The sequence below is a fragment of the Micromonospora sp. NPDC023814 genome, from assembly GCF_040639595.1.
Taxonomy (GTDB): Bacteria; Actinomycetota; Actinomycetes; order Mycobacteriales; family Micromonosporaceae; genus Micromonospora.
In genome coordinates, this window is the sequence record NZ_JBFAAF010000062.1 from 1 (window position 1) to 45,702 (window position 45,702).

Here is a 45,702-nt window from a genome sequence, read left to right on the forward strand (position 1 = left end):
GCCCGGTTACATTCCGAACCCGGAAGCTAAGCCCTCCAGCGCCGATGGTACTGCACTCGGGAGGGTGTGGGAGAGTAGGACACCGCCGGACAATCTTTCGTTCAGGGCCACCCCAACAGGGGTGGCCCTGAACGCATTTGGTCGAGGCCTGGCCGCCACCCGCAGCCCGCCGACGGCACCGCGCCGGTCAGCGGCGGGGACGCCGGGCGCCGGCGAGCCGCAGGGCGTTGCAGACGTCGACGACACCGCGCACGTCCCAGGCGATCTCGGCGGCCACCTGCCGGGCGTCCGGGCCCGCCACGACGCCCGTGAGGATGACGACCCGGTTCTGCGCGTTCACCACGATCTGCTGGCCGCGGGTGGTCCAGTCGCTGCTCAACCGCTGGGCGACCAGCGCGGCCAACCGGGCGTCCTCGTCGTCGGGCGCCGGCCGGGGCGGCTCGGGACGGAACGCGCCCTCGTCCGGGTACGGCCAGGGCATGAACATGTAGGCGTCCTCTCGCCAGAGTGCGGGTGACGGTGTCGGCTCAGCGGGACGGCGTGTCGGCCCGCGTCGGGTGGCCGGCCCGGTCGGGTCCGGCCACGGTGGCCGTCAGCCCGGCGGGCTCGCCCGCCCCGGCCGGGGAGAGCCGCCGGACGGCCTCCTCGGGGCTGACGAAGATCGGGAACAGGCCGTCCAGCCGCATGGTGTGCAGGACGGTGAGGATGAAGCGGGACGGGGCGGCGAGGCAGAGCACGGCGCCGCGTTCGCGGGCGTCGCGGTGGGCCCGGACGAGCAGGCCGAGCCCGTTCGCGTCGATCAGGTGGACCCGGGTCAGGTCGACCACGACGTGCCCGCAGACGTCGACCGCCTGCCGCAGCGCGGTCCGCAGGTCGTCGGCGATGTCGACGTCGATGTCACCGGAGGCGGTCGCCGCGGCGACGTCGTCGAGATGGTCCACCCCCAGCACCCCGCCGGCCACCTGGGTGCCGCGACCGGCCTCGCCGCCGCGCCCGGCGTCCGGGCCGAGGAGGCTGCAGCGGGGGCAGCGGTGCGGGCCCGTCGCGAAGGGCGAGCCGCTCCAGCCGTGCTCGGCGACCAGGGTCCAGACGACCTCGGCGTCCGGCAGGACGCATGCGGTTCCCGTCGTCACGTCTCCGCAGCTGTCGCAGATCAGCGTCATCGAGTTGTCGTCCGGTACGACGGTCATGGTGTCTTCCTCCACGGGAGGTCGGGCGGGGCGACGCGCCGGTCCGCGAACGGTGGCGTCGGCTTGGAGTCGAGGTCCGGCCGCGTCCGGCGGGCCGGCACGGGCGGGCGCCGGGGGCCCGCCGTGGCGGCCACGAGAGCGACGCCGAGGACGGCGGAGCCGGCCGGGACGGCCAGACGCCACAGGCCGGACCGACCGGTGTCGAGGCCGACGATGCGGGCCAGGATGACGCCGAGGACGGCGGTGACGATGCCGGCCACCAGGGCCAGCCAGGCCGGCACCTCCCGCCGGCGGGGGAGCGCCAGCCAGCCCGTCGCGGCGACGAGGAGACCCACGGCGAGTGCGGTGAGGAGACCGGCGACGGTCATCTGCTCCCTCCTCCGCAGGACCGGTCGGCCGACGGCTGCCGCTCCAGCGGGCCCGACCGCGGTGACCGGCGGGCCGGCCCGGTGTCGTCCACCACCCTGGGTGGCGCCCGTGGCGCGCGCCACGCGGTTGTATGACAGTTGCGTGACAAAACCGTCGAACGCCGGACACGGTTGGGCGCTCGCGCCCGCCTTGGGGATGATGCGGGTATGACGGGCGTGCTGGTGATCGAGGACGACGACCGGATCCGTCTGGCGCTGCTGCTCGCGCTCGAGGACGAGGGCTACACCGTCCGGGGGGCGGCCACCGCCGAGGAGGGGCTGCGGATGCAGCGCCAGGATCCGGCCGACAACGTGCTGGTCGACCTGATGCTGCCGGGCCTCGACGGCTTCGAGTGCATCCGACAACTGCGTCGCGACGACGACGTACCCATCGTGGTGGTCAGCGCCCGCGACGACACCCACGACATCGTGGCGGCGTTGGAGGCCGGCGCCGACGACTACGTGGTCAAGCCGGTGGCGGTCAAGGAGCTGTCGGCGCGACTGCGGGCGCTGCGCCGCCGGGCCCGGGCGGTGTCCGCGCCGGTGCCGGTCCTCACGTTCGGTCCCTTGGAGATCAGCCCGGACGCGGGGGAGGTGCGTCGGGCCGGCCGACCGGTGCCGGTGACCCGCACCGAGTTCCGGTTGCTGTGCGAGCTGGCCGAGCACGCCGGCCGGGTGCTGTCGCGCCAGCAGCTGCTCCAGCGGGTCTGGGGCTACGACACCGGTGACGAGCGGCTCGTCGACGTGCACGTGGGCCGGCTGCGGCAGAAGATCGAGGACGACCCGGGCAGCCCCCGGCACCTGGTCACCCTGCGCGGCCTCGGCTACAAGCTGACCCGGTGAGGCGGCTCGGGCTGCGGGCCCGGGTGTCCGCCGGATTCGCCGTCGGCGCGCTGCTGCTGTCGGCGTCCATGGCGCTGGTCTCGTACGAGTTGACCAGGCGGTCCCTGCTCGACGAGCGGGAGCGCACCGCGGTGCGGGCGGCGTACTTCGACGCGGCGGTGGTGCGTGCCGGGCTGGACACGGAGGACCCCGACGTCGTGGAGGTGCTGCGGTCCCTCGACACCGGCGGCAACCGCCGACCGCTGTTGCACCGCGGCGACGACTGGTACGCCCGCAACGCCGACGCCGGCCTGACCGCCGCGATCCCGGGCGACCTGCAACAGCTCGTCCGGGCGGGGGAGCCGGCCGTGCAGCGGGTGCGGGTCAACGGCCAGCCCACCCTGCTCGTCGGCCTGCCGCTGGCCCCGTCCACCAGCTACTACGAGCTGACCTCGCTGCGCGAGCTGGACGAGACCCTCCAGGTCCTGGCGCTCGCGCTGACCGCCGTCGCCATCGTGGTCGCCGGCTCCGGCGCCGCCCTGGGCTGGTACGCCACCCGGCACAGCCTGCGCCCGTTGACCGCGGTGGCCGACGCCGCCCAGGAGATCGCCGACGGCAACTTCTCCGCCCGGCTCGCGCCGACCACCGACCCGGACCTCACCCGCCTCTCCACGTCGTTCAACCACATGGTCGACCAGCTCTCCCAGCGCATCGAGCGGGACCGCCGCTTCGCCGCCGATGTCAGCCACGAGCTGCGCTCGCCGCTGCAGACCCTGGCGGCGGCGGCCAGCGTCCTGGCCCGCCGCCGGGAGCACCTCGACGACCGGACCGCCACCGCCGCCGGCCTGGTGGCCGACGAGATCACCCGGTTCCAGCAGCTGGTCAACGACCTGATCCAGCTCGCCCGCAGCGACCAGCCGGCGGACCGGGGGCCGGTCGACGTGGCGGCGCTGGCCCGCCGGGTGTGCCAGGCGCGCGGGCTGCCGGGCACGCTCGTGCACGCGGCCGGCGGGGCCGCCACGACCTGGCTGGTCGATCAGCGCCGCGTCGAGCAGATCCTGGCCAACCTGGTCGACAACGCGGTCCGCCACGGCGGTGGCCCGGTGGCGGTGCGGCTGTCGCAGCGGGGCGGGACGGGCATCGTCGAGGTCGACGACGAGGGGCCGGGCGTGCCCCCGGCCGACCGGGACGTCGTCTTCGACCGTTTCGTCCGTGGCCGTGCCGCGCACGCCCGCGCGGCCGGCGACGGCACCGGCCTCGGGCTCGCCATCGTCGCCCAGCACGCCGCCGCGCACCGGGGACGCGCTGGTGTGGGCGACCGCCCCGGCGGAGGCGCCCGCTTCCGCGTCGAGCTGCCCGGAGTGTCATCGTGAGCCGCCGCGCGCGCCGGCCGGTACGGTGCCGGGGCACCGGTGCTGCGCTCGTCGCCCTCGGGCTGCTCGTCGGCTGCGGCGTCCCGACGGAGGACGCCCCCCGCACCGTGGCGCCCCCGCCCGGACCGTTCCCCACCTCGGGCACGGTCGTGGCGACCCCGACCCCGACCCTGACAGCGGGGCGGGCGACGGCGGTGCTCTGCTTCGTCCGCGACGACCATCTGGTGCCCGTCGAGCGCCGGGTGGACGCCACGCCCACCGTCGACGCCCAGCTCCAGCAACTGCTCGCCGGCCCGACCGCCGCCGAGCGCGACAGCGGCCTCAGCACCGCCCTGCCGGGGGCCGTCGCGGCCGCCGTCGCCCGGCCTCGGGGCACCGAGGTCGAGGTCGACGTCGGTGAGGCCGGTGACGAGACGGGGCGCAGCGACGAGGTCCTCGCCTTCGGCCAGATCGTCTGCACCCTGACCGCCCGCTCCGACGTCGACACCGTGGCGTTCCTGCGGGGTGGGGCGCCGCTCGGGGTGCCGCGCGCCGACGGGTCGCTGTCCCGGCGCCCCCTCACCGTCGCCGACTACGCCGACCTCGTCGCGCCCCGGTGACGGCCGGCCTCCCCGCCAGGCGGAGCTCCCTGGGGTGCCGGGGGTCATCCGCTGAAGGCGGTCAGGAACCGGTCGCGGAAGGCGTCCATGGGCCAGACCGGGGCGCCCGGGTCGGGCCGCAGGCCGTCGGTCCAGCCCCAGCCCGCGATCCGGTCCAGCACGGCCGGATCGCGGGCGACGACGGTGACCGGCACGTCCCTGCCGGCGCCGTCGCCGGTGACGACCGGGGCGGGCTGGTGGTCGCCGAGGAAGACCAGCACGAGGTCGTCGTCGCCGTGTCGCTCCACATAGGACACCAGGGCGGCCAGCGAGTATCCGACGGCCCGGCGGTAGCCGGCACGCGCCTGCGACGACGGGCTCTCCTCGGTCGCCCCGTGGAAAACGCTGCCGTCGCCGACCGCCGCCCAGTCGACCAGCCGGGGGATCTTCGTCCAGGGGGAGTGGCTCGACACGAGCGCGATCTCGGCCATCACCGGCGCCCGGTCCACCCGAGCCCGCTCCAGGCGCTCGAAGGCGGCCAGCGTGTACTGGTCGGGCATCGGGGCGTAGCCGAACCTCGGCCCCCGGTAGCCGAGGCCGCGACCGTCGTAGAAGCGCTGGTAGCCGAAGAAGGCGCCCTCCGGCCAGGGCCGGGTGGCGGCCGGCATCACGCCCACCGTGCGCCAGCCGGCCCGCCGGAAGGCGCCGCCCAGCGTCAACCGGTCGCTGGCCAGTAGGCTGCGGTGCCGCTGCTCGTTGTCGATCCACAGCCCGGACAGCAGCGTGGCGTGGGCCAGCCAGCTGCCGCCGCCGACCGTCGACGAGGTGAGGAAGCCGCTGCGGGAGGCGTAGCCGGCCGCGCGCAGGCGGCGGTCCCCGTCGGCGAGCACCGCGCCGACGGCCGGGGCGAACTCCGGGTCCTCCACCGCGTCGCGGCCGTAGCTCTCCACGAAGGCGACCATCACGTCCTTGCCCCGCAGCGCGGTCAGCAGCCGGTCGCCGGGGACGTCCCGGAACGGATCGGCCCCGACCTGGGCCGCGAAGACCTCCCGGTCCCGCAGCCGGGCGCGTACCTGGCGCGCGTGGCCGCCGACCAGGTCGGTGGCGGCGGTGTCGGCGACCGGTACGCCGGGGACGATCCGCACGCCGAACGCGGCGCAGGCCAGCCACACGACCACCAGCGCCGCAACTCCCCGCCGCGTGGCCGTGCGGCGCCGGACCAGCAGGCGGGTCAGCCGCAGCACGGACCGCGCCGTCCCGACGACCGGGGCGGCGAGCAGCAGCACGGCCGCGACGACCGCGCCGGTCGCGCCCGCCCGGCCCATCGAGTCGGTGAGGAACCCGACGGCGTCGTCGAGCAGCGCCCAGTCGAGCACCATGTCGAACGGGCGGCCGAGCGCCGCGAGGAAGCCCAGGTCGGCGACCTTCAGCACGGTCAGCAGGCCGAGCAGCGCGCCGGCGAGCGCCGCCACCGGCCGCCGTGCCCGCGCCGGCAGGGCGAGCAGCAGGGCGACGGCGAGCAGCCCCTCCAGAGGGATCCGCACGAACCCGCCGGGCGTGAGCCGACCGGGCTGGTGCGGCACGGTCAGGGCGGCCAGCACCAGCAGGGCGGCCGACGCGGTGGTCGCCCGCGCCGCGACCCGGCGAGCCCCGGCCGCCCTGGGGGTACGCGCCGTCGAGTCGCGGTCGGTCGGCGCGGGCGAGCGGCGGTCGGTCGCGGGCGGCGGCGGGCCCGGGTGCCGCGCGGGCGAGCGGCGGTCAGTCACGGGCGGCGACCAGTTCCCGGCGTACCGGCGACGGCCGCGCGCCGACCGGGCTCGCCGCCCCGGGCCGCCGGGGCGGGGCAGGTCGGGCGGGCCGGTGCCGCCACAACCAGCCGACGTCGCGGCCGAACGACTCGACGAGCAGGGCCAGCGCCACCACCAGCACGAGTGCGGTCCCCGAACCCGGCAGTACCCCGGCCGCCGCCACCAGCAGCAGGACGCCCTGCGCCGCCGCGACGACCTTGCGCCAGTACCGCGCGGGCAGCGGCCGGCGCATCCAGGGCAGCGCCCAGCCCGCGGCGACGAAGGCGTACCGCATGGCGCCGAGGAGGAGCACCCAGCCGCCCGCGGCCGGTGCGACGTGCAGGCCGAGGACGAGGATGAGGAACGCGTCGACCTCCATGTCGAAGCGCGCCCCGAGCGCACTGGCGGTGCCCGTACGCCGGGCCACGTACCCGTCGACCGCGTCGAGCGCCAGGGCCACGGCGGTGAGGGCGACCAGCACCCCCACCGGCGCGGCCCGGTCGACGGCGGCCGGGAGCGCGTCCACGGTCAGCGCCGTCACGCCGCCGACGAGGAGGGCCCGGGCCAGCGTCACCCGGTCGGCGGGCCCGAGGATGCGCCCCGCCGCGCGGCTTAGCCCCCGGCTGAGCGCCAGGCACAGCACCGCCCCGTACGTGGTTCCGGCGAGCCAGCCCGCCGGCCCGAGGCCGACCGTGCCGGCCAGCCCCACCAGCAGGACGATCTGGACGACGAACCCGATTGCCGGGCCTTTTCGAACCGTGGGCACCGTGCCTCCGTGTCTATGATCGATGACTCTCGACAGGAACTACGGGAAATGCAGTCGTCCGGTTCGCTCCGGACGCGGGTGAGGGGGAGCCGGTGACCCGCGAGGCGCGCGCCTTCTGGCTCCGTACGCCCGGCGAGGGCGAGATCCGAACGGCGCCGCTGCCCGTCCCCGGCCCCGGCGAGGTGCTCGTGCGCAGCCGCTACTCCGGTGTCAGCCGGGGCACCGAGACCCTGGTCTTCGCCGGCCGCGTTCCCGCCGACCAGTACTCGGCGATGCGCGCGCCGTTCCAGGAGGGCGACTTCCCGGCGCCGGTGAAGTACGGCTACCTCAGCGTGGGCGTGGTCGAGCAGGGGCCGGCCGAGCTGCGCGGCCGGACGGTGTTCTGCCTGCACCCGCACCAGACGGCGTACGTGGTCCCGGCCGAGGCGGTGGTGCCCGTACCGGATGCGGTGCCGCCGGCCCGCGCGGTGCTCGCCGGGACCGTGGAGACCGCGGTGAACGCGCTCTGGGACGCCGCGCCCCTGGTCGGCGACCGGGTGAGCGTGGTCGGCGGCGGCATGGTCGGCTGCTGCGTCGCGGCCCTGCTCGCCCGCTTCCCCGGCGTGCGGGTCGAGCTGGTCGACGCCGACCCGGCCCGGGCGGAGGTCGCCGCCGCGCTCGGCGTCGGGTTCGCCCCACCCGCGCGGGCCGCCGGCGGGCGGGACCTCGTGGTACACGCGAGCGCCACCGCCGCCGGCCTGCGGCGGTCGCTGGAGCTGCTCCGCCCCGAGGGCACGGTCGTGGAGCTGAGCTGGTACGGCGACCGGACCGTCGACCTGGCGCTGGGCGGGGCGTTCCACTCCGGACGGTTGACCATCCGCGGCAGCCAGGTGGGCGCGGTCGCGCCGGCCCGGCGGGACAGCCGCACCTTCGCCGACCGGCTGGCGCTGGCCCTGGACCTGCTGGCCGATCCCGCCTTCGACGCGCTGCTGACCGGGGAGTCCCCGTTCGCGGAGCTGCCCGACGTGCTCGCCCGCCTGGCCGCGGGCAGCCTGCCCGCGCTGTGCCACCTCATCACCTACGACGGGGAGTGATCCGTGTTCAGCGTTACCGTCCGTGACCACATGATGATCGCGCACAGCTTCCGCGGCGAGGTGTTCGGCCCGGCGCAGCGCCTGCACGGGGCGACCTTCGTCGTCGACGCCACCTTTCGCCGCGCCGACCTCGACGCCGACGGCGTCGTCGTCGACATCGGACTGGCCACCGAGCAGCTCAGGGCCGTGCTCGGGGAGCTGACCTACCGCAATCTGGACGACGAGCCGGCCTTCGCCGGGGTGAACACGACCACGGAGGTGCTCGCCCGGACGGTCGCCGACCGCCTCGCCGCGCGGGTGCGGGCCGGCGACCTCGGCGCGGGCGCCCACGCGCTCGCCGGCATCACCGTCACGCTGCACGAGTCGCACGTCGCCTGGGCCAGCTACGAGCGGCCCCTCTGAGGCCCGCGTGGGCGACCACGGGGCCGCAGCGGGCGGAAGCGGGGCCGCGCCGGGCGGAGGCGGGGGCGTGGCGGGTCCGACCGTCGCCCGGCGCCGCCGGGCGACCGTGCACGTCGTGCTGCCGAACGACATCGACGACCCGGCCACGCCGAGCGGCGGCAACACGTACGACCGCCGGCTCTGCCGGGGCCTGTCGGCGGCCGGCTGGGCGGTCCGGGAGCACGCCGTGACCGGCGACTGGCCCCATCCCGACGCGACCGCGCGCGCCGGGCTCGCCCGGCTGCTCGCGGCGCTGCCCGACGGGGCGGTGGTCCTGCTCGACGGACTGGTCGCCTCGTCCGCGCCGCAGGCGCTGACCCCGCAGGGCCGGCGGTTGCGCCTCGTCGTCGTCGTGCACCTGCCGCTGGAGCACGACGCCGAGGGCGCGGCCCTGAGAGCCGCCGTCGCGGTGGTCACCACCAGCGAGTGGACCCGGCGGCGGCTGCTCGACCGGTACGCGCTGCCCGCCGACCGGGTGCACGTCGTCCCGCCGGGTGTCGACCCGGCACCGCCCGCGCCCGGGACGCCGGTCGGCGGGAACCTGCTCTGCGTCGCGGCGGTGGCTCCGCACAAGGGGCACGACGTGCTGGTGGAGGCCCTGGTGGCGGTCGCCGACCTGCCGTGGGACTGCGTCTGCGTGGGCGCGCTGACCCGGGACCCGGGGTTCGTGGCGCGGCTGCGCCGGCAGGTGGTCGGGCACGGCCTCGCCGACCGGGTGCGCCTGGTCGGCCCGCGCACCGGGGCGGCCCTCGACGCCGCGTACGCCGCCGCCGACCTGCTGGTGCTGGCCTCGCGCCGGGAGACGTACGGGATGGTGGTCACCGAGGCGCTCGCGCGCGGGATCCCGGTGCTGGGCACCGCCGCCGGCGGGCTGCCCGAGGCCCTGGGCCGCGCGCCGGACGGCGTGCCGCCGGGCCTGCTGGTGCCGCCCGACGACCCGGCGGCCCTGGCCGGCGCCCTGCGGCGCTGGCTCGGCGAGCCGAGGCTGCGCCAGCGGCTGCGGCGGGCGGCGCGCGACCGGCGGGACACGCTCGACGGCTGGCCGGTCGCCGCGACGGTGGCGGGCGCCGTGCTGGAAGGGGTGACGACCGCATGACCGTGGAGTTGCCGCCGCACTTCGCGGACTGGCTGACGCTGCGCGAGCCCGCCGACGCGGCGGCCCGCGCCGGGGACCTGGTGGACCTCGCCCGCCGCCGGTTGACCCCTGGGCCGCTGGTCGTGCACGACCTCGGCACGGGCACCGGGTCGATGGGTCGCTGGCTGGCCCCGCGACTGCCCGGGCCGCAGCACTGGGTCCTGCACGACCAGGACGCCGACCTGCTGGCCCGCGCGGCCGCCGGGCTGCCCCGGGCCGCCGACGGTGGCCCGGTCACCGCCGAGGTCCGGCGCGGCGACCTCACCCGGCTGACCGCCGCCGACCTGGCCGGCGCGTCGCTGGTGACCGCGTCCGCGCTGCTGGACATGTTCACCGCCGAGGAGGTCGAGCGCCTCGTCGCGGCCTGCGCCGGGGCCGGCCGCCCGACACTGCTGGCCCTCTCGGTGACCGGCCGGGTGCGGCTCACCCCGGCCGACCCGTGGGACGCGGAGATCGCCGCCGCGTTCAACGACCACCAGCGCCGCACGGTCGGCTGGCGCGCCCTGCTCGGGCCCGACGCCGTCGACGCCTGCGCGGCGGCGTTCGCCCGGCACGGCGTCGACGTGGCGCTGCGGCCCAGCCCGTGGCGGCTCGGCCCGGAGCAGGCCGCGCTGGCCGTCGAGTGGTTCACCGGCTGGCTCGACGCCGCCCGCGAGCAGCGGCCCGAGCTGGTCGGCCCGACCCGGGCGTACGCCCGCCGGCGCCGCGCCGAGATCGCCGCCGGCCGGCTCGGCGTGCTGGTCGACCACCTGGACCTGCTGGCGGGGTGTGGCTGAACCCGGGAGGTGTCCGGTGCGTGCCTACCGACAGGAAGACCGCCGAGGGAGGGCCGAGGTGGAGGCGACGTGACCGCGCCGGCGCGGCGGTTCGGGGCGTGGGCGCCGGCCCTCGGCGGCCTGGCCGTGCTCCTCGTGCTGCTGGGCTGGCTGGGCGCCGGCCCGTTCCTCGACGGGCTCCGGCTGATCGACGCCCCGGCGCTGGCCGCCGCACTCGCCATCGGGGCGGTGACCACCGTCTGCTGCGCCTGGCGGTGGAGCCTGGTGGCCGGGGGACTGGGGGTGCGGCTGCCGCTGCCGACCGCGGTCGCGCACTGCTACCGCGCGGTGTTCCTCAACGCGACGCTCCCCGGCGGCGTGCTGGGTGACGTGCACCGGGCGGTGCGGCACGGCCGCGACGTCGGCGACGTCGGCCGGGGCGTCCGCGCGGTGGTCTGGGAGCGCACGGCCGGGCAGGTGGTGCTGGCCGCCGTCGCGGTGGTCGTGCTCGCCGCGTTCCCCTCCCCGGTCCGGCCGTACCTGCCGGCCGTCGGCGCGCTGCTGGTGGCGGCCGGGCTCGGCGCCGCCGTGCTGGCCCGCGCGCTGCCCACCACCGGGCCGTCGCGGTGGGCGCGGGCGGTCCGCGCGGCGACGGCCGACGTCCGGGCCGGGCTGCTCGGCCGCCGGACCTGGCTGGGGGTGCTCGTGGCGTCCACCGTGGCCGTCGCCGGCCACCTGGCCACGTTCGTGCTGGCCGCACGCACCGCGGGCTCCACCGCGCCGCTGACCCTGCTGGTGCCGCTGACGCTGCTGGCCCTGCTGGCCATGGGGGTGCCGGCGAACGTCGCCGGCTTCGGCCCCCGGGAGGGCGTGGCCGCGTGGGCCTTCGGCGCCGCCGGCCTGACCGCCGCCGAGGGCGTGGCCACCGCGGTGGTGTACGGGGCCCTGGTGCTCGTCGCGAGTCTTCCCGGCGCCGCCGTCCTGGTGGCCCGTCGTGTCCGCGTGCCCGCCGCACCGTCTGACGAGGAGTCCGATGTCCGAAACCCCGCCCGCCGCCACGGTCCGTCGGCAGGTCACGGTCCCGTTGAGGTTCCCCGACGGATACGCCACCACCGCACGGGTGTTCTCCTTCGACGGCCTGGCCGACGGCCGGGAACACCTCGCGTTCGGCCTCGGTGACCGGGCCGGCCCGCGCGACCGTGGGGCGGCGCCCCCGTCGTCGCCGCCGCTGGTGCGCCCGCACAGCGAGTGTCTGACCGGGGACGTGTTCGGCAGCCAGCGCTGCGACTGCGGCCCACAGTTGCGCGAGGCGGTCGAACGCATCGCCGGCGCCGGCGGCTACCTGCTCTACCTGCGCCAGGAGGGACGCGGCATCGGCCTGTACGCCAAGCTCGACGCGTACGCGCTGCAGGACGCCGGGCTGGACACGTACGAGGCGAACCTGGCGCTGGGGCACCGGCCCGACGAGCGGGACTACACCGTGGCCGCGCAGATGCTCGCCGCCCTGGACGTGGACCGGGTCGCGCTGCTGAGCAACAACCCGGACAAGGCGGCGCAGCTCGGCCGCCTCGGGGTGGTGGTCGCCTCGCGGGTCGCCACCGGGGTCTACCTGTCCCCGGCCAACGCCGGCTACCTGGCGGCGAAGGCCAGCCACGGCGACCACACCCTCGACCTCCCGCTCGTCCGTGACTGAGCGCCCGTACGTCCTGCTCAGCTGCGCGACGTCGATGGACGGCTACCTGGACGACGCGAGCGGGCAGCGGCTGGTGCTGTCCAACGAGGCCGACCTGGACCGGGTCGACGAGGTCCGGGCCGGCTGCGACGCGATCCTGGTCGGCGCGGGCACGGTCCGGCGGGACAACCCGCGCCTGCTGGTCCGCTCCGCACGGCGCCGCGCCGCCCGCCTCGCCCGCGGCCTGCCGGCCTCACCGCTCAGGGTGACGTGGACGGGCTGCGGCGACCTGGACCCGGCCGCCCGGCTCTTCACCACCGGCGACACCGAGCGGATCGTCCACTGCGCCACCTCGACGGTGGAGAAGACCGCGGACCGGCTGGCCGGCCTGGCCACGGTGGTGGACGCGGGCGAGCCCGTGGACCCGGCGCGGGCGCTGGCCGACCTCGCCGCGCGGGGCGTGCGCCGGCTGATGGTGGAGGGCGGGGCGAGCGTGCTCGCGCAGTTCCTCACCGCCGGCCTCGCCGACGAGTTGCACCTGGTGGTGGCCCCGTTCTTCGTCGGCGACCGCCGGGCGCCCCGGTTCGTCGGCGACGGCCGCTTCCCGTGGCACCCCGGCCGCCGCGCCCGGGTGGCGGAGGCCCGCCAGATCGGCGACGTGGTGCTGATCCGCTACGCCCTCTCGGCGCGGTGCGACGGGGGCTGAGCCCACCCGGCGTCGCCCGGGCGCCCGCCGGCCGGACTGCGCACGGCCGCGCCTGGTGGCACGCGGGGCGCGGCCCCGTCGCCCGGACCCGGGGGCGCCTCCGGCGGTCAGCGGCGTGCCTCGAACGACTCCCGGTCGAGGAACATCAGCCGGGCCCGCTTGTCGGGCAGGTCGATCAGCGGGCCGGCGACGAAGCCGGTGCGCAGCAGCCGGTCCACCGCCTTGTCGTTGCGCGCGTCCGGTTCCATCACGATCCGCCGGCGCAGCGGGTCGGCGAAGACGAAGCCGAGGAACACGTCCAGCAGCGCGCCCGTGAAGCCCCGCTCGGTCGTGGTCGGCGGGCCGATCAGCAGGTGCGCCCCGTGGTCGCCGGGCCGGACGTCGTAGCACCGGCCGACCGGGTCGGCCGCCGGCTCGTACGTCTGGAACAGCGCGACCGGCACGCCGTCGCGGTGCACCAGCCACGCGTGGTGGGTGGTCAGCGAGTCCAGGTAGCGGTAGATCTCGGCGACCCGCTCGCGACCGGCGTCGCGCATGCCCCAGAACCGGGCCCGTTCCTCGCTGACCCAACCGTGGATCAGGTCGACGTCGCTGTCCGGGTCGACGGGGCGGATCGTGACCCGGCCGAACCCGTCGACGTCCTGTCCGTAGGTGTTGGTCGCCTCACGCATCGCGCCCACCGTACGACGATTCCGGTCGATGCGCACGGACGCGGCCCGCCGCGTGGCGCCCGGCCGGCGCGAGGCGGGGGCTCACGCGGGGTCCCCGCCGGCGACCGCGACCGCCGGGGCGCCCGCGCCGGCCCGGCGGCGGGCGGCGGGGACGACCAGGGGGGTGCCGGTCTCCGGGTCGTCGATGACCCGGCAGGGCAGCCGGAAGACCTCCTCGACCAGCTCCGCGGTGACCACCTCCCGGGGCGGGCCGGCGGCGACCACCCGCCCGTCGCGCATCGCGATCAGGTGCGTCGCGTAGCGGGCGGCGTGGTTGAGGTCGTGCAGCACCGCCACCAGGGTGCGGCCCTGCTCCTCGTGCAGCCGGGCGCAGAGGTCGAGGATCTCGATCTGGTGGGCGATGTCCAGGTAGGTGGTCGGCTCGTCCAGCAGCAGCAGGGGCGTCTGCTGGGCCAGCGCCATCGCGATCCACACCCGCTGCCGCTGCCCGCCGGACAGCTCGTCGACCGGCCGGTCGGCCAGGTCGGCCACCCCGGTCGCGGCCATCGACTCGGCGACCACCCGCTCGTCCTCGCGCGACCACTGCCGCAGCAGCCCCTGGTGCGGGTACCGGCCGCGCGCGACGAGTTCGGCGACGCCGATGCCGTCCGGGGCGACGGACGTCTGCGGCAGCAGGCCGAGGGTGCGCGCGACGCCCCGGGCCGGCAGCCGGTGGATGTCCTCCCCGTCCAGCAGCACCGCCCCGGCCGTCGGCTTCAGCAGCCGGGACAGGGCGCGCAGCAGGGTCGACTTGCCGCAGGCGTTGGGGCCGATGATGACGGTGAAGGAGCGGTCGGGCACGGCGACGCTCAGGTCCTCGGCGATGGTCCGCCGTTCGTAGGCGAGGGTCATCGCGCTGCCGCTCAGCCGGGACTGCATGCTCCGTGCTCCGTTCTCGTCGTGGGTGGCCCGCCGGCCGTCCGCGCTCACAGCCGGCCGGCCCGGCGTTCGGTGGCGAGCAGCCAGATCAGATAGGCGCCGCCCAGCACCCCGGTCACCACGCCCACCGGCAGTTGGTGCCCGGGGAACGCGCGTACCGCGAGTTGGTCGGCGGCGACCAGCAGCACCGCCCCGACGGCCGCCGACGGCAGCAGGTTCGGCCCCGGCGCCCGGGTCAGCCGCCGGGCCAGGTGCGGCGCGGTGAGCGCCACGAAGTTCACCGGCCCGGCGGCGGCCGCGGCGAGGGAGACCAGCAGCACCGCCGCCGCCAGCACGACCAGGCGCACCCGCTCCACGCGTACGCCGAGGGCGGCGGCGGTGTCGTCGCCCATCTCGACCAGGCGCAGGGCCGGCCCGAAGCCGACCAGCACCACCGGCACCAGCACCGCCAGCGCGATCAGCAGGGGGACCACGTTCACCCAGCCCCGCCCGTCCAGGCTGCCGGTGAGCCAGAGCACGGCGCGGGCGGCGTCCATCAGCTGGGCCCGGGTCAGCAGCCAGCCGTTGACGCCGGTGAGGATCGCCATGGTGCCGATGCCGACCAGGATCAGCCGGAACCCGTGCACGCCGCGCCGCCAGGCCAGCGCGTACACCAGCACGCCGGTGGCGAGGCCGCCGATCACCGCCGCCGAGGCCAGCAGCATGCTGCTGCCGCCGAGCACGACCACGACCAGCGCGCCGGTCGACGCGCCCTGGGTGAAGCCGAGCATGTCGGGGCTGCCCAGCGGGTTGCGGACCAGCGACTGGAAGACCGCGCCGGCCAGGGCGAGCGCGGCGCCGACGCAGAGCGCGGTCACCAGCCGGGGCAGCCGCAGCTCGGTGACGATGAACTCCTCGGCCGGGCTGCCCCGGCCGGCGAGGGCGCGCAGCACGTCGGCGGGGCTCATCGGGTAGTCGCCGTTGCCGATGGCGAGCACGCTCAGCGCCAGGGCGAGCACCACGCAGGTGAGGCCGACGGCGATGGCGCGGGGGCGCAGCCGCAGGGACACTCCGGGGGTGCGGATGGTGATCACGGGTGGGCCACCCGCCCGCGCAGCACCAGCCAGAGGAAGAGCGGCCCGCCCGCCACGGCGGTCACCATGCCGACCTGGAGCTCGCCGGGCCGGCTCAGCACCCGGCCCAGCACGTCGGCGCCGAGCAGCAGCACCGGGGCGAGCACCGCGCAGTACGGCAGCAGCCAGCGCAGGTCCGGCCCGGTGAGCGCGCGGACCAGGTGCGGCACGAGCAGACCGACGAAGACGATCGGCCCGCAGGCCGCCGTGGCGGCGCCGCAGAGCAGCGTGATCGCCACGATGACGGTGCCCCGGACGAGGGCCGGCCGGGCGCCGAGCGCGCGCGCCGCGTCGTCGCCGAGCGCCAGCGCGTTGAGCGCGCGGGTGGCGGCCAGGGCGACCAGCAGGCCCGCCGCGACGAACGGTGCGACCGTGCGCACGGTCGATGCCTCGGCGCTGGCCAGCGAACCGACCGTCCAGAACCGCAGCCGTTCCAGCGACGCCGTGTCGAGCAGCATCACCGCGCTGACGTACGAGTAGAGGGTGGCGTTCAGCGCCGCGCCGGCCAGCGCCAGCCGGGCGGGGGTGGCCCCGCGCCCGCCGCCGACGAGGTAGACGGCGGCGGTGACGACGGCCGCGCCGAGCAGCGCGAACCAGACCTGGCCGCCGACGCCGCCGATGCCGAGCAGCGCCGCCGCGCTGGCCACCGCCGCCGAGGCGCCGGCGTTGATGCCGAGCAGCCCGGGGTCGGCCAGCGGGTTGCGGGTCAGCGCCTGCATCACCGCGCCGGCCACGCCGAGCGCCGCGCCGGCGAGCAGGCCGAGCAGCGTACGCGGCAGCCGCATCCGGTGCACGACGGCGTACTCGGCGGCGTCGCGGTGCAGTAGGCCCTGCCACACGTCGGTGAGCGGGAGCTGCTTGGCGCCCACGGCGATGCTGAGTACCGCGACGGCGACGAGCAGCAGCGCCGACGCGGCGAGGCCGGCGGCCCGCAGCGCGGCGCGGCCACGTCGGGGCGTGACGGGTGGTGCCGGTGGCGCGCCGATGCGTGAGGTGAGGGTGGCGGACAGTGTGGGCTCCGATGTGGTGCGTGATTCCGGGCGGGGCTTGACAGCGATTTAGGTTAGGTTAACCTAACCCCGCTGTCCACGGTCCTTCGCCCGACCCTGATCGAAAGACACCGCCATGCCGCATCCCGTGTCCGCCCGCCGACTCTCCCGCCGGGGCCTGCTCGCCGCCGGTGGCGCCGCCACCCTGGCCGCCCTGCTCGCCGGCTGCGGCCGGGACGACGACTCTGCCGCCCCCGCCGCCGCCGGCTCCGGCGGACCCTGGTCGTTCACCGACGACCGCAACGAGAAGGTGAGCGCCGCCAACCGCCCGACCCGGGTGGTCGCCTTCACCGGGGTCGCCGCGGCGCTGGTCGACTTCGGACTCGACAAGCAGGTCGTCGGCGTGTTTGGCGAGACGAAGCGCGCCGACGGCACCGCCGAGCCGCAGGCCGGCGACCTGAACGTGGACGCCGTGGAGGTCCTCGGCAACGTCTGGGGCGAGTTCAGCCTGGAGAAGTACGCGGCCCTGCGACCGGAACTGCTCGTCACCCACATGTACGACCCGGGCGCCCTGTGGTACGTGCCGGACGAGAGCAAGGACAAGATCCTCCCGCTCGCCCCCAGCGTCGCGATCACCACCGCCCGGGTGCCGATGACCAAGCCGATCGAGCGGTACGCGCAGCTCGCCGAGTCCCTCGGCGCCGACCTGTCCGCCAAGAAGGTCACCGACGCCAAGGCCCGCTTCGAGGCCGCCGCCGAGGCGGTCCGCCAGGCGGTCAGGGCGAACCCGGGCATCAAGGTGCTCGCCTGCTCCGGCAGCCCCGACCTGTTCTACGCCTCCAACCCCAAGGTCAGCACCGACCTGATGTACTTCGCCGAGCTGGGCGTCGACATCGTCGTCCCCACCAAGCTGGAGGCCGGCGACTACTTCGAGGCGCTCAGCTGGGAGAACGCGGGCAAGTTCCCGGCCGACCTGCTCCTGCTGGACAACCGCAACACCGCCCTGCAGCCCAAGGACATGGCCAGCAAGCCGACCTGGCAGCAACTCCCCGCGGTCAAGGCCAACCAGATCACCCCGTGGGACGCGGTGCCCCGCTTCTCGTACGCCGGCGCCGCGCCGCTGCTGGAGAACCTGGCCACCGCCATCCGGAACGCGAAGAAGGTGACCGCGTGACCACGGCGGTCGCCCTCCAGTACCGCTTCTACGCCGCGCAGGTCGTCGGCGCGCGGCGGATCGGCGCCTCCCTGATCCGGGTCACCCTCGGCGGGCCGGAACTCGCCGACTTCGCCGGCGGCGGCCGGGACCAGAGCGTCTCCCTGTTCCTGCCGCACCCCGGCCAGCCCGCGCCGGTGCTCCCGGTCGAGGCGGGGGAGGACTGGTTCGGCGCGTACCGGGCGATGGACCCCGACGTGCGCGCGGTGATGCGCTCCTACACCATCCGGGAGCAGCGGCCCGAGCTCGCCGAGGTGGACATCGACTTCGTCAGCCACGGCGACACCGGCCCCGCCTCCCGCTGGGCGGGGCAGGCCCTGCCGGGCGACCGGGTGGTGCTGCTCGGCCCGGCCGTGCGCGACAACCGCAGCGTCTGCTTCCGCCCGCCGGCCGGCGCCGACTCGGTCCTGCTGGTCGCCGACGAGACCGCGCTGCCCGCCGCCGCCGGGATCCTGGCCTGGCTGCCGGCCGACACCCCGGTCCGGGCCTGGATCGAGGTGCCCGACGCGGCGGACATCCAGGACCTGCCCACCGCCGCGCAGGCCGAGGTGACGTGGGTCGTCCGGGGCGGCACCGCCCCCGGCAGCACCCTGCTGGCGGATGCGGTCCGCGCCGCCCGGCTGCCGGCCGGCACCCCGTACGCCTGGGTCGCCGGCGAGTCGTCGATGGTGCGCGCGGTGCGGCGGCACCTCGTCGGCGAGCGCGGCCTCGACCGGCGTCACGTCACGTTCGCCGGCTACTGGCGTCGCGGCGCCTCGGAGGAAGACCTGCGCGCCGAGGCGACCGCCGCGGCGGTCGCCTGACGGTCGGCGGCCCGGCGGCGGCCCGGCAGCGGCGGCGGCAGCGGTGGTTCCGGCGCCGCCCCGGTGGACCGGGCGGCGCCGGGTCAGAACTCCCGGTACATCACGTGCAGGCCGACCCGGCCGAGGGTGGGGTGCGCGAACGCGCCGGGCACGGTGCCGATCACGGCGAAACCCTCGCGCCGGTACAGCTCGACGGCCGAGGTGTTCGTCTCGACCACCGCGTTGAACTGCATGCCCGCGTACCCGCGGTCGCGGGCCCAGTCGAGCGCGTGCCGGCACAGCGCCGTGCCCACGCCCCGGCCGCGCGCCGCGCGGTCGACCATGAAGCTCGCGGTGGAGACGTGCGACCCCGGCCCGGGGCGGTTGGTGCCCATCTTGGCGGTGCCGAGCACCCGGTCGCCGTCGACCGCCACCACGGTGCGGCCCGGCGCGGCCTCCACCCACATGTCGTACGCCTGCTCGGCGGTCATCTCCGGGTCGTAGGGGAAGGTCTCCCGCGACCGGACCACCTCCCGGACGATCGGCCACACCTGGGCCCAGTCGGCCTCGTCGAACTCGCGGATCAGCACGCCGGCACCCTAGGGGGCCGCCACCGGGCCGGCAAGGCGTTTCCGGCGGGACCGGACCGCGCACGACAGCGTGTCGCCGACGCCTCGCCGGCGGGCGGCTCAGCCGAGGCGTACCTGCGCCGGCCGTTCGGGCTGGGAGGCGCCGTCGAGCGTGGTGCCGGCCGGGGCGACGGGCCGGGCCGGCATGATGGGGGCGTCCCGGCCGGTGCCCCCGCGGCCGTTCCCGTCGCGCGTCGACTCCTCGTGGTAGTCCTGCTCCACGTTGACCGACCAGACGTCGTGGCGGGTCCCGCAGGCGATGTTCTCGGCGGTCAGCATCGCCGTGAGCATCGAGTGGTCCTGGTTGTTGTAGCGGTGCATGCCGTTGCGGCCGACCGGGTGCACGTTCGGCACCTCCCGCGCCAGCCAGTCCCGGATCACGTCCACGTTGCGCTGGTAGCGCTCGTCGTAGACCGGGTAGGCCTTCGGCATCCGCACCACGTACCCGGCCTCGACGACGCCCGGCCGGACCAGGCCGAGCCGCTCCAGCTCGGCCGTCGCGGCGGCGACCAGCTCGGCGTCCGGCGTACGCCAGGTCTCGTCGTCCTCGAAGACGAAGTACTCCAGCCCCAGGCAGGTGCGGCCGTCCTTGACCAGGTGCGGCGACCACGAGCCGAAGTTCTGGATCCGGCCGACCTTGACCGCCGGGTCGTGCACGTAGATCCAGTTGTCCGGGAACGAGAACTCCTCGGGCACCACGAGCGCGACGGTCAGGAAGTCCCGGTACCGCAGGTCGGCCGCGGCGGCCAGCACCTCCGGCGGGGCGGCCGGGCGCAGCGCGGCCACCAGTTCCGAGATCGGCATCGAGGAGACGACGTGCTCGGCGGGCTCGGTCCGCTGCCCGCCCACCCCGTTGACGGTGACCGCCACCGCCCGGCGGCGCGTCGGGTCGCGGTGCACGGCGGTCACCCAGCTGCCGGTCTCCACCCGGCCGCCGCGCCGGCGGACCTCCTCGGCGCAGCGTTCCCACATCATCCCCGGGCCGAGCTTCGGATACTGGAACTCCTCGATCAGGCTGGTCACGTCCTTGCGGTTGCGCCGGGGCAGCACGGCGTTGCGCACCGCCTTGGCCAGCGACAGGTTCTTGATCCGCTGCGCGGCCCAGTCGGCCTGCAACCGGTCGGCCGGCATCCCCCAGACCTTCTCGGTGTACGTCTTGAAGAACATCGAGTACAGCCGCCAACCGAACCGGGCCGAGACCCAGCCCTCGAAGTGCGACTGGTCCTTCGGCGGGCGCAGCCGGGCCCAGGCGTACGAGCCCATGCACAGCGCCGCCTCCCGGACGCCCAGGTTGCGCAGGGCGTTCGCGGCACTCAGGGGGTAGTCGAACAGCGCGCCCCGGTAGTAGATCCGGCTCATCCGGGGCCGCAGCAGGAAGTCCTCGTCGGGCAGGATCTCGTGCCAGAACTCCTCGACCCGGGCGACCTTGGTGAAGAACCGGTGCCCGCCGATGTCGAAGCGCCACCCGTCCCGTTCGACGGTGCGGCTGATCCCGCCCACCACGTCGTCGGACTCGAACACCCGGACCGGGGCGCCCCGCCGGAGCAGCTCGTACGCCGCGGTCAGGCCCGCCGGTCCCGCGCCGATGACCACCGTGCCGTGCTGTTCGTCCATGCCGTGCCGCTCCCTGCTTCCGCCTGCCGGAGGCGGCCCGCTTACCCGGCATCGGCCCGAACTCACCCCGGATCCGGATGCCGGTTCCGCCGCCCGGCGACCTGGCCGGGCGGCCACCCCGGCCCCGAGCGCGCCGCCGGGTGGCCGGGCCGGCGCGCCGCGTACACGTGTCAAGCGCCCCGAAACGGGGATGTGGCACCGTTCTGGCGGCCGGATCGGGAGACGCGGTGATGGACAGGTGGCGGGCCGTCGCGGACGCGCGGCGGCGAGCCGGGCGCCTGCCCGCCCGGCTCGCCCGGCGTGGCCACGACCTGCGGCGCGCCGCCGTGCGGGCCGCCGACCGGGTGCCGGCGCCGTGGCTGTTCGTCGTCGGCGTCTTCCTCGGCACCAAGATCGTGCTCAGCCTCGTCGGGGTGCTCGCGTTGAGCGCCTTCGACGACGTGCCGTGGGCGCCGCCGCCGGACGAGACGACGATGCGCGAGCAGCAGCGGGCGGTCTCCGGGCACCGCGGGGTCTCGCTCTGGTTCGCCTGGGACTCGTTCCTCTACGACCACCTGGCCCGGCTCCCGCTCGACGAGCCGTGGCGGGATTTCGGCTTCCCGCTGCTCTATCCGTTCCTGGCCCGGCCGCTGGCCCCGCTGCTGGGCGGCAACACCGCGCTGGCGCTGCTGCTCGTCGCCAACGTCGCGTTCCTGCTGATGCTCTACTACGCCCACCGGCTGGGCGAGCGGCTGCTCGGCGACGACGCCGCGGCCCGCCGGTTCGTCCGCTACCTGGTGCTGCTGCCGGCCGCGTTCCTGTTCCAGGCGGCGCTGACCGAGTCGCTCTTCCTCTGCCTCGCGCTCGCCGCCTTCCACTACGCCGAGCGGCGGCGCTGGCTGCTCGTGGGCGTCGTGGGGTTCTTCCTGTCGCTGAGCCGCTCGGTCGGGTTCTTCGTGGTGCTCCCGCTGGCCCTGGTGCTGCTGCGGCAGCACGGCTACCGGCTGGGCCCGCGCGCGCTGGGGACGTATTTCCGCGCCGGTTGGCCGCTGGTGCTGGTGCCCGCCGGCTGGCTGACGTTCATGGCGTTCTGCCGGTGGCAGAGCGGCGACTGGTTCGCCTACAAGCACGCCCAGGAGAGGGGCTGGGGCATCTCCGTGCAGAACCCGCTGGCGGTGCTGTGGCACGGCCTGACCGGCACGCCGCCGCGGGACGCCCTGCGGGTGTGGTGCGCCGTCGTGGTGCTGGTGGTCCTGGTCGCGGGCGTCCGCCACCTCGGGCTGCCCTACCTCACGTACGGGTTGATCATGGTCCTGGTGCCGCTGTCGATGGGGCCGCCGGTCTACAAGAGCCTGCTGCGCTACCTGCTCGCCGCGTTCCCGGTGGGCCTGGTGCTGGCCCGCTGGGCCCGGCACGCCACCGCCGACGCCTGGCTGACCGCCGCCCTCGCCCTCCTCCAGGGCGCTCTCTTCGTCACCTGGCTCGCCTACTGGACCCACTTCATCATCTGACGGGCCCGGTGCCGTCTTCACCTGACGGGCCCGGCTCTCTATGATCGGTTGAAAATTTCGCCGACTGTCAGGTCGGAATTGGCAAAAAGCTACGGGCGCGGAACCGCGCCGGGAAGGGCTGGCATGGCGCTGTCCGCGACCGTCCTCGCCGAGCTGCGCGGCATCGTCGGCCCGGCCCACGTGCACGACGCGGCCGGCGACCTCGTGGCGTACGCCCGGGACGCGACCCCGCTCTTCTCGCACCGGCCCGACGCGGTGGTGTTCCCCGCCGACACCGCCGAGGTCGCCGCCGTGCTGGCCCTGGCCACCCGGCACGGGGTGCCGGTGGTGCCGCGCGGCGCGGGCTCCAACCTGTGCGCCGCGACCGTGCCGCTGCACGGCGGGATCGTGCTGGTGCTGACCCGGCTGAACACGATCCTGGAGGTCAGCGCCGACGAGCTGCTGGCCCGGGTGCAGCCCGGCGTGACCAGCGCCGCGCTGGCCGACGCCGCCGCGGCCCGCGGCCTGCTCTGGGCGCCCGACCCGGGCAGCCGCACCGTCGCCACCGTCGGCGGCACCATCGCCACCTGCGCCGGCGGGCTGCGCGGGCTGAAGTACGGGGTGACCCGCAACTACGTGCTGGGCCTGGAGGCCGTGCTGCCCACCGGCGAGGTGATCCGCACCGGCGGTCGGCTGTGGAAGGACGTCGCCGGCTACGACCTGACCCGGCTGCTCACCGGCTCCGAGGGCACCCTCGCGGTGATCACCGAGGCGACGGTGGCGCTGCTGCCCGCGCCCGCGTCGAGCAACACCGGGGTCGCCTACTTCCCGACGCTCGCCGAGGCGGGGGAGGCCGTCGCCCGGGTGATCCGGGCCGGCGTGGTGCCGGCGACGCTGGAGTTCCTCGACCGGGCCTGCATCACGGCGGTGGAGGACTTCGCCCACCTGGGGCTGCGCGCCGACGCGGGAGCGCTGCTGCTCTTCGGCGACGACGGCCCGCCGGACCTGGTCGCCACCCACCTCGACCGGATCGGCGCGGCCTGCGTCGACGCCGGCGCGGTGGAGGTCACCACCGCCCGCGAGGTCGCCCAGGCCGAGGCGCTGCTGGCCGCCCGCCGCTGCGCGCTGCCGGCGCTGTCCCGTCGGGGCGGGGTGACGATCCTGGAGGACGCCACCGTGCCCCGGCCGCGCATCGCCGAGATGGTCGACCGGATCGACGCGATCGCTGTCCGGCACGACGTCGCCATCGCCACCTTCGGCCACGCCGGAGACGGCAACCTGCACCCCACCTGCGTCCTCGACTCCGCCGAGGACCACGATGCGGTACGCCGGGCCGAGGCGGCCTTCGCGGACGTCTTCGCCGCCGCCCTCGACCTCGGCGGCACCATCACCGGCGAGCACGGGGTGGGGGCGGCGAAGCTGCCGTTCCTCGCCGCCCGGCTCGGCGACGACCAGCTCGCCCTGCTGCGCCGGATCAAGAGCGCCTTCGACCCGGCGGGCGTCCTCAACCCCGGAAAGCTGGGCTCGTGACCGGCGACGTGTTCAACCCGGAGCAGCTGTCCCGCTGCATCTCCTGCGGGTTCTGCCTGCCGGCCTGCCCCACGTACGCGATGACCGGCGACGAGGCGTCGTCGCCGCGCGGGCGGATCACGCTGATGCGGGCGCTGCAGGACGGCACCCTGCCCCCGGACGACGACACGCTCGCCGAGCAGTCCTCGTTCTGCCTGGGCTGCCGCGCCTGCGAACCGGTCTGCCCCGCCGGAGTGGAGTACGGCAGCCTGCTGGAGCAGTGGCGGGTGCACCAGTGGCGCGGCCCGCGCCGGCCGCTGGTGGCCCGCGCGCTGATGCTGCTGGTCGAGCAGCGGTGGGTGCTGCGGCTGCTCGGCCTGGTCCGCCGCGCCGCCCACGGCCCGGCCGCCGCCCCGCCGCCCGAGACCGGCCCGGCCGTCGCCCCGTCGTCCGAGCCCGGTGCTGCCGGCGGGCCCGACGCGCAGCTCATGCTGGGCTGCGTCGAGCGGGGCCTGTTCCCGGCGGTCAGCCGGGCCGCCCGGGCGCTCGACCCGGGGCTGGCGGTCCCCACCGCGCAGGGCTGCTGCGGCGCGCTGCACGCGCACAACGGCGACCTGGCCGGCGGCGAGCGGCTGGCCGAGCGCCTCGGCGAGGACCTGCCGGGCACGATCGTCACCACCTCCGGCGGCTGCGCGGCGCACCTCGCCTCCGTGCTCGGCCGCGACCGGGTGCGCGAGCTGTCCACCTGGCTCGCCGACCGGCCCGCCGGCGCGGAGCTGCGGGTGGCCGGCCGGCGCGCCCGGGTCGCCCTGCAGGACTCCTGCCACCTGCGCAACGGCCTCGGCGTCTTCGCCGAGCCGCGGGCGCTGCTGCGCCAGGTCGCCGACTACGTGGAGCTGCCCTCGGCGGCCACCTGCTGTGGCGCCGCCGGCACCTACTCGCTGTTGCGGCCGAAGGAGTCGCGGCGGATCCTGGACGCGAAGCTCGACGAGATCGAGGCCGCCGGGGTGGACCTGGTGGTGGCGGTCAACCCGGGCTGCCTGCGGCAGTTGCGCACCGGGCTGCGCCGGCGCCGGTCCCCCGTCCGGGCCGTGCACCTGGCCGAGCTGCTCACCCGCGTCGAGCCGGCGTCCCGACCGGCCTGAGCGGGTCGGGACGCCGGCTCGCGGCCTCACTCGGTGCGGATGCCGTCCGGCCGGGTCAGCCGCCACAGCGCCGGCAGGCTGAGCCCGGTGACCAGCAGCACCACCGCCGCGCCCAGCCCGGTGGAGATGCCCAGCGCCGGCCAGGCGACCGTGACCGGCTCCCGCACCATGCGCAGCAGCACCGCGCCGAGACCCAGCCCGAAGACCACCGCCAGGACGAGCCCGATCACCACCGGCACGGCGGTCTGCCACAGCACCGACCAGCTCAGCGTGCCGCGCCGGGTGCCGACCGCGACCAGCATCGCCAGCAGCCGGCGGCGCTCCCGTAGCTGCTCCAGCACGCCGACCAGCATGCTGGCCCCGATCAGCAGCAGGGTGACCGCCGCGCCGACGTAGAGGCCGCGCCGGATGTTGACGAACTGGGTGGCCTGCGTGGTCCCGGTCAGGGTGAGCACCGAGGCGAACGGGTCGACGCCGGCGGCGACGTTGCGGACGTGCTCCAGCGCGTCCGGCCGGTCGGGCGCGAGCCGCAGGTACGCGTCCGCGCGCAACGGGCCCAGCCGGGCGGCGTCGACCGCACCGGGGGTGGCCAGCACGCTGGTCTGCGCGTGGCCGGCGGGGCCGGGACGGATCGGCGCCGCCCGGGTGTCCCGGGGGATCTGCCAGGCCGACCCGTCGACGTCCGGCACCGTGACGGTGGCGCCCGGCCGGATCTCCGCCTGCGTCGCCGTGGCGTCGCGGACCAGGAAGACGTCGCCGTCGGCGCACCCGTCGAGCCGGGCGAACTCGGCCAGCGCGGCGCAGTCGCCGATCCGCAGGTCGACCAACGTGCCGCCCCCGGCGGCCCCGACGACGGTCCGCAGGGTGGCGTTGCTGCCGGTCACGCCGGGCGCGGCGGCCAGCCGGCCCAGCGCCGCGGCGGCGTCGGGGCGGGCGGGGAACTCCACCTGCACCTGGGCCCGGGAGGTGTCCTGCCCGGTGGCGACGGTGAACCGGTCGGAGACGCCGGCGAAGAGCATCTGCAGCCCGATGGTGCCCGCCACCGCGACCGCGATGCCGTTGACCAGGCGCGCCGAGGTGGCGCTGTCGAGCTGGATGCGCCGCACCGCGAGCTGCCACGGCACGGGGCCGCCGCGCAGCCGGCGTACCAGCAGGTCCGTCAGCCAGGGCAGCAGGGTGACCACGCCGATCAGCAGCAGCACCGCACCGGCCGCCGTCTGCTGCTCGGCGCCCAGCGGAGCGACTCCGGCGGTGCCGGCCAGCAGCAGCCCGAGCCCGGCGGCCGGCAGCAGCAGCCGCCACGTCAGCCGGCGGCGCACCGGCGTCGCGCGCCGGGTCACCCCGAGCGGCTCGACGAGCACGGTGCGCATGGACACCAGGGTCACCACGACGGCGAGCGCCGGCACCGCCACCACCACGGCGGCGACCAGCGGCAGCGACGGGCGCACGTCCGCGGCGTACACGCTGAGGTCCATCAGGGTGACCAGCGGCACCACCTGGCGGCCGAGCGCGAAGAGCGCGCCGCCGACCGCGACGCCGAGCAGCGCGGCGGTCGCGGCCTCCCCGGCGGCGATCCGCCGGACCATCGCGGCGTCCGCGCCCACCAGCCGCAGCGCGGCCAGCCGCCGGTCGCGGCGTTCGCCGCCGAACCGCACCGCCGCGCCGAGGAAGACGGCGATGGGCAGCAGCAGGACGACGAAGATGACGACCACCAGCACCATCAGCACCGGGCCGAAGCCCTCGCCGGGCATCCCGCCGCCGAACGCGTCCAGCCGGATCGCGTCGTCGTCCGCGCCCAGCCGGTCGCTGCCCAGGTAGAAGGCCAGCTCCCGGGGGCCGGCCAGGCCCTCGTCGCCGATGATCCCGGTGACCCGGGCCCCGCCCAGCCGGGGTGCGAACAGCGCGCCGTCGGCGGAGTCGAGCAGGTCGCGCAGCGCGGGGGAGACCACGACCTCGCCCGCGCGGGGCAGCGTCGCCACGCCCGGCGGCGCCGGTGCGGCCGGCCCCTCGGCCTGCAGCATCCGGCCCCGCACGGGCTGCCCCCGGAACGCGGTGTCGACCTGCCGGAGCAGCAGCGTGTTCGCGGCGGCCGGGATCGGCGCGCCCATCCGCAGGTCGTCGCGGGCGTCGCCGCGCGCCTCGCGGGCGTCCAGCGCGCCGGGCACCGAGGCGGCGAGCAGCAGCATGGCCACCCCGACCCCCACGCCGACCGCCGTCAGCACCGCGCGCAGCCAGCCGTCGCGGCCGCCGGTCAGCACCATGCGGGCGCCCATGGCCAGGTCGGCCGCGCCGTGGCGCAGCCGCGTCACGCCGCGACCTCCAGGTCGCGGGTGCGGCCGTCGCGCACCACCACCTCCCGGTCGGAGTACGCGGCGACCCGCGCCTCGTGCGTCACCAGCACCACCGCCGCGCCGGTCTCCCGGGCGGCAGCGGTGAGCAGCCGCATCACCCGCTCGCCGTTGAGCGAGTCCAGCGCGCCGGTCGGCTCGTCGGCGAAGACCACCCGGGGGCGGGTGACCAGCGCCCGGGCGACCGCCACCCGCTGCCCCTGCCCGCCCGAGACCTCGCCGGGCCGCTTGCCGGCCACCTCGGCGACCTCCAGGCGGTCCAGCCACTCGGCGGCCCGGCGCTCCGCCTCGCGGCGGCCGACCCGGTCCAGCCGCAGCGGCAGCGCCACGTTCTCCAGGCAGGTCAGTTCCGGCACGAGCTGGCCGAACTGGAAGACGAAGCCGAACGACTCCCGGCGCAGCGCGCTGCGCTCGGCGTCGGTGAGGGTCGCGAGGTCACGGCCGGCGAAGGACACCCGGCCGGAGTCGGGCCGGACGATGCCGGCGAGGCAGTGCAGCAGGGTGGACTTGCCGGAGCCCGACGAGCCCATCACGGCGAGCACCTCGCCCTCGTGGACGCGCAGGCTGGCGCCGGCGAGCGCCCGGGTGGGGCCGAACGAGCGGTGCAGGTCCTCGGCGACCAGCAGCGGCGCGGTCACGACCGGACCGCCGCGGCGAGGTCGTCGAGACGGGCGGCGGTCAGCTCCAGCCAGCGCAGGTCGGCCTCCAGGTGGAACAGGGCGTGGTCGCAGATCAGCTGCTCGGCGAGGTCGCCGTCGCGCTTGCGGCGGGTCAGCTCGCGCATCATCCGCAGGTGCTCGCCGCGCTGCACGTCGAGCAGGTCGGCGGCGGAGCGGCCGGTCAGCAGGGCCAGCACCACCTTGGTGTAGAGGATGCTCTGCAGGTAAGGCTCGGGCTTCTCCGCCCGGGCCAGCCACTGCCCGACGTCGGTGACGCCGGCTTCGGTGATCGCGTACCGCTTGCGCTCCGGGCCCTCGCCGGGCTCGACCGCCTCCACCTCCACCAGGCCGCTGCGCAGCAGGCGGGAGAGGGTGGCGTAGACCTGCCCGTACGCGAGCGGGCGGGCGTGGCCGAAGCGCTCGTCGTAGAGGCGTTTGATGTCGTAGCCGTGGCGGGGGGTGGCCTCCAGCAGGCCGAGGAAGGTCTGTCCGATCGACATGGCGGGCACTATACACACCATGTATACGCGGTGTGTATACCGGTAAGGTGTGGCGGCAACCGTCGCATGGGAGGTCACGTGTTCGCCCTGTCCCTGACCGAGGACGTCGAGATGCGTCCCCTCGAACCCTGGCGGGCCGAGGAGTTCCTCGCCCACCTGGACCGGGCCCGCGCGCACATCGCGCCCTGGGTGCCGCCGTCGTTCGTGGCCACCGACCTCGACTCCGCCCGGGCCGTGCTCCAGCGCGCCGCCGACCGGTGGGCGCTCGACGCGGGCGGCATCTGGGGCCTCTGGCGGCAGGGCACGCTGGTCGGCGGGGTCATGCTCGTCTCGTTCGACACGGCGACGGGCGTCTGCGAGGCGGGCTGCTGGTTGGAGCCCGCCGCCGAGGGCCACGGGCTGGTCAGCCGGGCGGTGGAGCGGATCGTCGACTGGGCCGTCGAGGAACGGGGCATCCACCGGGTCGAGTGGCGCACCAACGCCCGCAACGCCCGCAGCATCGCCACCGCCAAGCGGCTGGGCATGCGCCACGACGGGACGCTGCGCGCGGTCTACCCCGGCCCGGACGGGCGGATCGACCTTCAGGTGTGGTCGGTGCTGGCGCCCGAGTGGCGGGCCCGCCGGTCAGACGTGGGCGAGCACCGCGTCGAGTGAGCGGGGCACCCGGTCCGGCTCCAGCGCGCCCACCAGCAGCTTCGCGTACGCGCTCTTGCGGCCGGACCGGGTGCCGAGGAACCGGCGCAGCTGCGCCTCGACGGCGCGCCCCTGCTGGGCCGGCTGCCGCTGGAACAGCTGGAACGTGCGCAGCTCACCCTCGGCGGCGATGACCTCCCGCACCCCGGCCACGCCGACCGCGCGGATCAGCTCGTCCTCCAGGTCGGCCACGCAGGCGTGGAACCCCAGGGCCGCCAGGTCGGACCGGGACAGGCCGGCGCCGATGCCGCACCGTTCCAGCCCTCGCCGGAAGAAGCCCTCCTCGGCGTCGTCGTAGAGGCCCGCCAGCCGCAGCCCGCGTCCGGACGGGCCGAACAGGTCGAGGAAGTGGCCGATGTTCGTCGCGCCGCCCATCGACACCACCCGTACGCCGTCGGCGTCGAGGTCCCGGCCCCGCCTGGCGGCGAGGGTCTCCAGCGCGACCCGGTCGCTCCTGCCCTCGACGAGCACCACGGCCCGCGCGTCGATCCCGGCCCGGCGCGCCCGGCGGTGCAAGCGAGTTGCGGCGGGGGCCGGGCCGGCGGCGCGTATGGGGGCGCGCCGCCGAGCCGGGGTCAGCGCCCGCCCGCGCGGCGCCTCAGCGTGCGCTCGTAGTCCTGGAACCGCGCCTTGGCGATGACCGAGCGGTCCGCCGCGCGGAGCACCAGCCCCTCGGACCGGCCGGCCGGCCCGTCCAGGGCCACCGTGGTCCGCGGCAGGTGGTCGACGAGGAACGTGTGGGTCTTGTCGATCTCGCGGGGCAGTTCCCCGGTGGCGACGGTGGCGAGGCGGGGCACGGTCGCCAGGCCCAGCGCGTCGGCCCGCGCGACGAGGTCGGCCTCCCCGAGGAAGCGCTGGCCGCCGCCGTCGCGCCAGGCCGAGATCCGCTGGGCCGGCCAGGAGAGCATCGGCGCGGGGTCCTCCAGCACCGCCACGTCGAACAGCCGGTGCCCGACCTGCCGGCTGGCCGTGTAGTGCCGGGAGGCGGCGGTCACCCTGCCGCCGTACACCTCGAGGTAGAAGACCGTGACCCGGTCGTCGGCCGCCGCGCCGGTCAGCCGCTCGGCCACGTCGCGCAGCGCGTCGACGATGCCCAGCGCCGGGTTGCCGATCAGGTCGCCACGCGCGTACAGCAGCTCCTCCCGGCTGCCGATCAGGTACGCGCCGTCGGGCAGCACGACGATCCGGGCGTTCGTCCCGTCGACCTTCTCGGTGAGGGTGACCGGCCCGGTGAACTCGACGCACTCCGCCAGCAGCCCGCCGTCGCGGGGGGCGAGGGCGTGGTAGGTCGGGATCGACGGGTACTTGGTCAGCGAGTTGATCGCCCGCAGGTCGACCGTCCGGACGTCGAGGCTGGACACGGCATCCTCCTGGGTGGCAGGTCCGCCGCACCGGGGCTGCGGCGCGGCGCCGGGCGGGCAGCGTAACCGCCCGCGCCGGGACGCCTCGCGGCAATTTTCGGCCCGCCGTGTCCACCCTGGACCGCCGAGGGGCGGAAATGTCGTACCCGGCGGCGACCATCCATCCATGGCTGTCCCCGCTCTCACCCCGCACACCGACCAGCCGCGTTCGGTGCCGCTGCGCGAGGCGCGCACCCGGTTCACCCAGCTCGTCGCGCTGGCCGAGCTGACCGACGCCGTCACCGTCGTCACCCGCGACGGCGATCCCCGACCGGTCGCGGCGATCGTGCCGGCCGCCGCCGCCCGCACGGCCGCCCAGGCCCGCGCCGACGCGGACCGCCTCGCCGCCGTGACCGCCGGCTGGGCCCGCCGGCTCGACGAGGCGCACCGGCGCAGCAGCCGGCGGCACTCCGCCGAGCTGCGCGCGGTCACCGCCGCCCTCGCCGAGGCGTGGGCCGAGCTCGACCGCCGCGTCCGGCCGGGCAGCGACCCCGACCTCGCCAGGCTGCGCGCCGCCCACGCCGACCTGCTGGCCGCCGACCCAGCGCCCTGACAGCGGCGATCCCGCGCCCTGACGGCGCCGCGCCGCGTCGGCGGCGTCAGACGGCGGGGTAGGCGTGGGTCTCCGCCGCCTTGACGGCGGCCCAGACCGGCTGCCCCGGAGCCAGCCGGAGCTGGGCGGCGGCGGCCGGGGTGACGTCCGCCGCCACCTCGACCGGCCCGTCGAGCCGCACCCGCAGGTTGTCTCCGTGCCGCTGCACCCCGACCACCGTCGCCGCCCAGGTGTTGCGCGGGCTGCCCTCCGGCCGGGACGGGTGCAGGGCCACCGCCGACGGCCGGAAGGCGACGAACGCGTCCCCGTCGATGCGGTCGGCGACGGTGAGGGTCAGCCCGTCGGCGACCCGGACGCGGTGCCCGTCGGCGCGGCCCCGATGCAGGTTCAGCCCGACCAGCCGGGCCACGTAGTCGGTGCGGGGCCGCGCGGTGACCGTCGCGGCGTCCCCCTCCTGCACCACCCGCCCCTCCTCGACGATCACCAGCCGGTCGGCCAGCACCAGGGCGTCCAGCGGATCGTGGGTCACCAGCAGGGTGGCCCCCGGGTGCGCGGCGAGGTGCCGGTGCAGCTCCGCCCGGGTGTCCAGCTTGGTGCGCGCGTCGAGGGCGGCGAGCGGCTCGTCCAGCAGCAGCAGCGCCGGCGCGACGGCGAGCGCGCGGGCCAGCGCCACCCGCTGCGCCTGCCCGCCGGAGAGCTGCCGGGGCCGGCGGTGGGCGTGCTCGGCCAGGCCGACCCGGTCCAGCCAGGCGCGGGCGGTCTCCCGGGCGGCGCGCCGGTCGGCACCGTGCCGCCGCGGCCCGAACGCCACGTTGTCCAGGGCCGTGAGGTGCGGGAAGAGCAGGTAGTCCTGGAACACCACGCCGACGGGTCGGCGCTCCGTCGGCGTCCAGGCGCGCCGTGCCGGCCGGTCCAGGTCGACCCCGTCGAGGGTGAGGTGGCCGGCGGTCAGCGGGAGCAGGCCCGCGAGGGCCCGCAGTGCGGTGGTCTTGCCCGCGCCGTTGGGGCCGAGCAGCGCGACGACCTCGCCGGCGGCGACCCGCAGCGGCACGTCGAGGCGGAATCCGCCCCGGTCCACGACGAGGTGGGCGTCGAGCAGGGGCGCGCTCACGGGCTGGTGATCCAGCGGTCGCGCAGCCCGGCCAGGATGGCCACCGAGACGGTGAGCAGGACGAGACTGAGCACCACGGCGGCCTGCACGTCCGTCTCCAGCGCCAGGTAGACCGCCAGCGGCATGGTCTGCGTCCGGCCGGGATAGTTGCCCGCGAAGGTGATGGTGGCGCCGAACTCGCCGAGCGCCCGGGCCCAGCACAGCACCGCCCCGGCCGCCAGGCCGGGGGCCACCAGGGGCAGGGTGACGTGGGTGAACGTCGTCCACCGGCCCGCGCCGAGGGTCGCCGCCGCCTCCTCGTACCGGCGGTCCGCGCCGCGCAGCGCGCCCTCGACGGCGATGACGAGGAACGGCATCGCGACGAACGCCTCGGCCAGCACGACGCCGGCGGTGGTGAACGGCAGGGTGATCCCGAAGGTCGCGTCGAGCCAGCCGCCGAGTAGGCCCCGCCGGCCGAAGACCAGCAGCAGCGCCACCCCGCCCACCACGGGCGGCAGCACCAGCGGCACGGTGACGAGGGCGCGTACGAGGCGGCGGCCGGGGAACTCGACGCGGGCCAGCAGCCACGCCAGCGGCACCCCGAGCAGCAGGCAGAGCAGGGTGGCGAGGGTGGCGGTCAGCAGGGACAGCCGCAGCGCGGTGAGCACGCCCGGCTCGGTGAGCCGCTGCGGCAGGGTGGCCCACGGCGTACGGGCCAGCAGCCCGACCAGCGGCAGGACGAGGAACGCCAGGCCGAGCACGGCCGGCAGCAGCAGGGCGACCGGCACCCCGGCGCCGCGCCGTCGCCGCACGCCGTCGGTACGCCTCACGGCACCTGGAAGCCGGCCTCGGTGAGCACCGTCCGCCCTCGCTCCGAGCGGACGTACGCGACGAAGGCCCGCCCGCCGTCCCGGTTGGGCGCGTCCCGCAGCGCCACGATCGGGTAGTCGTTGACGGCGCGGGCGGACTCGGGGAACTCGACGGCGGTCACGTCGGCCGTGGCGGCCAGCGCGTCCGTGCGATAGACGAGGGCCGCGTCGACCTCGCCGAGGCGCACCTTCGACAGCGCGCCCCGGACGTCCTGCTCCAGGGTGACCGGGGTGAGGCTGACCGAGGCGGCGTCGAGTGCCGTGCGCGCCGCCGCGCCGCAGGGCACCTGCTCGGCGCAGAGCGCGACGGTCAGCCCGGGGCGGGTCAGGTCGGCCAGCCCGGTCACGCCGCGCGGGTTGCCCTTCGGCACGGCGACGACGAGCTGGTTGCGGGCGAAGATGGCGGGGTCGCCGTCGGCGTTGCCGGCCTCGGTGACCGTGGCCATGTTCCGCGTCGCCGCCGCGGCGAACACGTCGGCCGGTGCGCCCTGGTTGATCTGGGCGGCCAGCGCCGAGCTGCCGGCGAAGTTGAAGACCACGGTGGTGCCCGGGTGGGCCGCCTCGAAGTCCCGGCCGAGCCGGGTGAACGACTCGGTCAGCGAGGCCGCGGCGAACACCGTCACCGTGCCGCCGACGCCCGTGCCGCCGGCCGGGCCCCCGGCGGCCGAGCCCCCGCCGCCGCAGCCCGCCAGGCCCGCGAGGGCGAGCACCGCCGCCACCGTACGCAGCCAGCGCCGGCCCGGGCGTCCGGGCCGTGGCCGAGGTGTCGCCGTCACGATGTCTGCCTCCCCCTGCTGCTGGCCGGGGTGGTGGCCCGTTCCACCACCACCGTGGTCGACTTGATCACCGCGACGGCCAGCGAGCCGACCCGCAGGTCCAGCTCGTCGACGGCCTCCCGGCTCATCAGCGAGACGATCCGGAACGGCCCGGCCTGGATGTCGACCTGCGCCATGACGGTGTCCTTGACGACGTTGACCACGATGCCGCGCAGCCGGTTGCGGGCCGAGGAGGAATCCGACCGCTCGTCGGGGTCGGCGGCCTGCCCGCGCGCGAACGCGGCGAGGTCGACTCCGTCGATCACCCGGTGCCCGTGCTCGTCGCGGTCGGCGGCGAGCCGGCCGGCGTCCACCCACCGGCGCACGGTGTCGGCGCTGACCCCGAGCAACTCGGCCGCCTCGCCGATGCGGAACATCGTCACCGGGCCATCCTAACCATCCGGCAGATGCGATGGATCAGGCCCCTCTGCCCTCGCGATTGCCGTCTCCTGGGCGGCTGGCCCTGGCGTTCGCGGGAGGCGGCAGGCATCGTGCGGTCGGCGCGCGGGGAGGCGGCATGCGTCGGGGGTGGACGCCGCCGGGGCGGGCGACGTCGACGCACGGCGGGGTCGGCCGGCGGCACGGGCGCCGCCGCCGGCGGGCCGGCGGCACGGGCCGTCACGGCAGGGCGGGTCGGAGAAACGGGTACGTGCCTGGGGCCGGCCAGCGACGCGGGCGCGATTCGGCCGGGGTGTCGACACGGACGGTGTCGGTCGCTTTCCGTACTGTCGCGGCGGTGCGACGTGCACCACAATGGAGGGCTCGCGCGGGCGGCGACCGGGAGGCCGAGTTGGGTCAGGACAAGGAGACCGGCAGCGACTCGCCGGGCCTGCCGGCCGTGGCGGCGGCTGGTGGCGTGTCGCGGTCCCGGCAGGTGCGCCTGGCGGTGCTGCTGCTCCTGCTGGTGGTGGTCGCGGTCGCCGCGGTGCGGGTGATCGTGGCCAGCGGCCCGCCCACCTGGGACGAGCTGCGCGAGCGGGCCGGGCTGACCAACCGCGACAGGCTGCTCATCGGGGTGAAGGACGACCAGCCCGGGGTGGCGCAGAAACTGGAGAACGGCGCGTTCGAGGGCTTCGACATCGACATCGCCTACATGATCGCCGAGGACCTGGGTTTCGACGCGCCGGAGGTGACGCTGCTGCCGATCGAGAGCGAGGACCGGGCCCGACGGCAGGCCCGCGACACCGACGGCAGCTTCGTCACGGTCGACCTGGTCATCGCCTCCTACAGCATCACGGAGGAGCGCCGGGACCAGGGCGTGGTCTTCTCCTTCCCCTACCTGGAGACCGAGCAGTCGGTGCTGACGCGGGCGTCCGACCGCCGGCAGGTCGCCAGCCTGCGGGACCTCGACAGGGCGAAGGTCTGCACGCTGGGGACGTCCACGTCGGAGCAGCGCCTGCGCGAGGCGGGCGCGAACCCGATCGGTCGCAACCGGATCAGCCAGTGCGTCCAGGCGCTCTACGACGGCGAGGTCGACGCCGTCACCACCGACGCGGCGATCCTGGCCGGCTTCGTGGGCCCGCGTCCGCCCGGCGAGCTGCCGCCGGCGACGAAGCTGCTGCGGCGTACGGAGTTGCGGCACTGGGACATCGGCGCGGACGCGGCGGAGAAGTGGGGGGTGAACACGGGGCCCAACCCGGCGATGCGGGACCTCGTCAACCTCTCCCTCTACCAGTCCGCGAAGGGCCCGGACGGCGACCGGTGGAAGGCGGCGTTCGACCGCTATCTGGCCTCGGAGCAGCAGTACAGCAACCCGCAGCAGGTGGCGGTCGGCCGGCAGCCGGAGCCCGACGAGAAGGTGGAGGTGCGGCAGTGGCCGTGGGAGAGATGGGCGCTGCCGTCTCCGAGCCGGCCGCCGTCGGGCGTCCGGACCGCCGCCCGGGCACGAAGCAGGCGCAACAGGCGCAGCAGTGGCTGCTGACGCTGCTGCCCGCGTTCCCGGTGCTGCTGCTCGTGCTGCGGCTGTGGCGGCTCAGCCGGCAGGACATGCCGACGATGCTGCTGCTGGTGCAGTACGTCAGCCCGCTCGGGCTGCTCAGCGCCCTGCTGATCGCGCTGGTGTGGGCGTTCCCGCTGGTCGTGCTGGTGCTGGCCGCCCTCGGCCGGCTGCTCCAGGTCAGCGCGCCTGACCGGTTCGACCCCGAACGCTCGCTGCTCGCCTACGGCACCGTGCGTACCCCCGGCTGGGTCCTGGTGGCGGCGATCGCGCTGGCGGCCCTCACCTGGCAGTTGCGGTTCCTGCCGCTGCTGTTGATGCTCGCCCTCTGGCTGCTGGCGCTGCGGACCCGGCTGCGCCACCCGGACCGGCCCCGCCGGATCCTGGTCACCGGCCTGGTGCTGCCCGTCGTCGCGGGGGCCGCGAGCTACGCCTGCCTGGCGCCGGCCGTCGTGGCCGCCGGCCGGCACGGGGAGCTGGCCACGGCCGTGCTGCTGGTCGTGCCGCCGCTGGGGGCGGCGGTGCTCACCGGCCCGGTGCCGCGCCCCGTCGCCCCGGCGCTGACCCGCACCCTGGCGTACGCGGTGGCGGCGGTGGTGCCGCTGGTGATGGGGGTGGTCTTCCTGCGGGTCCCGCTGCTGCCCGCCGTCGCCGTGGAGGTCGGCGCCGAGTCGGGCCCGGCCCGGGAGGTGGTACGCGGCCAGGCGGTCACCGTCACCGACCGGATGACGATCGTGCTCGACGGGCGGGGCGAGGTGCGCTTCCTGCCCAACGACCTGGTACGCGGCCAGCGGCTCTGCCCCGACCCCGGGCGGATCCCGGTCAGCCGGGTCGACGTGTACGGCTGGCACGTGGAGGAGACGGCGCTGGACTGGATGATCCCCCGGCAGCCGGTGGGCCGGCCGGACCCGCGCTGCCTCGGCCGCCTGCCGGCCCCCGGTCCCGCCGCCCCGCCCGCGCCGCCCTCCTCCCCGGGCCCCCGCTGACCCAACGCGGGCCGCGCGTCCGCGGCCTGTCCGTCGACCGGCGGGCGGCACGGCGTCCCGTCCCGCCCGCGGCCGCGACCGGGCGGGTCAGCAGTTGCGCAGTTCGGGGGACTGGTTGAGCAGCTGGCCCCGGGCGGAGACGAACCGCCGGTAGGCGTCGGAGTCGACGGCCGCCGGGCGGAACGCGGCGACCCGGTGGCAGTTCTGGAACGCGAGCTTCACCTGGAAGTGCCGCTCCAGCCCGGCCCGGATGGCGTCGCTGGCGAGCGCCCGCAGCAGCTGGCCGCGCTCGGCGTCGGTGGGCGGCGGGATCACGTTGTCGGCGTGGTCCGTGCCGGTGGATTCCAGTTCGGCGACCACCCGACTGACGGTCTGCCAGGCGTACGGCAGCGAGTCGCGGACGCAGGCGATGAACTCGGTGTCGTCGACGGGACCGCGCTCGGCGGCGTCGAGCAGGGCGGGGGAGACGGTGAGAGACATGCTTCTCCTCGGGCTCACTGATAATGACTACGATTGCCATTACCGACTCGTGTCGAGCAGACCACGGGCGGCGACGCCCCGTCAAGCACCGACAGGCGCGCCGCGACGACGCAGCGTGACGTGGCGACATCGCAGGCGGTGAACCAGAAAGGGGGTGGCGGTGGGGTCAGCCCCGCCGGGCGGTGCGGCCCTTGAGGCGGCGGCCCAGCTCGCGGGCGATCTCTCGGTCGGCGTCCCGCGCGGCCAGCGCCTGCCGCTTGTCGTACGACTTGCGGCCCTTGGCCAGAGCGAGTTCGACCTTCGCCCAGCCGCCCGCGAAGTACATCGACAGCGGCACCAGGGTCAGCCCGCCCTCGCGGGTCTTCTCCAGGATCCGGGCGATCTCCACCCGGCGCAGCAGCAGCTTGCGGGTCCGTCGGGGCGCGTGGTTGGTCCAGCTGCCGAAGCCGTACTCGGCGATGTGCAGGCCGTGCAGCATGAGCTCGCCGTCGTGTTCCTGGGCGAACGCGTCGACCAGCGACGCCCGGCCCTCGCGCAGCGACTTGACCTCCGTGCCGGCCAGCACGATGCCCGCCTCGTAGGTCTTCAGGATCGTGTAGTCGTGCCGCGCCTTCTTGTTCGAGGCGATCAGCGTGCGCTCGGTCTGCCGGCCCGCGTTCACCCCGTGGAGGATATCCGCCCGGCGCCCCGGGTGACGGGCCCGGTGCCCGTTCAGAGCCGGCGGGCCTCCCCGGCCAGGCCGGCGAGCAGGCGGGCGACCGTGGGCGGGTGGTGCCGCCCGGCGGCGGTGGCCGCGTACACCCGGCGGGCCGGCGCGTCGTCGGCGTGCAGGCGCAGCAGGGCCAGGTCGGCCGGGGCGGCCCGGACCGCCAGCGCCGGCACCAGCGCGACCCCGAGACCGGCCGCCACGCAGCCCAGCTTGCCGGTCCAGTCGGCGGCGACGATGTCCACCCGGGGCCGGAAGCCGGGCGGCATGGTGGCGCGCATCAACGGGTCCTCGCCGCCGGGCGACCCGGCGACGAACGGGTCGTCGGCCAGCTCCGCCAGGCGCACCGTGCGGCGCCGGGCCAGCCGGTGCTGCCGGGCGACCGCGACCAGCAGGCGCTCGTCGAGCAGGTGGTGCAGGTCGAAGCGCCCGGGGTCCAGCGGGCGGTCGGGCGGCGCGCTCACCACGGCGACGTCGGCGTCGCCGGCGAGCAGCCGCTCCAGCAGGTCCGGCGTCCGCCCCTCCACCACCGACAGGGCCACCCGCGGGTGCGCGTCCCGGAATCCGGCCAGCGCGCGCGGCACGAGGGCCGCCATCGCGGTCGGGAACGCGCCCACCCGCAGCCGGCCGCCACCCAGCCCGCGCAGCGCGTCGAGATCCCGGTGCGCGGTGGCCAGCCGCTCCAGCACCGCGTCGGCGTGCGGCAGCAGGCACCGCCCCGGCTCGGTCAGCGCGACGCCGCGCGGAAGGCGGTCGAAGAGCACCACCCCGAGGTCGGCCTCCAGCGCGGCGACCTGCCGGGAGACCGCCGACTGCGTGTAGCGCAGCTCGCGGGCGGCGGCCGTGATCGAGCCGTGCCGGGCCACCGTCCGAAACACCTCCAGGGCCAGCGGTTGCATCCCGCGAGCGTACGCGGACCCATGCGTCACTCGCATGGCGGCCATCGGAAAGATTCGTTGGTCGCATGGCAGCGCGCTGCCTACGGTTCCCGCATGACGAAGATCGCCGTACTCGGCACCGGGCGGATGGGGGCGTCGGTCGCCCTGTGCCTGCTCGACGCCGGTCACCAGGTGACGGTGTGGAACCGCACCGCCGCCCGCGCCGCCCCGCTCGGGCAGGCCGGCGCGGACGTGGCCCGGACGCCGGCCGGGGCCGCCCGCGACGCCGAGGTCGCCATCACGATGCTCACCGACGCCGCCGCCGCCGAGGCGGTGCTGTTCGGGCCGGACGGGGCCGCCCCGGCCCTGCCACCAGGCGCCTGCCTGGTCGAGATGTCCACCATCGGCCCGGCCGCCGTCCACGCTCTGGCGACGCGGCTGCCCGCCACCGTCGACCTCGTCGACGCCCCGGTGGGCGGGAGCGTGACCGCCGCCCGCGCCGGCCGGCTGCGGGTGCTCGCCGGCGGCACCGACGACGCCGTCGCCCGGGTCGGCCCCGTCCTGGCGGCGCTCGGCGCCGTACGTCACTGCGGCGGCACCGGCAGCGGGGCCGCGCTGAAGCTCGTGCTCAACACGGCGCTGCTCGTGGCCCTCGGCGGGCTGGCCGACACCCTCGCGGTCGCCCGCGCCGTCGGCGTCGACCCAACCGCCGCCCTCGACGCGCTGGCCGGCGGTCCGCTCGGCGGCGTGCTCGGGCGGGCCGCCGCCCGTGACGCCGACTTCCCGGTCGCCCTCGCCGGCAAGGACCTCGACCTGGCCCGCGCCGCGCTCGGCGCCACCGCGGCCCCGCTGGTCCGGGCGACCCGCACCGTGCTCGACGCCGCCCCCGACCCGACCGCCGACATCGCCACCCTCGTCAACCTGGAGCGCTCGTGAACCTCACCCTCGACAATCCGCCGGCCGTCGCCGCGCCGTTCGGCGACCGGTTCGCCCACGTGGCCCGCCTCGACCTGCCCGGCGGCGCTCTGCTGGTGCTCGCCGGCCAGGTCGCCGTCGACGACACCGGCCACCTGGTCGGGCCGGGCGACATCGTCGCGCAGTCCGAACGGATCTTCGAGATCGTCGGCGGCGTGCTGTCGGCCCACGGCGCGGGACTGGCGGACGTGCTGCACATCCGGACGTTCATGACCGACCTCGGCGACCTGCCCGGGTACGCCTCGGTCCGGCGTCGGCTCTTCACCGCCACGCCCCCGCCCGCCAGCACGACGGTGGAGGTGAACCGCCTCTTCCTGCCGGGCGCGTTGATCGAGGTGGAGATCACGGCCGCCGTCACCGGCCCGGGCGCCGCGGCCTGATCCATGCCGGCCCGGTCACCTCCGGCGGTGGCCGGGCCGGCGTGCGTGGTCGCGGGCACCCGGGGCCGACCGTGGGGCGGGGCGTCGCCGGACCAGCCGGGCGGTGGCGCGGGCCGGCCCCGCGACACGCCGTTAGCACGCTCGTTCGACACGCCGGACACGTGGAGACATCGTGCGATCGCAGCCAGTAGTCTCGGGCGGTCCTCGCCGGTCGGACGCGTCACGGCCACCCCGCCCGGCGGGGGCATCCGGTCAGCCCCGCCGCCCGAGGAGCGTCCGTGGAGTCGATGACCCGCCAGCGCCAGCCGTCCGGGGAGGACGACCACCCCGACGACGCCTCCGCCACCGCGCTGCTGCCGGAGCTGGAGGACGCGGACTGGATGCACCACGCGCGGGAGTTCGCCCACACCAGCTTCTGGGCGGTCGCCCGCCGACTGCCCCGGCTGGTCCGGGAGGCGGTTGCGCTGGCCTGGGCCACCAGCCGCCGGGACACCGTCACCTCGATCGGCCTGAACGTCGCCGCCGGGGTGATGACCACCTTCGGGCTGCTCGCCACGACCAGCATCCTGCGCGAGCTGTTCACCGCCGGGCCCACCCCGGACCGCGTCCGCGCCGCGCTGCCGGCGCTGACCCTGCAGTGGCAGCGGCTCGTCGCCGCGCGGGGCCTCTACCGGCACGCCGCCCTGTTGATCTGCGACGAGCCGTCGGCCGCCCTGGACGCGCGGGCCGAACACGCGCTCTTCCAGCACCTGCGTCGCCGCCCCGACCGGGCCGTCGTGCTGATCACCCACCGGCTGGCCAACGTCCGGCACGCCGACCAGATCTTCGTCATGGAGCAGGGCCGGCTCGTCCAGCAGGGCACCCACGACGAGTTGATGTCGGCCGACGGCCTCTACCGGGAGCTGTTCGACCTGCAGGCCAGCGGCTACCTCGCCCGTTCCCCGGCGACCGACGACGGCCTGCCCCGCTGACCGGCTGCCCCGCCGGTGGCCGTGCGGTCCGCTGACCGGCGGCCCGACGCCGGCGGCGACGCGCACCGGAGACCGACCGGCGACCCGGGTGGCTCCGGTGTTGACTTCCAGCGCGCTCGAATTCCTAGCGTGGCCCGGACGCCCGGCGGACCCACGCCGGGCGCGGCGACACGAGGAGCACGAGCATGCGTTACCGCGTCCTGGGCGGCACCGGCATCGAGGTGAGCGTCCACGCCCTCGGCACGATGATGTTCGGCGCGGTCGGCAACCCCGACCACGACGACTGCGTCCGGATCATCCACGCCGCCCTCGACCGCGGCGTCAACCTGGTCGACACCGCCGACATGTACTCGGCCGGCGAGAGCGAACGCATCGTCGGCCGGGCGCTGCGGGGCCGCCGGGACGACGTCGTGCTCGCCACCAAGGTGCACTTCCCGATGGGGGAGGGGCGCAACCGGGGCGGCAACTCCCGACGCTGGATCCTGCGGGCCGTCGAGGACAGCCTCCGCCGGCTCGACACCGACTGGATCGACCTCTACCAGGTGCACCGCCCCGACCACACCACGGACATCGAGGAGACCCTCGGCGTCCTGAGCGACCTCGTCCGGGCCGGCACGATCCGGGCGTTCGGCTGCTCCACCTTCCCGGCCGAGGAGATCGTCGAGGCGCAGCACGTCGCCGAGCGGCGCGGCCTCGGCCGGTTCCGCACCGAGCAGCCGCCGTACTCGATCCTGGCCCGGGGCATCGAGGCCGACGTGCTCCCGGTCTGTCAGCGGTACGGCATGGGGGTGCTCGTGTGGAGCCCGCTCGCCTCGGGCTTCCTGTCCGGCCGCTACCGCCATGGCCGCCCCGTCGACCTGGCCGCCGGCCGACCCGCGCTCACTCCGGCCCGGTTCGACCCGTCGATCCCCGGCAACGCCGCCAAGTACCAGGCGGTCGAGCGGCTGGTCGAGCTGGCCGGGGAGGTCGGCTGCTCGCTGCCGGAGCTGGCCGTGGCGTTCACCGTGGCCCACCCCGGGGTCACCTCGGCGATCCTCGGGCCGCGGACGATGGAGCAGCTCGACGGGCTGCTCGCCGGCGCCGCGCTGACCCTCGACGACGCCACGCTCGACCGGATCGACGAGATCGTCCCACCCGGCACCGACCTGTACGCCCCGGACGGCGTCTGGCGCCCGCCGGCGCTCACCGACCCGGCCCGCCGTCGCCGCCCGACCGCCGACCGGCCCGCCGCCTGACCGCCGGCAGCCCGCCCAGTCGCCTGGCGCGGATCATGCTCGGGGAGGCAGACTTCGGGGGTGGATCATCGGGCGATGGTGGGGCTGAGCAAGCGGATGTCCCTGGCGTTGCGGCACCAGCCCGCCCGGTTCGGCCTCGTGCCCGACGGGGCCGGCTGGGTGCCGGTCGACGACCTGCTCACCGCGCTGCGGGTCGACCGCGTCGACCTCGACGCCGTCGTCGCCGGCAACGACAAGCAGCGTTTCGCCGTCGAACGCGGCCCCGACGGTGTCGAGCGGATCCGGGCCAACCAGGGGCACTCCATCCCGGTCGACCTGGGGCTCACGCCGTGTCCGCCGCCGGCGCGGCTCTACCACGGCACCAGCAGCGTCGCCCTCGACTCCATCCGGGCGACCGGCCTGCACCGGGGCGGCCGGCACCACGTCCACCTGTCACCGGACGTGGTGACCGCCCGGCAGGTGGGCGCCCGCCGGCGGGGAGACGTGGTGATCCTGACGGTGGACGCGGCGGGGATGGCCCGCGACGGGCACGCCTTCTACCGCAGCGCCAACGGGGTCTGGCTCACCGACGCGGTGCCCGCCCGCTACCTCGCGGTCTGACCGGCCACGCCCCGAGCCCGACCGAGGCCGGCGCCGGACGATACGGGCCCGGGTCAGGCCGCGCGTCGGTGCCGGGCCTGGGTCAGGCAGTGCGGTGCCGACCGGGGCAGGCAACGCGGTGCGGCCCGGGTCAGGCCGCCCGCTGCGCGAGGAAGTCGGCGAGCACCCGGGTGTGGGTGGAGAAGGCCAACTCCGTCGGCTCGGTGAGCACCAGCCACTCGGTGGCCTCCTCGGTGGGTGCCGAGGGCGGCAGCGCCTCGGCCCGCTGCTCGGGCAGCTCCCCGAAGACCATCATCGTGCCGCCGGCCGGGGCGCTGTGCACCGCGAAGAGGCGGGCGTCGGCGGCGTCGGCGCGCAGGCCGGTCTCCTCCCACAGCTCCCGGACCAGGGCGTCCTGCCACTCCTCGCCGTACTCGATGAAGCCGCCCGGCAGCGCGAGCAGGCCGCGCGCCGGCTCGATGTCCCGGCGGACGACGACCACGCCGAGGCCCGCGTCCGTGCGGACCGGCAGCACCGCCACCGCGACGGGCAGCGGGTTGCGCCAGACGGTCTCGCCGCAGGCCGCGCAGACCCGCGGCCACCCGGCCGCCGCCGGGTAGGCCACGCCGCAGAAGGAGCAGTGGGAGTACGCGGCGGCCGTCATGCCGCAGCACGTTACCCGCCGTGCTCCGGAGCCGCCCGGCAGCGGTCCTGCGGTCGCGAACCGCCCGCGTGGAGGGCGTCGCGGGCGTCCATCAGGGCGAAGCCGAGCAGGTTCGCGCCCTGCCACGCCTGCGGATCCTCCGCGCGCGGATCGTCGGCGGCCAGCCCGATGCCCCAGACGCGGTCCACCGGGCTGGCCTCCACGAGCACCCGCTCGCCGGTGGTCAGCAGGAACGCCCGCAGGTCGTCGTGCTGGCCGAACTTGGCGACGCTGCCCGCCACCACGATGTCGTAGCGTCGGGCCGCCCAGGTCGCCTCGTCGAAACCGCGCACGCGGCGGCCGAGCGACTTGGCGCGGTGCGGGTGCCCGGCCGCCAGGACCTGGGCGGCGACGTCCGCGTCGCCGAACAGCATCGCCTTGTGCCACATCATCCAGTGCTCGGCGGTGGCATACGTCCGGCCGCCGTCGCGGAACGGGGCCGGCCACCACTGGCTCAGGCAGCCGGGCCCGACGCCGCCGTCGCGGCGCGGCCGGTGGCCCCAGAAGTGCAGGTAGCGGACCCTCTCGCCGGCCTGCGTGGCGGCGACGAGGTCGGCGACGGATCGCGGTGACATGCCGGAGAGTCTGCCCGACGGCTCCGACAGAACGCCGCACGTTTCTCCGGCGGCGGCGCCCTCAGCGGTCGTCGTCGGGCGCGTCGCCGGGCCGCCCGCGTAGCCGCCGTTCGCGCATGCCTCGGGCGAGCTCGGTCGCGAGGGCCTGCAGGGGTGGCGTCCAGAACCGACGGAAGTGGTCGAGCCACTGGTCGACCTCCCGCAGGGGCCGGGGGTCGACGGTGTAGAGCCGTCGGGTCCCCTCCGCGCGCACGGTGGCGAAGCCGTTGTCCCGCAACACCTTGAGGTGCTGCGAGACGGCGGGCTGGGAGATCCCGAACTCGCGCCGGATCACGTCGCACAGCCCGCCGGCGGTCATCTCACCGCCGGTGAGCAGTTCGAGGATGCGGCGCCGCACCGGGTCGCCGAGCACATCGAAGGCGTGCACCCGTCATTTATATCAACTTCAACTTAATTAGGCGAGATCTGATGAACGCGGGTCGGTGTCGGAGACGCGACGCCTCGTCGTACGCCCGTGCCGCCCTGACCCCGACCACCCGCGGCGCCGCGCCGGCCGTCGTCGCCCCCTGGGATTGCCGGCCCCCGGGCGACGATGTCGCACCCGTGGTCCATGATCCTCGTCGTGACGGCGGCGCCGGGTCCATCCGGCGTCGGCGTGGTCACGGCGGCGCCGCGCGGCGGCGGACGGGAGGTTCGGACAGTGGCGGACGCGGAACTGGCCGCGTGGAGACGGCGCAGCACCGTGCGGGTGGTACCGCCCGCGCGGCCCCGCAAGCTGGCCAAGGTGCCCTTCGTGGAGCTGGCCGACGGGCGGTTGCAGGGCGTGGTGTCGAGCGGGTCGGACGTCGAGCGGGTCTACGTGTCCTCGATCGCGGCCGGCACCCACGCCTACCACTGCAGCACCAACAACAACCGCCCCTGCGGCGGGTTGCGCGGTGCCCTGTGCAAGCACCTGCACGCCCTCGTGGACGAGGCCGTCCTCCAGTACGGCGTCGACCGGGTCGCCCGCTACCTGCGGGTCGAGGTCGGCGACGGGGCGAGCGGCGGCGCGGACCTGATCGCCGCCCTGGACGCGCGGCACGAGCCGACGCCCGCCGCGGTCGTGTTCAGCCGCTTCCTGCGCCACCTGTCCTATCTGGAACTCCCCGGCAGCACGGCGCCCCTGCCCGAGCTGCACTGGTTCCCGGCCACCGGGGCGGGCCGCTGATGCTCGGCACGCAGCTCGCCGTCCTGCGCGACGGCGCACCGACCGGTCTGACCGACGCCCTCGACCTCGTCGCCGGTCTCGACGGCGCCCTGGTCCGCGGGTTCGCCCGGGTGAACGAGGAGGACGCGGCGGCGCTGGCCGCGTTGCCCGGAGCGCTCGCCCCCACCCCGCTCGGCGACCTGGTGGCCGAGGCGGTCGGCAAGGTGACCGCCGGTTCGGTGACCGAGGACCATCTCGTCGCGCTCGCCGGTGCCCGGTGCGCGCTGCTCGGCGCGGCCCACGACGCGTTGCTCGGGCAACTCGACACCGCACTGGGCCGGGCGCGCGCGCCCTGGGCGCCGGGCCCGCCCGGGCGACCGTGCCGTTGCCCATGTCCACGGCGAACATCTGGCCGATCGACGTCGGCCG

Annotated in this window: 48 protein-coding genes, 1 rRNA gene and 4 pseudogenes; 27 read left to right on the plus strand and 26 right to left on the minus strand. The window is 76.2% G+C overall.

The annotated features are described in order from the left end of the window. Window positions 1-91: ribosomal RNA gene (rrf, locus tag AB0G14_RS26650) — 5S ribosomal RNA — on the plus strand; the annotation flags it as partial. 96 nt (window positions 92-187) lie between these two features. Here rrf and AB0G14_RS26655 read toward each other — a convergent pair. The 3 genes from AB0G14_RS26655 to AB0G14_RS26665 are packed head-to-tail and all read right to left on the minus strand — an operon-like array spanning window position 188 to window position 1,558. Beyond that, window positions 188-487 carry a BON domain-containing protein gene (locus AB0G14_RS26655; RefSeq protein WP_357701875.1) on the minus strand — a complete coding sequence of 100 codons (300 nt, stop codon included), beginning with the start codon at window positions 485-487 and terminating at the stop codon, window positions 188-190. Window positions 488-527: 40 nt separating this feature from the next. Further along, window positions 528-1,190, minus strand: a complete 663-nt coding sequence (locus tag AB0G14_RS26660; protein WP_357701877.1) for an STAS domain-containing protein — start codon at window positions 1,188-1,190, stop codon at window positions 528-530. Beyond that, on the minus strand, window positions 1,187-1,558 hold the full coding sequence (locus tag AB0G14_RS26665; RefSeq protein WP_357701880.1) for a GlsB/YeaQ/YmgE family stress response membrane protein: 372 nt from the start codon (window positions 1,556-1,558) through the stop codon (window positions 1,187-1,189). Before AB0G14_RS26665 ends, AB0G14_RS26660 begins: the two co-directional genes overlap by 4 nt. Window positions 1,559-1,765: 207 nt before the next feature. Here AB0G14_RS26665 and AB0G14_RS26670 point away from each other — a divergent pair, with 207 nt between their 5' ends. From AB0G14_RS26670 to AB0G14_RS26680, 3 genes are read left to right on the plus strand one after another with little or no spacing between them, the layout of a single operon-like run. Then, on the plus strand, window positions 1,766-2,440 hold the full coding sequence (locus tag AB0G14_RS26670) for a response regulator transcription factor (RefSeq protein WP_357701882.1): 675 nt from the start codon (window positions 1,766-1,768) through the stop codon (window positions 2,438-2,440). Continuing rightward, window positions 2,437-3,792: a HAMP domain-containing sensor histidine kinase gene (locus tag AB0G14_RS26675; RefSeq protein ID WP_357701884.1), complete on the plus strand. Its 1,356-nt coding sequence runs from the start codon at window positions 2,437-2,439 to the stop codon at window positions 3,790-3,792. Before AB0G14_RS26670 ends, AB0G14_RS26675 begins: the two co-directional genes overlap by 4 nt. Further along, window positions 3,789-4,391, plus strand: coding sequence for a GerMN domain-containing protein (locus AB0G14_RS26680; RefSeq protein ID WP_357701886.1), 603 nt, complete (start codon window positions 3,789-3,791; stop codon window positions 4,389-4,391). The genes AB0G14_RS26675 and AB0G14_RS26680 overlap by 4 nt, the downstream gene beginning before the upstream one ends. Before the next feature lie 44 nt (window positions 4,392-4,435). On the opposite strand, the gene AB0G14_RS26685 is transcribed toward AB0G14_RS26680, so the two are convergent. Both AB0G14_RS26685 and AB0G14_RS26690 read right to left on the minus strand, forming a co-directional pair. Continuing rightward, window positions 4,436-6,136 (minus strand): sulfatase-like hydrolase/transferase, encoded by a 1,701-nt coding sequence (locus AB0G14_RS26685; protein WP_357701889.1) that lies wholly within the window; start codon window positions 6,134-6,136, stop codon window positions 4,436-4,438. Between the two features lie 79 nt (window positions 6,137-6,215). Further along, window positions 6,216-6,923 (minus strand): annotated as a pseudogene (locus AB0G14_RS26690) (CDP-alcohol phosphatidyltransferase family protein); the annotation flags it as partial. A 92-nt stretch (window positions 6,924-7,015) separates the two neighbouring features. Between AB0G14_RS26690 and AB0G14_RS26695 the strand changes: the two are divergent. From AB0G14_RS26695 to AB0G14_RS26725, 7 genes and pseudogenes are all read left to right on the plus strand, one after another. Continuing rightward, on the plus strand, window positions 7,016-7,996 hold the full coding sequence (locus tag AB0G14_RS26695; protein WP_357701891.1) for a dehydrogenase: 981 nt from the start codon (window positions 7,016-7,018) through the stop codon (window positions 7,994-7,996). A gap of 3 nt (window positions 7,997-7,999) precedes the next feature. Then, a complete protein-coding gene (locus AB0G14_RS26700; RefSeq protein WP_357701894.1) occupies window positions 8,000-8,398 on the plus strand; it encodes a 6-carboxytetrahydropterin synthase in 399 nt (132 codons plus the stop codon). A 67-nt stretch (window positions 8,399-8,465) separates the two neighbouring features. Further along, window positions 8,466-9,533, plus strand: coding sequence for a glycosyltransferase family 4 protein (locus AB0G14_RS26705; protein ID WP_357701896.1), 1,068 nt, complete (start codon window positions 8,466-8,468; stop codon window positions 9,531-9,533). After that, window positions 9,530-10,348, plus strand: a complete 819-nt coding sequence (locus AB0G14_RS26710; protein WP_357701899.1) for a methyltransferase domain-containing protein — start codon at window positions 9,530-9,532, stop codon at window positions 10,346-10,348. The genes AB0G14_RS26705 and AB0G14_RS26710 overlap by 4 nt, the downstream gene beginning before the upstream one ends. Window positions 10,349-10,417: 69 nt before the next feature. After that, window positions 10,418-11,338 (plus strand): annotated as a pseudogene (locus AB0G14_RS26715) (lysylphosphatidylglycerol synthase domain-containing protein); the annotation flags it as partial. 22 nt (window positions 11,339-11,360) lie between these two features. Beyond that, window positions 11,361-12,020 (plus strand): GTP cyclohydrolase II, encoded by a 660-nt coding sequence (ribA, locus tag AB0G14_RS26720; RefSeq protein WP_357701901.1) that lies wholly within the window; start codon window positions 11,361-11,363, stop codon window positions 12,018-12,020. Continuing rightward, on the plus strand, window positions 12,013-12,705 hold the full coding sequence (locus AB0G14_RS26725) for a dihydrofolate reductase family protein (protein ID WP_357701904.1): 693 nt from the start codon (window positions 12,013-12,015) through the stop codon (window positions 12,703-12,705). The genes ribA and AB0G14_RS26725 overlap by 8 nt, the downstream gene beginning before the upstream one ends. Before the next feature lie 107 nt (window positions 12,706-12,812). Here the strand turns inward: AB0G14_RS26725 and AB0G14_RS26730 are convergent, their stop codons facing one another. From AB0G14_RS26730 to AB0G14_RS26745, 4 genes are all read right to left on the minus strand, one after another. Further along, window positions 12,813-13,376 (minus strand): GNAT family N-acetyltransferase, encoded by a 564-nt coding sequence (locus AB0G14_RS26730; protein WP_357701906.1) that lies wholly within the window; start codon window positions 13,374-13,376, stop codon window positions 12,813-12,815. A gap of 81 nt (window positions 13,377-13,457) precedes the next feature. Further along, a complete protein-coding gene (locus AB0G14_RS26735; protein ID WP_357461670.1) occupies window positions 13,458-14,294 on the minus strand; it encodes an ABC transporter ATP-binding protein in 837 nt (278 codons plus the stop codon). A 47-nt stretch (window positions 14,295-14,341) separates the two neighbouring features. Beyond that, complete coding sequence (locus tag AB0G14_RS26740) at window positions 14,342-15,367, minus strand: iron chelate uptake ABC transporter family permease subunit (RefSeq protein ID WP_357701908.1); 1,026 nt, start codon at window positions 15,365-15,367, stop codon at window positions 14,342-14,344. After that, window positions 15,364-16,416: an iron chelate uptake ABC transporter family permease subunit gene (locus AB0G14_RS26745; RefSeq protein ID WP_357701973.1), complete on the minus strand. Its 1,053-nt coding sequence runs from the start codon at window positions 16,414-16,416 to the stop codon at window positions 15,364-15,366. Before AB0G14_RS26745 ends, AB0G14_RS26740 begins: the two co-directional genes overlap by 4 nt. 115 nt (window positions 16,417-16,531) lie before the next feature. On the opposite strand from AB0G14_RS26745, the gene AB0G14_RS26750 reads away from it, so the two are divergent. Together AB0G14_RS26750 and AB0G14_RS26755 are read left to right on the plus strand one after the other, a co-directional pair. Beyond that, complete coding sequence (locus AB0G14_RS26750) at window positions 16,532-17,569, plus strand: ABC transporter substrate-binding protein (protein ID WP_357701910.1); 1,038 nt, start codon at window positions 16,532-16,534, stop codon at window positions 17,567-17,569. Continuing rightward, a complete protein-coding gene (locus AB0G14_RS26755; protein ID WP_357701912.1) occupies window positions 17,566-18,411 on the plus strand; it encodes a siderophore-interacting protein in 846 nt (281 codons plus the stop codon). Before AB0G14_RS26750 ends, AB0G14_RS26755 begins: the two co-directional genes overlap by 4 nt. An 83-nt stretch (window positions 18,412-18,494) precedes the next feature. Here the strand turns inward: AB0G14_RS26755 and AB0G14_RS26760 are convergent, their stop codons facing one another. Further along, the gene (locus AB0G14_RS26760; RefSeq protein ID WP_357701914.1) at window positions 18,495-18,980 is read right to left on the minus strand and encodes a GNAT family N-acetyltransferase; all 486 of its coding nucleotides are present in this window, start codon (window positions 18,978-18,980) and stop codon (window positions 18,495-18,497) included. Between the two features lie 99 nt (window positions 18,981-19,079). Continuing rightward, window positions 19,080-20,633 carry an NAD(P)/FAD-dependent oxidoreductase gene (locus AB0G14_RS26765; protein WP_357701916.1) on the minus strand — a complete coding sequence of 518 codons (1,554 nt, stop codon included), beginning with the start codon at window positions 20,631-20,633 and terminating at the stop codon, window positions 19,080-19,082. 230 nt (window positions 20,634-20,863) lie between these two features. Between AB0G14_RS26765 and AB0G14_RS26770 the strand changes: the two genes are divergently transcribed. The 3 genes from AB0G14_RS26770 to AB0G14_RS26780 all read left to right on the plus strand — a co-directional run bounded on the left by AB0G14_RS26770 (window position 20,864) and on the right by AB0G14_RS26780 (window position 24,756). Continuing rightward, window positions 20,864-22,123, plus strand: coding sequence for a hypothetical protein (locus AB0G14_RS26770; protein ID WP_357701919.1), 1,260 nt, complete (start codon window positions 20,864-20,866; stop codon window positions 22,121-22,123). 123 nt (window positions 22,124-22,246) lie between these two features. Continuing rightward, window positions 22,247-23,632 (plus strand): FAD-linked oxidase C-terminal domain-containing protein, encoded by a 1,386-nt coding sequence (locus AB0G14_RS26775; protein WP_357701921.1) that lies wholly within the window; start codon window positions 22,247-22,249, stop codon window positions 23,630-23,632. Continuing rightward, a complete protein-coding gene (locus AB0G14_RS26780) occupies window positions 23,629-24,756 on the plus strand; it encodes a (Fe-S)-binding protein (protein WP_357701923.1) in 1,128 nt (375 codons plus the stop codon). Before AB0G14_RS26775 ends, AB0G14_RS26780 begins: the two co-directional genes overlap by 4 nt. A 26-nt stretch (window positions 24,757-24,782) precedes the next feature. On the opposite strand, the gene AB0G14_RS26785 is transcribed toward AB0G14_RS26780, so the two are convergent. The 3 genes from AB0G14_RS26785 to AB0G14_RS26795 are packed head-to-tail and all read right to left on the minus strand — an operon-like array spanning window position 24,783 to window position 28,263. Then, a complete protein-coding gene (locus AB0G14_RS26785; RefSeq protein WP_357701925.1) occupies window positions 24,783-27,065 on the minus strand; it encodes an ABC transporter permease in 2,283 nt (760 codons plus the stop codon). Beyond that, window positions 27,062-27,742, minus strand: a complete 681-nt coding sequence (locus AB0G14_RS26790; RefSeq protein WP_357701927.1) for an ABC transporter ATP-binding protein — start codon at window positions 27,740-27,742, stop codon at window positions 27,062-27,064. The genes AB0G14_RS26785 and AB0G14_RS26790 overlap by 4 nt, the downstream gene beginning before the upstream one ends. Beyond that, window positions 27,739-28,263, minus strand: coding sequence for a PadR family transcriptional regulator (locus tag AB0G14_RS26795; protein ID WP_350707260.1), 525 nt, complete (start codon window positions 28,261-28,263; stop codon window positions 27,739-27,741). Before AB0G14_RS26795 ends, AB0G14_RS26790 begins: the two co-directional genes overlap by 4 nt. A gap of 78 nt (window positions 28,264-28,341) precedes the next feature. Between AB0G14_RS26795 and AB0G14_RS26800 the strand changes: the two genes are divergently transcribed. Continuing rightward, window positions 28,342-28,917 (plus strand): GNAT family protein, encoded by a 576-nt coding sequence (locus AB0G14_RS26800; protein ID WP_357701931.1) that lies wholly within the window; start codon window positions 28,342-28,344, stop codon window positions 28,915-28,917. Here the strand turns inward: AB0G14_RS26800 and AB0G14_RS26805 are convergent. Together AB0G14_RS26805 and AB0G14_RS26810 are read right to left on the minus strand one after the other, a co-directional pair. Continuing rightward, window positions 28,888-29,472, minus strand: coding sequence for an ATP-dependent endonuclease (locus AB0G14_RS26805; RefSeq protein WP_357701933.1), 585 nt, complete (start codon window positions 29,470-29,472; stop codon window positions 28,888-28,890). The two genes, AB0G14_RS26800 and AB0G14_RS26805, sit on opposite strands and share 30 nt — an antisense overlap. Before the next feature lie 59 nt (window positions 29,473-29,531). Next, the gene (locus tag AB0G14_RS26810) at window positions 29,532-30,317 is read right to left on the minus strand and encodes an RNA ligase family protein (protein ID WP_357701935.1); all 786 of its coding nucleotides are present in this window, start codon (window positions 30,315-30,317) and stop codon (window positions 29,532-29,534) included. Window positions 30,318-30,483: 166 nt separating this feature from the next. Between AB0G14_RS26810 and AB0G14_RS26815 the strand changes: the two genes are divergently transcribed. Next, entirely contained in the window at window positions 30,484-30,909 is a 426-nt protein-coding gene (locus tag AB0G14_RS26815) for a type II toxin-antitoxin system Phd/YefM family antitoxin (protein ID WP_357701938.1), read from the plus strand. Window positions 30,910-30,955: 46 nt separating this feature from the next. Here the strand turns inward: AB0G14_RS26815 and AB0G14_RS26820 are convergent, their stop codons facing one another. From AB0G14_RS26820 to AB0G14_RS26835, 4 genes are read right to left on the minus strand one after another with little or no spacing between them, the layout of a single operon-like run. Then, complete coding sequence (locus tag AB0G14_RS26820) at window positions 30,956-32,020, minus strand: ABC transporter ATP-binding protein (protein ID WP_357701940.1); 1,065 nt, start codon at window positions 32,018-32,020, stop codon at window positions 30,956-30,958. After that, complete coding sequence (locus AB0G14_RS26825; protein WP_350707271.1) at window positions 32,017-32,829, minus strand: ABC transporter permease; 813 nt, start codon at window positions 32,827-32,829, stop codon at window positions 32,017-32,019. The genes AB0G14_RS26820 and AB0G14_RS26825 overlap by 4 nt, the downstream gene beginning before the upstream one ends. Next, window positions 32,826-33,596 carry a molybdate ABC transporter substrate-binding protein gene (gene modA, locus AB0G14_RS26830; protein ID WP_357701975.1) on the minus strand — a complete coding sequence of 257 codons (771 nt, stop codon included), beginning with the start codon at window positions 33,594-33,596 and terminating at the stop codon, window positions 32,826-32,828. The genes AB0G14_RS26825 and modA overlap by 4 nt, the downstream gene beginning before the upstream one ends. Window positions 33,597-33,640: 44 nt before the next feature. Next, window positions 33,641-34,066 carry a TOBE domain-containing protein gene (locus tag AB0G14_RS26835; RefSeq protein ID WP_357701943.1) on the minus strand — a complete coding sequence of 142 codons (426 nt, stop codon included), beginning with the start codon at window positions 34,064-34,066 and terminating at the stop codon, window positions 33,641-33,643. Between the two features lie 353 nt (window positions 34,067-34,419). On the opposite strand from AB0G14_RS26835, the gene AB0G14_RS26840 reads away from it, so the two are divergent. Then, on the plus strand, window positions 34,420-35,604 hold the full coding sequence (locus tag AB0G14_RS26840; RefSeq protein ID WP_357701945.1) for a transporter substrate-binding domain-containing protein: 1,185 nt from the start codon (window positions 34,420-34,422) through the stop codon (window positions 35,602-35,604). Continuing rightward, the gene (locus tag AB0G14_RS26845; RefSeq protein ID WP_357701948.1) at window positions 35,496-36,605 is read left to right on the plus strand and encodes a hypothetical protein; all 1,110 of its coding nucleotides are present in this window, start codon (window positions 35,496-35,498) and stop codon (window positions 36,603-36,605) included. Before AB0G14_RS26840 ends, AB0G14_RS26845 begins: the two co-directional genes overlap by 109 nt. 87 nt (window positions 36,606-36,692) lie before the next feature. Here AB0G14_RS26845 and AB0G14_RS26850 read toward each other — a convergent pair whose 3' ends face one another. From AB0G14_RS26850 to AB0G14_RS26860, 3 genes are all read right to left on the minus strand, one after another. Next, a complete protein-coding gene (locus tag AB0G14_RS26850) occupies window positions 36,693-37,085 on the minus strand; it encodes an SCO5389 family protein (protein WP_357461714.1) in 393 nt (130 codons plus the stop codon). A 166-nt stretch (window positions 37,086-37,251) separates the two neighbouring features. After that, window positions 37,252-37,746, minus strand: coding sequence for an SsrA-binding protein SmpB (gene smpB, locus AB0G14_RS26855; RefSeq protein WP_350707279.1), 495 nt, complete (start codon window positions 37,744-37,746; stop codon window positions 37,252-37,254). A gap of 50 nt (window positions 37,747-37,796) precedes the next feature. Beyond that, entirely contained in the window at window positions 37,797-38,690 is an 894-nt protein-coding gene (locus AB0G14_RS26860) for a LysR substrate-binding domain-containing protein (protein WP_357701952.1), read from the minus strand. A gap of 93 nt (window positions 38,691-38,783) precedes the next feature. On the opposite strand from AB0G14_RS26860, the gene AB0G14_RS26865 reads away from it, so the two are divergent. The 5 genes and pseudogenes from AB0G14_RS26865 to AB0G14_RS26885 all read left to right on the plus strand — a co-directional run bounded on the left by AB0G14_RS26865 (window position 38,784) and on the right by AB0G14_RS26885 (window position 42,830). Continuing rightward, on the plus strand, window positions 38,784-39,605 hold the full coding sequence (locus tag AB0G14_RS26865; protein WP_357701954.1) for an NAD(P)-dependent oxidoreductase: 822 nt from the start codon (window positions 38,784-38,786) through the stop codon (window positions 39,603-39,605). Then, window positions 39,602-40,024 (plus strand): RidA family protein, encoded by a 423-nt coding sequence (locus tag AB0G14_RS26870; protein WP_357701956.1) that lies wholly within the window; start codon window positions 39,602-39,604, stop codon window positions 40,022-40,024. The genes AB0G14_RS26865 and AB0G14_RS26870 overlap by 4 nt, the downstream gene beginning before the upstream one ends. A 635-nt stretch (window positions 40,025-40,659) precedes the next feature. After that, window positions 40,660-40,995 (plus strand): annotated as a pseudogene (locus AB0G14_RS26875) (ABC transporter ATP-binding protein); the annotation flags it as partial. 185 nt (window positions 40,996-41,180) lie between these two features. Next, window positions 41,181-42,230 (plus strand): aldo/keto reductase, encoded by a 1,050-nt coding sequence (locus AB0G14_RS26880; RefSeq protein WP_357701959.1) that lies wholly within the window; start codon window positions 41,181-41,183, stop codon window positions 42,228-42,230. A 60-nt stretch (window positions 42,231-42,290) separates the two neighbouring features. After that, window positions 42,291-42,830 (plus strand): RNA 2'-phosphotransferase, encoded by a 540-nt coding sequence (locus tag AB0G14_RS26885; protein WP_357701962.1) that lies wholly within the window; start codon window positions 42,291-42,293, stop codon window positions 42,828-42,830. Between the two features lie 130 nt (window positions 42,831-42,960). On the opposite strand, the gene AB0G14_RS26890 is transcribed toward AB0G14_RS26885, so the two are convergent. The 3 genes from AB0G14_RS26890 to AB0G14_RS26900 all read right to left on the minus strand — a co-directional run bounded on the left by AB0G14_RS26890 (window position 42,961) and on the right by AB0G14_RS26900 (window position 44,514). After that, window positions 42,961-43,473, minus strand: a complete 513-nt coding sequence (locus tag AB0G14_RS26890) for an NUDIX domain-containing protein (protein ID WP_357701965.1) — start codon at window positions 43,471-43,473, stop codon at window positions 42,961-42,963. An 11-nt stretch (window positions 43,474-43,484) separates the two neighbouring features. After that, the gene (locus AB0G14_RS26895; protein ID WP_357701967.1) at window positions 43,485-44,087 is read right to left on the minus strand and encodes an NADAR family protein; all 603 of its coding nucleotides are present in this window, start codon (window positions 44,085-44,087) and stop codon (window positions 43,485-43,487) included. 61 nt (window positions 44,088-44,148) lie between these two features. Next, a complete protein-coding gene (locus AB0G14_RS26900; protein ID WP_357701969.1) occupies window positions 44,149-44,514 on the minus strand; it encodes a metalloregulator ArsR/SmtB family transcription factor in 366 nt (121 codons plus the stop codon). A 273-nt stretch (window positions 44,515-44,787) separates the two neighbouring features. Between AB0G14_RS26900 and AB0G14_RS26905 the strand changes: the two genes are divergently transcribed. Both AB0G14_RS26905 and AB0G14_RS26910 read left to right on the plus strand, forming a co-directional pair. Continuing rightward, on the plus strand, window positions 44,788-45,294 hold the full coding sequence (locus tag AB0G14_RS26905; protein ID WP_357701971.1) for a hypothetical protein: 507 nt from the start codon (window positions 44,788-44,790) through the stop codon (window positions 45,292-45,294). Beyond that, window positions 45,294-45,702 (plus strand): annotated as a pseudogene (locus tag AB0G14_RS26910) (hypothetical protein); the annotation flags it as partial. The gene AB0G14_RS26905 and the pseudogene AB0G14_RS26910, both read left to right, overlap by 1 nt.

Coding starts and splice junctions, on each gene's coding strand:
- AB0G14_RS26655 (WP_357701875.1), bottom strand. CDS start 487: ATGTTCATGCCCTGGCCGTACCCGGACGAGGGCGCGTTCCGTCCCGAG.
- AB0G14_RS26750 (WP_357701910.1), top strand. CDS start 16,532: ATGCCGCATCCCGTGTCCGCCCGCCGACTCTCCCGCCGGGGCCTGCTC.
- AB0G14_RS26730 (WP_357701906.1), bottom strand. CDS start 13,376: ATGCGTGAGGCGACCAACACCTACGGACAGGACGTCGACGGGTTCGGC.
- AB0G14_RS26710 (WP_357701899.1), top strand. CDS start 9,530: ATGACCGTGGAGTTGCCGCCGCACTTCGCGGACTGGCTGACGCTGCGC.
- AB0G14_RS26765 (WP_357701916.1), bottom strand. CDS start 20,633: ATGGACGAACAGCACGGCACGGTGGTCATCGGCGCGGGACCGGCGGGC.
- AB0G14_RS26860 (WP_357701952.1), bottom strand. CDS start 38,690: ATGCAACCGCTGGCCCTGGAGGTGTTTCGGACGGTGGCCCGGCACGGC.
- AB0G14_RS26660 (WP_357701877.1), bottom strand. CDS start 1,190: ATGACCGTCGTACCGGACGACAACTCGATGACGCTGATCTGCGACAGC.
- AB0G14_RS26665 (WP_357701880.1), bottom strand. CDS start 1,558: ATGACCGTCGCCGGTCTCCTCACCGCACTCGCCGTGGGTCTCCTCGTC.
- AB0G14_RS26670 (WP_357701882.1), top strand. CDS start 1,766: ATGACGGGCGTGCTGGTGATCGAGGACGACGACCGGATCCGTCTGGCG.
- AB0G14_RS26770 (WP_357701919.1), top strand. CDS start 20,864: ATGGACAGGTGGCGGGCCGTCGCGGACGCGCGGCGGCGAGCCGGGCGC.
- AB0G14_RS26880 (WP_357701959.1), top strand. CDS start 41,181: ATGCGTTACCGCGTCCTGGGCGGCACCGGCATCGAGGTGAGCGTCCAC.
- AB0G14_RS26865 (WP_357701954.1), top strand. CDS start 38,784: ATGACGAAGATCGCCGTACTCGGCACCGGGCGGATGGGGGCGTCGGTC.
- AB0G14_RS26775 (WP_357701921.1), top strand. CDS start 22,247: ATGGCGCTGTCCGCGACCGTCCTCGCCGAGCTGCGCGGCATCGTCGGC.
- AB0G14_RS26850 (WP_357461714.1), bottom strand. CDS start 37,085: ATGTCTCTCACCGTCTCCCCCGCCCTGCTCGACGCCGCCGAGCGCGGT.
- AB0G14_RS26735 (WP_357461670.1), bottom strand. CDS start 14,294: ATGCAGTCCCGGCTGAGCGGCAGCGCGATGACCCTCGCCTACGAACGG.
- ribA (WP_357701901.1), top strand. CDS start 11,361: ATGTCCGAAACCCCGCCCGCCGCCACGGTCCGTCGGCAGGTCACGGTC.
- AB0G14_RS26895 (WP_357701967.1), bottom strand. CDS start 44,087: ATGTCACCGCGATCCGTCGCCGACCTCGTCGCCGCCACGCAGGCCGGC.
- AB0G14_RS26815 (WP_357701938.1), top strand. CDS start 30,484: ATGGCTGTCCCCGCTCTCACCCCGCACACCGACCAGCCGCGTTCGGTG.
- AB0G14_RS26795 (WP_350707260.1), bottom strand. CDS start 28,263: ATGTCGATCGGACAGACCTTCCTCGGCCTGCTGGAGGCCACCCCCCGC.
- AB0G14_RS26890 (WP_357701965.1), bottom strand. CDS start 43,473: ATGACGGCCGCCGCGTACTCCCACTGCTCCTTCTGCGGCGTGGCCTAC.